General features: G+C 38.3%; 44 protein-coding genes and 1 pseudogene (1 of these 45 only partly in view). 13 read left to right on the forward strand and 32 right to left on the reverse strand.

Features of this window, described 5'->3' with window-relative positions; genetic code table 11:
• Both Q0X77_RS01200 and Q0X77_RS01205 read right to left on the reverse strand, forming a co-directional pair.
• Nucleotides 1-351 (reverse strand): annotated as a pseudogene (locus tag Q0X77_RS01200) (amidohydrolase); the annotation flags it as partial.
• Between the two features lie 302 nt (nucleotides 352-653).
• Entirely contained in the window at nucleotides 654-1,223 is a 570-nt protein-coding gene (locus tag Q0X77_RS01205) for a YdeI family protein (protein WP_297792038.1), read from the reverse strand.
• 270 nt (nucleotides 1,224-1,493) lie between these two features.
• Here Q0X77_RS01205 and Q0X77_RS01210 point away from each other — a divergent pair, with 270 nt between their 5' ends.
• Complete coding sequence (locus Q0X77_RS01210; RefSeq protein ID WP_297792040.1) at nucleotides 1,494-4,727, forward strand: ThuA domain-containing protein; 3,234 nt, start codon at nucleotides 1,494-1,496, stop codon at nucleotides 4,725-4,727.
• Nucleotides 4,728-4,818: 91 nt separating this feature from the next.
• Here the strand turns inward: Q0X77_RS01210 and Q0X77_RS01215 are convergent, their stop codons facing one another.
• From Q0X77_RS01215 to Q0X77_RS01230, 4 genes are all read right to left on the reverse strand, one after another.
• The gene (locus tag Q0X77_RS01215) at nucleotides 4,819-6,417 is read right to left on the reverse strand and encodes a M1 family metallopeptidase (protein WP_297792204.1); all 1,599 of its coding nucleotides are present in this window, start codon (nucleotides 6,415-6,417) and stop codon (nucleotides 4,819-4,821) included.
• A gap of 202 nt (nucleotides 6,418-6,619) precedes the next feature.
• Nucleotides 6,620-7,936 carry a DUF2268 domain-containing putative Zn-dependent protease gene (locus tag Q0X77_RS01220; protein ID WP_297792042.1) on the reverse strand — a complete coding sequence of 439 codons (1,317 nt, stop codon included), beginning with the start codon at nucleotides 7,934-7,936 and terminating at the stop codon, nucleotides 6,620-6,622.
• 8 nt (nucleotides 7,937-7,944) lie between these two features.
• Entirely contained in the window at nucleotides 7,945-9,279 is a 1,335-nt protein-coding gene (locus Q0X77_RS01225; RefSeq protein WP_297792044.1) for a M28 family metallopeptidase, read from the reverse strand.
• A gap of 244 nt (nucleotides 9,280-9,523) precedes the next feature.
• Nucleotides 9,524-11,728: a bifunctional alpha,alpha-trehalose-phosphate synthase (UDP-forming)/trehalose-phosphatase gene (locus Q0X77_RS01230; RefSeq protein ID WP_297792046.1), complete on the reverse strand. Its 2,205-nt coding sequence runs from the start codon at nucleotides 11,726-11,728 to the stop codon at nucleotides 9,524-9,526.
• 102 nt (nucleotides 11,729-11,830) lie between these two features.
• On the opposite strand from Q0X77_RS01230, the gene Q0X77_RS01235 reads away from it, so the two are divergent.
• On the forward strand, nucleotides 11,831-13,630 hold the full coding sequence (locus tag Q0X77_RS01235; protein ID WP_297792049.1) for a glycoside hydrolase family 15 protein: 1,800 nt from the start codon (nucleotides 11,831-11,833) through the stop codon (nucleotides 13,628-13,630).
• 29 nt (nucleotides 13,631-13,659) lie between these two features.
• Here the strand turns inward: Q0X77_RS01235 and Q0X77_RS01240 are convergent, their stop codons facing one another.
• On the reverse strand, nucleotides 13,660-15,096 hold the full coding sequence (locus Q0X77_RS01240) for an aminotransferase class V-fold PLP-dependent enzyme (RefSeq protein WP_297792051.1): 1,437 nt from the start codon (nucleotides 15,094-15,096) through the stop codon (nucleotides 13,660-13,662).
• Nucleotides 15,097-15,252: 156 nt separating this feature from the next.
• Between Q0X77_RS01240 and Q0X77_RS01245 the strand changes: the two genes are divergently transcribed.
• The gene (locus Q0X77_RS01245) at nucleotides 15,253-17,283 is read left to right on the forward strand and encodes a dihydrofolate reductase (RefSeq protein WP_297792053.1); all 2,031 of its coding nucleotides are present in this window, start codon (nucleotides 15,253-15,255) and stop codon (nucleotides 17,281-17,283) included.
• 89 nt (nucleotides 17,284-17,372) lie between these two features.
• On the opposite strand, the gene Q0X77_RS01250 is transcribed toward Q0X77_RS01245, so the two are convergent.
• The 8 genes from Q0X77_RS01250 to Q0X77_RS01285 all read right to left on the reverse strand — a co-directional run bounded on the left by Q0X77_RS01250 (nucleotide 17,373) and on the right by Q0X77_RS01285 (nucleotide 30,782).
• Nucleotides 17,373-19,184: an acyl-CoA dehydrogenase family protein gene (locus Q0X77_RS01250; protein ID WP_297792055.1), complete on the reverse strand. Its 1,812-nt coding sequence runs from the start codon at nucleotides 19,182-19,184 to the stop codon at nucleotides 17,373-17,375.
• A gap of 19 nt (nucleotides 19,185-19,203) precedes the next feature.
• Nucleotides 19,204-20,394 (reverse strand): acetyl-CoA C-acyltransferase, encoded by a 1,191-nt coding sequence (locus Q0X77_RS01255; protein ID WP_297792057.1) that lies wholly within the window; start codon nucleotides 20,392-20,394, stop codon nucleotides 19,204-19,206.
• Nucleotides 20,395-20,398: 4 nt separating this feature from the next.
• A complete protein-coding gene (locus Q0X77_RS01260) occupies nucleotides 20,399-22,804 on the reverse strand; it encodes a 3-hydroxyacyl-CoA dehydrogenase/enoyl-CoA hydratase family protein (RefSeq protein ID WP_297792059.1) in 2,406 nt (801 codons plus the stop codon).
• Nucleotides 22,801-23,265, reverse strand: a complete 465-nt coding sequence (locus Q0X77_RS01265; RefSeq protein ID WP_297792061.1) for a MarR family transcriptional regulator — start codon at nucleotides 23,263-23,265, stop codon at nucleotides 22,801-22,803. Before Q0X77_RS01265 ends, Q0X77_RS01260 begins: the two co-directional genes overlap by 4 nt.
• A gap of 138 nt (nucleotides 23,266-23,403) precedes the next feature.
• The gene (locus Q0X77_RS01270; protein ID WP_297792063.1) at nucleotides 23,404-25,176 is read right to left on the reverse strand and encodes a long-chain fatty acid--CoA ligase; all 1,773 of its coding nucleotides are present in this window, start codon (nucleotides 25,174-25,176) and stop codon (nucleotides 23,404-23,406) included.
• 165 nt (nucleotides 25,177-25,341) lie between these two features.
• Complete coding sequence (locus Q0X77_RS01275; protein ID WP_297792065.1) at nucleotides 25,342-25,797, reverse strand: GNAT family N-acetyltransferase; 456 nt, start codon at nucleotides 25,795-25,797, stop codon at nucleotides 25,342-25,344.
• A complete protein-coding gene (purL, locus tag Q0X77_RS01280) occupies nucleotides 25,794-29,471 on the reverse strand; it encodes a phosphoribosylformylglycinamidine synthase (protein ID WP_297792067.1) in 3,678 nt (1,225 codons plus the stop codon). The genes Q0X77_RS01275 and purL overlap by 4 nt, the downstream gene beginning before the upstream one ends.
• Nucleotides 29,472-29,570: 99 nt before the next feature.
• Nucleotides 29,571-30,782, reverse strand: coding sequence for an RsmB/NOP family class I SAM-dependent RNA methyltransferase (locus tag Q0X77_RS01285; protein WP_297792069.1), 1,212 nt, complete (start codon nucleotides 30,780-30,782; stop codon nucleotides 29,571-29,573).
• A 193-nt stretch (nucleotides 30,783-30,975) separates the two neighbouring features.
• On the opposite strand from Q0X77_RS01285, the gene Q0X77_RS01290 reads away from it, so the two are divergent.
• The gene (locus Q0X77_RS01290) at nucleotides 30,976-32,004 is read left to right on the forward strand and encodes an oxidoreductase (protein WP_297792071.1); all 1,029 of its coding nucleotides are present in this window, start codon (nucleotides 30,976-30,978) and stop codon (nucleotides 32,002-32,004) included.
• 80 nt (nucleotides 32,005-32,084) lie between these two features.
• On the opposite strand, the gene Q0X77_RS01295 is transcribed toward Q0X77_RS01290, so the two are convergent.
• The 8 genes from Q0X77_RS01295 to Q0X77_RS01330 all read right to left on the reverse strand — a co-directional run bounded on the left by Q0X77_RS01295 (nucleotide 32,085) and on the right by Q0X77_RS01330 (nucleotide 39,391).
• Complete coding sequence (locus Q0X77_RS01295; RefSeq protein WP_297792073.1) at nucleotides 32,085-32,432, reverse strand: DUF6515 family protein; 348 nt, start codon at nucleotides 32,430-32,432, stop codon at nucleotides 32,085-32,087.
• A gap of 181 nt (nucleotides 32,433-32,613) precedes the next feature.
• Complete coding sequence (locus Q0X77_RS01300) at nucleotides 32,614-33,066, reverse strand: hypothetical protein (protein WP_297792075.1); 453 nt, start codon at nucleotides 33,064-33,066, stop codon at nucleotides 32,614-32,616.
• Entirely contained in the window at nucleotides 33,059-33,583 is a 525-nt protein-coding gene (locus Q0X77_RS01305; protein ID WP_297792078.1) for a hypothetical protein, read from the reverse strand. The genes Q0X77_RS01300 and Q0X77_RS01305 overlap by 8 nt, the downstream gene beginning before the upstream one ends.
• A 94-nt stretch (nucleotides 33,584-33,677) precedes the next feature.
• Nucleotides 33,678-34,223, reverse strand: coding sequence for an RNA polymerase sigma factor (locus tag Q0X77_RS01310; RefSeq protein WP_297792079.1), 546 nt, complete (start codon nucleotides 34,221-34,223; stop codon nucleotides 33,678-33,680).
• 60 nt (nucleotides 34,224-34,283) lie between these two features.
• The gene (locus tag Q0X77_RS01315) at nucleotides 34,284-36,113 is read right to left on the reverse strand and encodes an ABC transporter ATP-binding protein (protein WP_297792082.1); all 1,830 of its coding nucleotides are present in this window, start codon (nucleotides 36,111-36,113) and stop codon (nucleotides 34,284-34,286) included.
• A complete protein-coding gene (locus Q0X77_RS01320; RefSeq protein ID WP_297792084.1) occupies nucleotides 36,113-37,822 on the reverse strand; it encodes a phospho-sugar mutase in 1,710 nt (569 codons plus the stop codon). Before Q0X77_RS01320 ends, Q0X77_RS01315 begins: the two co-directional genes overlap by 1 nt.
• A 49-nt stretch (nucleotides 37,823-37,871) precedes the next feature.
• A complete protein-coding gene (locus Q0X77_RS01325; RefSeq protein ID WP_297792086.1) occupies nucleotides 37,872-38,828 on the reverse strand; it encodes a glycosyltransferase family 2 protein in 957 nt (318 codons plus the stop codon).
• A 44-nt stretch (nucleotides 38,829-38,872) separates the two neighbouring features.
• Nucleotides 38,873-39,391, reverse strand: coding sequence for a DUF4199 domain-containing protein (locus Q0X77_RS01330; RefSeq protein ID WP_297792088.1), 519 nt, complete (start codon nucleotides 39,389-39,391; stop codon nucleotides 38,873-38,875).
• Nucleotides 39,392-39,557: 166 nt separating this feature from the next.
• On the opposite strand from Q0X77_RS01330, the gene Q0X77_RS01335 reads away from it, so the two are divergent.
• The 3 genes from Q0X77_RS01335 to mtaB all read left to right on the forward strand — a co-directional run bounded on the left by Q0X77_RS01335 (nucleotide 39,558) and on the right by mtaB (nucleotide 42,597).
• Complete coding sequence (locus Q0X77_RS01335; protein WP_297792090.1) at nucleotides 39,558-39,866, forward strand: type B 50S ribosomal protein L31; 309 nt, start codon at nucleotides 39,558-39,560, stop codon at nucleotides 39,864-39,866.
• Between the two features lie 84 nt (nucleotides 39,867-39,950).
• The gene (locus Q0X77_RS01340; protein WP_297792092.1) at nucleotides 39,951-41,126 is read left to right on the forward strand and encodes a GlmU family protein; all 1,176 of its coding nucleotides are present in this window, start codon (nucleotides 39,951-39,953) and stop codon (nucleotides 41,124-41,126) included.
• 142 nt (nucleotides 41,127-41,268) lie between these two features.
• The gene (mtaB, locus tag Q0X77_RS01345) at nucleotides 41,269-42,597 is read left to right on the forward strand and encodes a tRNA (N(6)-L-threonylcarbamoyladenosine(37)-C(2))-methylthiotransferase MtaB (RefSeq protein WP_297792094.1); all 1,329 of its coding nucleotides are present in this window, start codon (nucleotides 41,269-41,271) and stop codon (nucleotides 42,595-42,597) included.
• A gap of 32 nt (nucleotides 42,598-42,629) precedes the next feature.
• Here the strand turns inward: mtaB and Q0X77_RS01350 are convergent, their stop codons facing one another.
• Complete coding sequence (locus Q0X77_RS01350) at nucleotides 42,630-42,923, reverse strand: GNAT family N-acetyltransferase (RefSeq protein ID WP_297792096.1); 294 nt, start codon at nucleotides 42,921-42,923, stop codon at nucleotides 42,630-42,632.
• A gap of 174 nt (nucleotides 42,924-43,097) precedes the next feature.
• Between Q0X77_RS01350 and Q0X77_RS01355 the strand changes: the two genes are divergently transcribed.
• Both Q0X77_RS01355 and Q0X77_RS01360 read left to right on the forward strand, forming a co-directional pair.
• Nucleotides 43,098-43,760 carry an alpha/beta hydrolase gene (locus tag Q0X77_RS01355; protein WP_297792099.1) on the forward strand — a complete coding sequence of 221 codons (663 nt, stop codon included), beginning with the start codon at nucleotides 43,098-43,100 and terminating at the stop codon, nucleotides 43,758-43,760.
• Nucleotides 43,761-43,805: 45 nt separating this feature from the next.
• On the forward strand, nucleotides 43,806-44,762 hold the full coding sequence (locus Q0X77_RS01360) for a lytic transglycosylase domain-containing protein (RefSeq protein ID WP_297792101.1): 957 nt from the start codon (nucleotides 43,806-43,808) through the stop codon (nucleotides 44,760-44,762).
• 6 nt (nucleotides 44,763-44,768) lie between these two features.
• Here Q0X77_RS01360 and Q0X77_RS01365 read toward each other — a convergent pair whose 3' ends face one another.
• On the reverse strand, nucleotides 44,769-45,284 hold the full coding sequence (locus Q0X77_RS01365) for a DUF2892 domain-containing protein (protein ID WP_297792103.1): 516 nt from the start codon (nucleotides 45,282-45,284) through the stop codon (nucleotides 44,769-44,771).
• 2 nt (nucleotides 45,285-45,286) lie between these two features.
• Nucleotides 45,287-46,120 carry a DUF6263 family protein gene (locus tag Q0X77_RS01370; RefSeq protein ID WP_297792105.1) on the reverse strand — a complete coding sequence of 278 codons (834 nt, stop codon included), beginning with the start codon at nucleotides 46,118-46,120 and terminating at the stop codon, nucleotides 45,287-45,289.
• Between the two features lie 189 nt (nucleotides 46,121-46,309).
• Here Q0X77_RS01370 and rpmH point away from each other — a divergent pair, with 189 nt between their 5' ends.
• Both rpmH and carB read left to right on the forward strand, forming a co-directional pair.
• Entirely contained in the window at nucleotides 46,310-46,468 is a 159-nt protein-coding gene (rpmH, locus tag Q0X77_RS01375) for a 50S ribosomal protein L34 (protein WP_297792107.1), read from the forward strand.
• A gap of 94 nt (nucleotides 46,469-46,562) precedes the next feature.
• Nucleotides 46,563-49,415 carry a carbamoyl-phosphate synthase large subunit gene (gene carB, locus Q0X77_RS01380; RefSeq protein WP_297792109.1) on the forward strand — a complete coding sequence of 951 codons (2,853 nt, stop codon included), beginning with the start codon at nucleotides 46,563-46,565 and terminating at the stop codon, nucleotides 49,413-49,415.
• Nucleotides 49,416-49,447: 32 nt separating this feature from the next.
• On the opposite strand, the gene Q0X77_RS01385 is transcribed toward carB, so the two are convergent.
• Together Q0X77_RS01385 and gndA are read right to left on the reverse strand one after the other, a co-directional pair.
• Entirely contained in the window at nucleotides 49,448-50,467 is a 1,020-nt protein-coding gene (locus Q0X77_RS01385; RefSeq protein ID WP_297792111.1) for a phosphotriesterase, read from the reverse strand.
• Nucleotides 50,468-50,525: 58 nt separating this feature from the next.
• Nucleotides 50,526-51,935, reverse strand: coding sequence for an NADP-dependent phosphogluconate dehydrogenase (gene gndA, locus Q0X77_RS01390; RefSeq protein ID WP_297792113.1), 1,410 nt, complete (start codon nucleotides 51,933-51,935; stop codon nucleotides 50,526-50,528).
• 181 nt (nucleotides 51,936-52,116) lie between these two features.
• On the opposite strand from gndA, the gene zwf reads away from it, so the two are divergent.
• Nucleotides 52,117-53,649, forward strand: coding sequence for a glucose-6-phosphate dehydrogenase (zwf, locus tag Q0X77_RS01395; RefSeq protein ID WP_297792115.1), 1,533 nt, complete (start codon nucleotides 52,117-52,119; stop codon nucleotides 53,647-53,649).
• Between the two features lie 9 nt (nucleotides 53,650-53,658).
• A complete protein-coding gene (gene pgl / locus Q0X77_RS01400; RefSeq protein ID WP_297792117.1) occupies nucleotides 53,659-54,378 on the forward strand; it encodes a 6-phosphogluconolactonase in 720 nt (239 codons plus the stop codon).
• A 41-nt stretch (nucleotides 54,379-54,419) separates the two neighbouring features.
• On the opposite strand, the gene Q0X77_RS01405 is transcribed toward pgl, so the two are convergent.
• The 4 genes from Q0X77_RS01405 to Q0X77_RS01420 form a co-directional block, all read right to left on the reverse strand.
• Nucleotides 54,420-54,785: a 6-phosphogluconate dehydrogenase gene (locus tag Q0X77_RS01405; RefSeq protein WP_297792119.1), complete on the reverse strand. Its 366-nt coding sequence runs from the start codon at nucleotides 54,783-54,785 to the stop codon at nucleotides 54,420-54,422.
• A gap of 5 nt (nucleotides 54,786-54,790) precedes the next feature.
• The gene (rmuC, locus tag Q0X77_RS01410) at nucleotides 54,791-56,128 is read right to left on the reverse strand and encodes a DNA recombination protein RmuC (RefSeq protein WP_297792121.1); all 1,338 of its coding nucleotides are present in this window, start codon (nucleotides 56,126-56,128) and stop codon (nucleotides 54,791-54,793) included.
• 63 nt (nucleotides 56,129-56,191) lie between these two features.
• Nucleotides 56,192-56,986, reverse strand: coding sequence for an ABC transporter ATP-binding protein (locus tag Q0X77_RS01415; protein ID WP_297792206.1), 795 nt, complete (start codon nucleotides 56,984-56,986; stop codon nucleotides 56,192-56,194).
• Nucleotides 56,987-57,008: 22 nt separating this feature from the next.
• On the reverse strand, nucleotides 57,009-57,671 hold the 3' portion of the coding sequence (locus Q0X77_RS01420) for an iron ABC transporter permease (RefSeq protein ID WP_297792123.1). The gene runs 318 nt beyond the window's last position; the window shows 663 of its 981 coding nt (coding positions 319-981); its start codon lies beyond the right edge, outside the window — the gene reads right to left on this strand; the stop codon is at nucleotides 57,009-57,011.

Raw genomic sequence — 57,671 nt, forward strand, 5'->3', positions numbered from 1 at the left:
CCTTATAGTGGTGATACCATTTGAGAGATACAGAAAAAGGGTTTCCTCCGTGCGCTCCCGCGTTGTGGGCGGTGAAGGAATATGAGCATGCATTTCAGCGAGACCGGGTAAAGCAAATTTCCCACTACCATTAATTATTGTTTTATAACCTACTTCATTTTCTAAATCGGTTGTAATTTCCTTAATTTTTCCGGAGTCTATTATCATATGCCTGCCCGAAAGGAGTACCCCGGTCTTTACGTTAATTACGGTGACATTCTTAATTAGTATGGCTGTATCACTTCTTTTATCCAGAGCATTATTGCATGCAATAAAGGATAGAATAGCAGTTATAATTAGTAACTTTTTCATGACTTTATGTTTCAATTAATTTATCTTAACTCAAAAGTGAAAGCAACTCTATGGGGTTATACTGGCTTCTACTTTAATCCAATCTCAACTTTTTGAATCTTTGAAATATTTTCCGGTAGATTTTCGGCTAATAGTACAAGATTGGCAATTTTCGCTTTTAGAAAGGTAAAAATAATTACGCAATAAGTATTTATTCTAGGTGCCCAAATCGGAAAAATGCTAAGAATAGAAAAGCTGATATAAAATAGTTGGTATTTGATCTGTTTCCGTAGGCTTAAATCTGTTTCGAGATAGACCCACAATTAGCGAGATTTAATATTCTTGGCGCAGAGTTCAATGATTTGTTTAATTCGTTTTGACCTGGTTACATCTTTTTTTGCCTGATTAAGCCAATACAAGTAGCTCTTCTGATGGGTCCGGCTAAACTTTTGATAATTTTCGAAAGCCACTTCGTTTTGGTCAAAGGCAATTTGGAGATCTTTTGGAATGATGCCATTTTCCACATTATCAAGCGCGTACCACGATCCGTTTTCCTTCGCAATTTCAATTTTTTGCAATCCGCTTTCGTGCATTAAACCCTGTTCAATCAGTTCGCCAATGTATGTTTTATTTAGTTTACTCCAGGCACTTTTAGGATTTCGGGGGCAGAAATATTGCTTTCTTTTACCATTTCCAAGACTTTTAACTTTACCGTCTATCCAACCATAGCTAAGGGCAACTTTAACAGCATCCTCCCAGCGCATTCCGGGCATACCCAATTCTACCTTATAGAAAATCAGATAGACTGCAGGATAGGTGCTATGGTTTTTAGATAACCACTTGCGCCACTCGTCATTATTTCTAAAATACAATTCCGGTATATCTGTTTCCATTGTTATGATTATACTATTTTACCAATATCTCCTAAGTACTTTTTGGATTTAATCGACCACAATAGTTATCTTAGGAGCCTTACTATTTTATTTCTAACAATACACTTAAAAAATAATGAAATATATTTTTAGTTGGGCAATAGTTTTCTGTTGTCTTTTGAATATTGGATGCGATTCCAAAAAAAGAGATGGAAATCCGAAAGTATTGGTTTTCTCGAAAACTATGGGTTTTAAGCATGCCTCTATTTCGGTGTCGAGAATAATTTTGAAGTGGACACCACTAAAAATGCTGCCATTTTTGAAGAAGATTCTTTAAAACAATACTCAGCTATTATTTTTATGAGTACAACCGGGAATATTTTGGATCACAAGCAAGAAGCTGGTTTTGAACGTTATATTCAGGCTGGCGGAGGTTTTGTTGGGGTTCATGCGGCTACGGATACAGAATATGACTGGAATTGGTACGGGAAATTAGTAGGCGCCTATTTTCATAGCCATCCATCAGGCACACCCGAAGCGGATTTTATTATCAAGGATAAGGCCTTTCCGGCTACCAGCTTTATGACAGATAGTATCTGGCACAGGACAGACGAAATGTACAATTTCAAGAAAATTAACCCCGATATTAATGTTCTGATGACGATTGATGAAACCACCTATGATGGTGGCATTAACGGTGACTTCCATCCTATGAGTTGGTATCATGAATACGACGGAGGAAGGGCATTTTATACCGCATTGGGACATACCTCGGAGTCGTTTACAGAAGAGCTCTATTTGAAACATTTATTGGGAGGAATTCAATACGCAATAGGAGACAATTTAAAATTGGATTTTTCTAAGTCAAGCTCTTTAATTCCACCCGATTTAGATAGGTTTTCCAAAGTTTCTCTCGTTGGCGGAGCGGAGTTTATGGAACCTACTGAAATGACAATTTTACCAAATAATGATGTGCTAATTGGCCAGCGTAGGGGAGAGATAATGTATTACAACGCGGACACCAAAGAACTAAATCAGGTCGGATATCTGGATGTATACCATAAATCTCTAAGGAACCCCGATGTCAATGCTGAAGAAGGACTTATGGGATTACAAAAAGACCCTAATTTTGAGCAAAATAACTGGATTTACATTTATTATGCTCCCACAGGAGATGAGTCTGTAAACAGATTGTCCAGATTTCAGTTTAAAGATGGGATTTTTAAAAGAGATTCTGAGCAAATTATCCTGGATGTGGCGAGTGACCGTGAGATATGTTGCCATACAGGCGGATCAATCGCATTTGGTCCCAAAGGGCTTTTACACTTGTCTACAGGTGATAATTCCACTCCTTTTAATGAAAAAGGTGCTAAGTATGTAAATAGTGGTTTTGCTCCCCTAAACGATCTCCCCGGAAAACAACCGTACGATGCAAGAAGATCTTCCGGGAATACAAATGATCTTAGAGGCAAAATTTTACGAATTAAAGTAAATGAAGACGGTTCTTATGATATACCAGAGGGGAATCTATTTCCGGTTGGAACAGCAAAAACAAGACCAGAGATTTATACTATGGGTCATCGAAATCCTTACAGAATATCCGTCGATCCGAAAAATGGATATGTTTATTGGGGTGATGTAGGACCAGATGCGAGGGAGGATAGTCTTCAGACCAGAGGACCAAGAGGTTATGATGAAATGAACCAGGCAAGGGAAGCCGGTAATTTTGGTTGGCCACTTTTTATCGCTGATAATAAGTCCTATTTCTCATACAACTATGAAACCGGGCTGAGCGGAGAGCTATTTGATCCCGAAAAACCATTGAATAATTCAAAAAACAACACGGGTCTGAATGAACTCCCAAAGGCTATGCCGGCATATGTATATTATCCTTACGTCTCGTCTTCGGACTTTCCTCAGGTAGGCACCGGAGGTAGAAATGCCATGGCCGGTCCGGTATATTACACTGATCTTTATGATGGTCCCAATACATTGCCCGAATATTATCATGGAAAATTATTGGTCTATGATTGGATGCGTGGTTGGATGAAAGCGGTTAGTTTTTTTGAAGATGGAACTTTTAACAAAATGGAACCTTTTGCTTCTGGAATCGAGGTTAATAGTTTAATTGATATGGAAGTAGGGGCAGATGGCAGGGTTTACCTTTTGGAATACGGTAGTGGCTGGTATTCCAGAAACGATGATTCCGGGTTGAGTTATATTGAATATAATGGCGGAAACAGACCTCCCGTTATAGATCATTTAATCGTGGACAAAACTTCTGGTAGTTTGCCACTAAGTATAAAGGCTGAGGTAACAGCAATTGACCGCGAGAAGGATGATATTCAGTATATATGGGACCTGGGAGATGGCACTACAATGGAAACAGCAGAGGCATCTATTGATTATATTTATGATAAGGAAGGAGAATACAGAATTTCTGTTGAAGTAAAGGATGATAAAAATGCCGTTGCCACAAGTGATGTTGTTACTGTTGTAGCCGGTAATTCAAGGCCATTGGTAACTATAGATCTAAGTGGTGGGAATTCCTCATTCTTCATGCCCGGAGTGCCAGTGAATTATAGCGTTTCCGTTACTGATCCGGATAATGATGAGCAAATTGACGATAAAAATGTATTTGTTTCGGTAGATTATATGGAAGGAATGGACCAGGTAAATCTTTCAATGGGCCACCAGGAAGTTTCTGCTTCGGTCACTGGTAAAGCCCTAGCCATGTCAATGGATTGTAAGACTTGTCATAAGGAAAATGAATCATCTATCGGACCGACCTATTTAGAGATTGCTGAAAAATACCAGGACGATAAAAATGCAATTAGTTACTTACAAAAGAAAATAAAATCCGGAGGTAATGGTGTTTGGGGTGAAGTGACTATGCCTGCTCATCCAAATATTACAAATGTGGAGTCCAGGCAAATTGCAATGTACATCAGATCCTTGAAGGAAACGAGTGCTGAAAAGAAATCACTTCCTGCCAAGGGTACGATAATACCAGAACCTAAAAAAGATGCCAACATTTTTGTACTTACAGCCAGTTATACTGATGCCGGAAAAGGAGGAGCCAAGCCCCTTACGGGTATGCAAAAGGTTTTCCTAAGGAGTAGTACGGTTTTATTTTCAGATAAAACAAAAAATGATGGATTTACACCTATTTCATTTGGTGGAATGGATTTACTTTTAATGCCCTCAAAAGCGGGTTGGTTTATGCTGGAAAATATTGATTTATCCGGGGTAAAAGCTGCCTACATTACAACTGGGTGGCAGGAACCACCTCTAGCCGGAATTGACTTTGAGATGCGCTTAAATGCCCCTGATGGAAAATTGGTAGGTAAGGGCAGTATGCCTAAACCAGTCAAAGGGCAACCAGGCGGTATGATAGCTATTAAGCTTTTTGAGGATTTGAGTGTCAAAGCTGATGAATTGTATTTCGTACATAGTCCTAAAGAAGGGGAAGAAAGAGGTCCGGGAGTAGTTGCAGCAATGAATGTGCGATTTGGCAGTAAATAAGAATCTGTGATTTTGGGAAACAACTCGGAGTTAAGGGTATACTTAAAACCAGTAACTCCGAATTTCTGAAAATTATTGATGGCTGCAATAGTTAGTCCGAGAGGTTTTTTACTTGAATATAAAAATTTTGATCAAAACGCACTTCTATTGGATCCTTTGTTTCAAAGGTCTCTGTTTTCCAGTCAACCCGGGGAAATAACCATCTTTCTGCATTGTTGACAAAGATACGCACCGGCATATCGAAATCTTTAACTACATTCTTGTATCTATACTTAAGGGTTCCTTTGTTAAGGCTATATTCTAAAACAGGAATTTGTGTAGTACGCAAATATTGGTTGAAAAAAGCAGTTAGATCTATTTCGGTTTTTTCGCTAAGGTAGTTTTCAATTTGTTCTGTAGTGACCGTTTGATGATAGAATTTTTCATTTAAGCCACGCAATATTTGCCGCCATTTCTCATCATCCTCCAAGAGTTGCCTAAGTGTATGCAGCATGTTCGCACCTTTGTAATACATATCACTGGATCCTTCATAATTAACGTCATATATCCCAATAATAGGTCGGTCGTTGCGTATTCTTCTTCTGGTCCCGATGACATATTCAGCTGAGGCTTGCGGACCATAATAATAATCCAGATAAAGGTTTTCGGAATACGCAGTAAAACTTTCATGAATCCACATATCAGCAATATCTTTATAGGTAATATTATTGGCAAACCATTCATGGCCGGATTCATGAATTATTATGAAATCAAATTTTAAACCCCAGCCACTACCAGATAGGTCAGTACCCAAATACCCGTTTTGATACTTATTTCCATAAGTTACTGAACTCTGATGTTCCATTCCCAAATAGGGTACTTCCACTAACTTAAATCCATCCTCATAGAACGGATAAGGACCAAACCAGTGTTCAAATGCTTCCATCATCATTTTGGCCTGTTTAAACTGATTTTTAGCTTTCTCTAGATTCCCCCTTAGGACATAATAATCCATTTTAAGCGGACCTTTCTCGCCCTGATAAGTTTCACCGAAAGAGACATAATCTCCAATATTTACATTTACCCCATAATTATTAATAGGATTCGCCACGAACCAATGAAAAGTTTTGGAACTTCCATGTTCTTCTATAGTTCTTAATTGACCATTGGAGATATTCATTAAGTTCTTGGGCACTGTAACACTTATGGCCATGCTATCCACTTCATCATACATATGGTCCTTATTAGGCCACCAAACGCTGGCTCCTAATCCCTGGCAGGAAGTAGCAATAAAAGGGTTGCCATTTTGGTCTTTTTGCCAGGAAAAACCGCCGTCCCAGGGTGGATTTATTGCTTCCTTCGGATATCCCGAATAGGTAATGATTAATTCATTGTATTCCCCTTTTTTTTGGGGTTTTAAAAGCGTAACCCGATGTGCACTGCCAATAGATTTAAAAATAAGGTCGTCCCCATCCTGAGTTATTTTTGTTATCTCCAGCGGTGCTTGCAAGTCAATTTGAAGTACCTGATTTTCATTTAATACCCTGTATCTTATCGTATTACTTCCTGAAATATATTTCTCATCCGGATTTACTTCAATTTGGAGATCGTAATAATTCAGATCCCACCATACTCTTTCCGGATTAATACTTCCCCTAAGACTGTCCTGTTCTGTGAAGACAGGGTGCTGCCCAAAAACAGGAATCACCATGCATAGGAATAAGGTGTTGAGAGAACGTCTAATCATACATTTCAAATTGTCCGTAATATTTATTTTCCGGGATATTTCTTTTTAGCACTTTTGATTTCGATTCTATTTGTCGCTGATTTTCTTTCTCTTAGATGTGAATAATAAAAAGTAATTTACGGAATAAAGAAGCGATCGCTGTTGACCTACAACAAGAACTCAAATATTATAAGTCATTTTCTAACAGAAAAGCATAATCACTAGCTCTAAGAATAGATACAAAATCATCTGTGTTTAAAAGTTCATATACAGCTTTTTCCTTATCCTCTGCATTATTGTAATACGATTTGGAAATCATATATCCTACAGCGTATCCCAGATCATGGGGCCTGTCATCAATGGATCCTCCATTATATAGCCACTGGGAATTGTCTTCAGTTAATAGATCATTTTGAAGGTCCATCATTATTTTTTCTTGATTAGCCTCATTACTAAGATACATAAGATTGGAATTCTTTAGTTGGACTCCTGAACACAATTCGACCAGAAAATCACAAACACCTTCTCCTATGACCTGCGCAAGGACTGTTTCGCCCAGTTCTGTATCCTGATAATTTTGCTGAAAATGCATTAATTCATGAATTGTGAGCCCTGGAAGATCTGAGACCTTCATTATTGATTCTTTTTGCCAATTGGTCAATCCTTTGGTAGGCATTGAATCTGATTTGCCATACATATCACCTCCAACAAACATTCCCATTTCAGTCGCTGTTCCACCAGAGTTCAAAATCCCCGGTACTACATAAACTTTAGGAAAGATTGCCTTGGGATAAATACTTTTGAACTTGCGCATCCATTGCGCGGTTTTGGTTTTGATTGTATTGATACTATCCGGGTTGAACTGATTTTTTAAGTAGCGGTAATAGTCAGGAGATGCGTTGATCATCTGCCCGTACATAGTGTTCAAATTAATATATCGTACTGCATAAAAGTCCCTTAATTCCCGTGGACCGGTAAAAATAAATTCTTTAAATATTTCTTTGGCATTAGCCGTATCTTTTAGAGCCCGTTCAAAAAAGTCCCAAAAATGATCCATAGAACTCATTTCCATACTATAATGTGAAACCTCCTTCTGCTGCAGTTCTATGGAGTCCAATCGTACTTGCAGGCCTCGCCATAAGGGTGTATCCCTGTTGTAATTTAAACCATGCAATTTGGAAATTATCTTAGAATTGGCCATTCCGTTATCTATTGCCTTATGCAATAAAGAAGCCACAGAATCTGACTTTCCTGCTTGTGCATATAGGGCGGCTGCCTCCACATATAATTCTGAAGAATTTAAATCCCTGTTGGCGTCAACAATTTTATTGGCAAAAGAAGTGTAGGCCTTTGTTCTGCTTACCCGCTCATAATCTGCATAGAGCACGTTAATATCGGGTAGATAAAGGTCTGCAATCGCCTCTTTTTCCTGCTTGCACGAATTAAAAGAAGCAATCAGGATCATAAGGATACTAAGGAATAGCAGTAGGTTTTTTCTATTCATAGGCTTTGTTATTCTCTAAAGATCCCAGTGGGAAATACTATAATGCTCTCATGACCATTCGCTCCTACGGCCGCAACACCAAAAAAAGAATTATCTATCACTATGCCTTTCAGGGTAAATGAATCTGTATCACCAACATAACGACTGTGGTCCCAAGTAGGCGATGTGGTATCGCGCCAGTAAATTTTGTACCCAACAGCTCCTTTGGACTTGTTCCATTTTAATTTAGCCGAGGCTTCTACAATACCACCTATTTCTACATTTTCAGGGGAAGGTGGTGCAGAGGCAATTGACGCTAAATTTATAGCATTTACTGCAGTTAGTTTCTTTGCGTACTCGAAATTGACATGTTCCAAGACATCACCATAAGCTATACCATTTTCCATTCTGATATCCTGATGTTGTTGTGTGTAATTTTCATGGGCTTCCATTATCCGAATACCTGCAAAACCGGCGTCATTAAATGGTCTGTGATGCCCGCCTCTACCAAAACGATCCAATCGGTAAATTAGTATGGGATTCATTTCCGGCATATATGTTTTCGTGGTCGTGTATATATATCGCGCCAATTGTCTGGAAATACCATCTACTTCTCCACCATAGAATCTTCTTGATTTGCGCTGCTGTTCAGTTTCCGTAGGAGGCACAGGTTCAGAAAAAATTCGAAAATCTCTATTGCTTATAACACCATCAACACCCTTAATATTGCCAATCATATCGTTATTCATAATCCCGATAATTTCCCATCCCTTTTCCTTGGCATAAGCGGCAAGACCTTTACCTCCAAATAATCCTTGTTCTTCCCCGGATAATCCTACGTAGATAATACTACTTTCAAAATTGTATTTGCTTAGTATTCGGGCAGCTTCAATAGTGCCTGCCATTCCACTGGCATTGTCATTGGCCCCGGGAGAGTCAGATGTAAAATCAGTGGGGTCACTAACCCTTGAATCTATATCCCCACTCATTATTATAAACCTATTCGGGTATTTACTGCCTCGCTGGATGGCAACTACATTCACAACCCAAACATCATGAACAATACGTTGGTTTTCGCCTTCTTTGACCAAATCTTTTTGGTAAAACACCTCCAGGCAGTTATTGCAGTCATCGCTAATTTTTTCAAATTCACTTTTTATCCAGCGTCTGGCTGCTCCAATTCCCCTTGTTGCTGAAGTCGTATCACTCAAAGTATGTCTGGTACCAAAGTTTGTGAGTGTTGTCACATCATTTCTTAAACGTTCCGATGAAACATTTTCAATGATTTCATATAAACGGGAATCACTTTGTGAAAAAGTAATTGCAGAAAAGACAAATAGTAGCAGCGTAGTATATTTTTTCATTACTTGTAAAATTTAAAAAGGATTAGTTTTCAATTAATTCGTCTAAAATACGACCGGGAACAAAACTTCTTCACAAAATCGCCAATTTAAAATTGTTAAATCGGAAATTCAACCGGACAAGATATTTTTGTTACTTAGGTATAATCATACAAGGAATAAAATAGAAACAAAATTTAGTATTAATACGAGGTGGCTTAATTTGCTCAATACAAAGCAAATTATAACTAAAAAAGACTGATCTTCTCTAAATAAATTTTTTCAAAATATTTCTGACCTTGGAAACGCTTTCAATATAATATTTGGCCTTTGTGTTTTGCATTCCCACTTTAACTGTCACTGCTTCATCGGGAAGCTCCTGAAACATAAATTCATCTGTCCAGTCATCCCCGATAGCAAAAATAAAATCATAATCCTCTTGTGGTAGCACTCTCATTGCCGCCCTGCCTTTATTTACATTGCTACTTTTTATTTCCATGACCTTATTACCATTTAATACACTTATATCATCATTCCCTATAAGACTGGTAAGTACAGTATTTAATTCAGCAGCTCTGTTGGCTCCAAAGTCGGGATCTGTATTTCTGTAATGCCAGGCAAGGGAATAATTTTTTTCTTCAATAAATGACCCGGGGGTCCTATCTACAAATGATTCCAATACCGGATATATTTTTTCCATCCAGTCCTTATTAACATTTTCGAGCATTCTGAATTCTCCGCCTTCTTCTGAAATCCATACGCCGTGTTCCACAATCATATTATACTTCTTTGGTAAAAACCAGCGACCAAACGTTTCTTTATCCCGTCCGCTGATCAAGTAAATATCGTTTCCTTCCTTTTCGTTTAATTGATCCAATAATTTATAAAGTGATTTATCCGGGCTTGCTTTTTGCGGATCAATTTTAAAACCTGTTAGTGTTCCATCATAGTCAATAAAAAAAACTCGTTTCCTGGCCTTGTTGTAATTTTTAAGGACTGCGGACATCAGGTTGTCAGTAAGGCGTTTTGAAACATTAGCGGCATCACGGTTTTTTTGCTTCCTCAGGGAATCCATAAAGTCATTGGCCCATTTCTCAACATCATAGCGTTTAAGGCGCCTTTGCAGAATTGTATTCCTTCTTTGCTGTTCTAACTCAGGCATATTTATTGCCTTATAAAGCGTGTCTGCAATCTGTTCAAAATTATTTGGGTTAATGAGCAATGCTTCATTCATTTCATTAGCAGAACCGGCCATTTCACTTAAAATTAGAACCCCGGTTTTATCCGTTCTTGTGGCAATGTATTCTTTAGCAACAAGGTTCATTCCATCCCGGATAGGCGTCAACCATGCAATATCACTGGAAGTGTATAAATCAATTAGATTATCAAACGGCAGGGACCTGTAAAAATACCAGATGGGAGTCCAGCTAACCGTTGCCAATTCTCCATTAATTCGTCCGACAAGCTCATCAATCTCCTTTTTTAAAAGTTGATATTGAGGGACATTAGATCTTGAGGGAACCGCCAAAATTATTAGTCGGATCTTTTCTTTGTATTGAGGAAATTTATCAAGAAAATACTTAAATGCATGGAGGCGTTTAGCGATACCTTTACTGTAATCCAAACGATCAATAGATACTACTAATTTGGCATCCGGACTTGATTTTTTATGAAGATCAAGCCTGCGCTGTAAATCGGATTGCTGTGCTTCACTAAATTCCTTCTGTTTTTTGGCCGCATCACTAAATTTTTTATAGTCTATTCCCATGGGAAAGGAATCAACCTTTACAATTCTATCATCAACATAGATATCATCAAAACTAACTTCATTTCCCAGCAACCTTCTTACTGAACTTAAAAAATGACGTTCATAATCATAGGTGTGAAAACCGATTAAATCTGAACCTAATAGTCCTTCAAGAATTTCTTCTCGCCAGGGTAAGGTCCGGAAAATTTCATAGGAAGGAAAAGGAATATGGAGGAAAAATCCAATGGATAATTTGGGTCGCTTTTCTCTAACCATTTTAGGTACCAGCATCAACTGGTAGTCATGAATCCAAATTGTATCTTCTTCACTTGCCTTTTCGATGATTGCATCTGCAAATTTTCGATTAACAGATTTATAAGTCAACCAGTGATCTAATTTAAATTCAGCATACTGCAAAAAATAATGAAATAATGGCCAGATCGCACGATTGCTGAACCCAAAATAAAAACCATTTACCTCTTCTTCACTGAGATTTACTTTGGAAGAACCATGTTTGGCGAGCGCTTTATCTATTTTTAGGATTAGTTCTTTAGGAATTTCTTCATCGGTAAGGCCACTCCAGCCAATCCAAAGACTATCGCCGCCCGTATGAACGGATTTCATACCCGTGGCCAGGCCTCCCACACTTGGAATTGCATTGATGCTTCCATTGCTAATTTGTAATTGAACAGGCAGTCTATTTGAGATTATGATAGTTTTGCTCATGTATTGTATAAAATTAAGGGGTATTGATTTTTATTTTTCTAAATTTCGGCAAATTGCAGTGTAATAACAATTAAAAAGAAACTTTTAGCAGATAATTTAATTATGGACAATTTAGATTATGGCATTATCGGAAATTGCAGGAGTGCAGCATTAATTTCTAAAACCGGTTCCATAGAATGGTGCTGTTTGCCTGAATTTGACTCCTCTTCAGTTTTTGCTAAGCTACTGGATGAGAAAATTGGGGGCAGTTTTGCAATTCATGTTTCTGAAGAGTACAAAATAACCCAGCGATACAAAAAAAACACAGCTATTTTGATTACGAAATATTCTGATGGCGATAATGCTTTCGAGCTTCATGATTTCATGCCCAGGTATTATGCAGAGAATGGAAAATATCATGCACCTCCGGAATTAGCGAGGCATGTAAGACATGTTAAAGGTAGACCAAGGTTTAGAGTAAATTATGATCCAAAATTGGAGTATGCCATAGGAGAGACCAGGTCTTATGTGAAAAAAAATTTTGTTGTTAGCCTTACGGACAATAAAAAATTTGACACTGTTTTTTTATATACTTCTTTCAATAAAAATGCAGTCATAGAAGGAAGGGAGCTGGAGGTTAAAAAAAATGGGTACTTTTTACTGACTTATAATGAGAAGATACTACAGCCCGATTCGAGGAAGATTTATTTGGACCTGGAAAATACAAAAGTATATTGGTTGAACTGGGCCAACAGAACACCAACTTATAATCAATATAATAGAGAAATTACCAGAAGTGCCATAACACTTAAGCTTTTGAGTTATGACAAAAGCGGGGCAGTGCTGGCAGCTGCCACCACCTCCCTTCCCGAAACTATAGGAGAGGTTAGAAATTGGGATTATCGTTTTTGCTGGATAAGAGATGCTTCAATGGTTATTAAAGTAATGGCTTACTTAGGGCATGAAAACGTAGCCAAGAGATATCTTCAGTTTATTATCGATCTAATTCCGGATAAAGACGAGAAACTTCAGATAATGTATGGTATTAATAAGGAAAAAAATCTCACCGAAGAGACACTAGATCATTTGAGTGGATATAAAGGTTCCAAACCGGTTCGGATAGGCAATGCTGCTTATGAGCAAAAGCAAAATGATATATATGGCATTCTTATGGATGTAATTCATGCCCAACTGGTCAAATTCACTACCAATATTGAGAATGGAGAAGAATTATGGGGTATAACCAAAGGCATTGTCTGGATAGTTTCTAGACATTGGAAAGAGGCTGATAAAGGGATTTGGGAATTGAGGACGGAGGAAAGGCATTTTACTTTTTCTAAAGTGCTGTGTTGGGTAGCAATAGATCGGGCAATAAAAGTTGCCAGGATATTAAAAAAAATGCGAAAAGTTGAAAAATGGCAAAGTTTGGAACAGGAAATAAAAAATGATATTCTTTCAAATTCCTGGAACAGCGAGGTTAATGCATTTACACAGTCCTATGGTTCTACTCACCTGGATGCTTCCGTTTTATTGATGGAGTCTTATGGATTTATTCATTCTAAGGACCCTAAATTTGTGAGTACTGTACTGGCAATAGAAAAAGAGTTAAGCAATGATGGATTGCTATACAGATATAAGAATGAAGACGATTTTGGATTGCCTTCATCCTCATTTACTATTTGTACGTTCTGGTTTATTAACAGCTTGTTCAAGATAGGAGAGGAAAAAAAAGCGCAAAAGCTCTTTGATAAAATATTAAGCTACAGCAATCATTTGGGGCTTTTTAGTGAGGATATAGATTTCAAAACAAAAAGATTGCTAGGGAATTTCCCTCAGGCATACTCACATTTGGCTTTGATAGAATGTGCAATTAATTTTGCAAACAAGGCCGGTGAAGAAAAAGTCTTAGAGTCAATGCGCTAATTTTTTGCATATAATTGATTACACAAGATTTAAGCATTTATTAATGGGATTGCTTTTCTTTTAATATTATCCAGTAATTCCTTAAAGTGTTCTTCATTCGTGAATGGATTCATTATTGTGACCCGCAGATAAATAATTTCTTTAATTTTTGATTGAACAATGTAAAATTCTCCTTCTTCCAGAAGTTGTTGTCTAATTGTTGCATTGATTTTATTGAGGCTGAAAAGATCTATGTCTTTGTTTATAAATCTGAAACAAATAATATTAGACATCGGTTTTACGGCAACTTCAAATGATGGATCACTTTCAAGGATAAGACCGAACTTTTGTCCCAGATCATATAGCGTTGTAACGAATTCATCAAAAATACTTTTACCATAGATTTTTAGTAAGGTATACCAATGCAGGCTCATCATATATTTGGTACATTCAAAAGTACGTTTTGCAAGATTATACCAATCTTCATCTTCAGATTCCTGCAGTAAATAATCTGCTTTTTGTCTAAAGGTATTGTAGGAATCTTTACCTTTTTTAAATAACAGGGCTGTGGTAATAGAGGGCATCATCATCATTTTATGACCGTCGATAACCATAGAATCTGCTTTGTTCATCCCCTTTAGTAATGACCGATACTTTCCTGAAAATATTGCCCCGCCACCATGTGCAGCGTCAATATGGAACCAAATTCCCTTCGCCAGAGCGAAATCTCCAATGGCATCCAGATTGTCATAAATACCGGTAGCCGTTGAAGGAGCACTTCCTACAATAGCTATTATTTGATACCCTTTTTCAGTAGTCTTTTTGAAAGCATCTTCCATCAAGGCCGTATTTATTTCAAAATTTTCGGTCACTGGAATTTTAACAATCCCATCTGTCCCAAACCCCATAATCCTGGCAGCTCGGTCTATACAGTAATGTGCTTCTTCAGAGACCATTATTGCCATCTTATGAGCAGTACCATTTTCCCAGACATCATTCAGGCCAATTCTCTTGCGAGCACTCAGAAGTGCAGTGAGATTAGCTAATGTTCCACCTGAAGTTAAAAATCCACCAGAATTATGGCTATAGCCCACTACTTTACAAAGTTGCTCAATAACAACACGCTCCATGGCTGTTGGAGCCATCCCCATTTCATAAATGCCCATACCATTATTAAGTATTCCATTTAATAAGCTAGTCAGTGCTGTTACCGGTGCTACCGGACTTATCTGATGTCCCATATATCCGGGATGGTGTAAATGGATACTTCGGTTAATTATTGCTTTATTGAGCTCTGAGGCTTCGCCTACCTGAAGATAGTTGTTCCAGAATTCATATTCCTCTGTAGGTTGTGCATAATTAATGACCTTTGATGAAGTTCCCTTCATCGCAGTATCCAAATGATCGGCAATAAGGTCAATCAATTCATGACCGGAATTTCTGAAATCTTCGGGGGAGTAAGCAGCTTTAATTAGTTGTTTGTTCATCCGATAAAAGTAGATAGTTCCCTTTTGGGAAACAAGTTCCACTATTTTTGATAAATGTTTCTAATATGGAGTTACGTAATTGAAACTTCTTTCTTCAAGTAGACGAAATCATTAATGTTTCGCTAAATTTGCATGGTTAATTAAAAGGTAAAAATCATGACATTTAAACAAGTATTTGGCAGCTTTCTTTTGGTCTCATTGCTTTGGTCCTGCAAAGAAAAACCGGTACCCGAGGAAACTTTGACCCTTACTGATGACAAGTTTGAATACCTGGTCGACCAATTTGCAGATTTGAAAGTTCTGCGCTACCAGATTCCGGGTTTTGAGGAACTCACTTTAAAGGAGAAAAAATTAGTCTATTATTTGACACAGGCAGGTTTAGCGGGTCGCGATATAATCTGGGACCAGAATTACAGGCATAATCTGGAAATCAGGGCTGCACTAGAGAATATTTACAGGACATATTCAGGTGATAAATCTACAAAAGATTGGGCTGCATTTGAGGTTTATTTAAAGCGTTTTTGGTTCTCAAACGGAATTCACCATCATTATTCCAATGATAAGCTTCGTCCTGGTTTTTCAAAGGAATATTTAAATTATTTGCTCGCTGAAACAGATACTGAACTTAAAGGAAAAGCTTTTGATGTTATTTTTAATGACAAGGATACTAAAAAGGTAAATAAGAAGAAGGGGGTGGATAATATAGCTTCATCTGCTGTGAATTTTTATGGATCGGATATTACGGATGCTGATGTGGATAATTTTTATAAAACGGCGTATAAGGGTCCTGAAGGACGCCCGGTTGAGGCAGGTTTAAACTCCAGTCTGGTAAAGGAAAATGGCCAATTAGTAGAAAAGGTCTGGAAATCTGGTGGCATGTATGGCTCGGCCATAGATGAAATCATTAAATGGCTGGAAAAAGCTAAAAGCGTTGCTGAAAATGATCAACAAGCTAATGCTCTGGGATTACTCATAGAATATTATAAAACCGGAAGTCTGGATACCTGGGATGCCTATTGTATTGAGTGGGCAACTTCTACCCAGGGCAATATTGATTGGATAAATGGTTTTATAGAAGTTTATAATGATCCCAAAGGTTATAGGGGTTCCTATGAAAGTATTATTGAGATCAATGATTTCGATATGTCCCGTAAAATGGCGGTGCTCTCTGAAAATGCCCAATGGTTTGAGGATAACTCTACCCTGATGGAAGAGCATAAAAAAGATAATGTGGTTGGCGTATCCTATAAAACGGTAAATGTTGCCGGTGAGGCCGGGGATGCCTCTCCAAGTACGCCTATCGGTGTTAATCTACCTAATAATAACTGGATTCGACAACAGCATGGAAGCAAGTCGGTATCCCTGGGAAATATCATAGATGCATACAATAATGCAGGTGGAAGTGGCAGATTGAAAGAGTTTGCGCATGACGAAGAGGAAATCAGGCTTGAAGAGAAATATGGTAAGCAGGCAGATAAGTTACATACTGCCTTACATGAAGTAGTGGGTCATGCTTCAGGACAAATAAACCCGGGGGTTGGTCAGCCAAAGGAAACTTTGAAAAATTATAGTTCTACTATGGAAGAGGGTAGGGCAGACCTCATAGGGCTGTATTTTAGTATGGACCCAAAACTTCAGGAGCTGGGACTTGTTGATAATTGGGAAGAACTGGGTAAAGCCGCATATGACGGATATATAAGAAACGGTCTGATGTCTCAGTTAGTCAGAATAGAATTAGGAGACGATATAGAAGAAGATCATATGGTGAACAGACAATGGGTATCTGCCTGGGCGTTTGAAAAGGGTAAGCCCAACAACGTAATAGAAAAAGTAACCAGAGATGGCAAAACGTATTTTAATATCAATGACTATGACGCCTTGCGTGAATTATTCGGACAATTGTTACGAGAAACGCAACGGATAAAGTCTGAAGGCGATTTCAAGGCGGCCCAGGAGTTGGTAGAAGGTTATGGAGTAAAGGTTGATCAGGCATTACATGCCGAAGTTTTGGATAGAAATTCACAGTTCAAATCTGCGCCGTACAGTGGTTTCGTAAACCCTGTATTGGTTCCAACTGAAAATGAAGAAGGTGAGATTATAGCTGTTGATATAGTTCAACCCACAAGTTTTGAAGAACAGATGTTGAGTTACTCCGAATCCTTTAATTTTCTAAATTCCAAAAATTAGAAATTAAGGATAACCTAAGTCAAATAAAAAGAAAAACCGCTCAATTGAGCGGTTTTTAATTATGATCTATTCGCAATCACTTTTCAATTTTAATCGAAACTATACTTGTTATCTGCAGCTATTTTGTCTGCAATTTGCGTACGGAGAGACGCTATATTTGGCTGATTGTTATACTTCGTGAATCTCTTAAGACCCATTAACATCATTCGCTGTTCATCCCCTTCCGTAAAAGATACGATAGCTTCCTTACCTTTTTGGATAACCGTGTCTACGGCATTGTACAAGTATAACCTGGACATAGCAATTTGCGCGGCCTGATTTTCTTCTCCAAATCGTTTGGCATTTTTTTCAGTTCTAAGGACTGTAGATTCCGCCATATAGATTTCTATTAATATATCTGATGCGGCCAATAATATTTGCTGGTGTTTTTCCAGATCTGTACCAAATTTCTGAACTGCACTTCCTGCAACCATGAGAAATACTTTCTTCAGGCGACCGATAATATCCTTTTCTTCTGAAAAAAGGACCGAGTAATCGGGTGTGTCAAAAGATGGGATTCCTAAAAGTTCTTCGGCTACTTTAGTTGCGGGTCCTAAAAGGTCGACATGGCCCTTCATTGCCTTTTTAACAAGCATACCCACGGCTAACATCCTGTTTATTTCGTTCGTTCCTTCATAAATCCTTGCTATTCGCGCATCTCTCCAGGCCGATTCCATAGGGGTATCTGCACTAAAACCCATTCCGCCAAAGATTTGTATTCCTTCGTCTGTAGTTTGTTGTACATCTTCAGAAACCGCAACCTTCAGGATAGAACATTCAATTGCATATTCCTCAACTCCTTTAAGCTCTGCTTCCTGATGTGAATTGCCTTCTGCCACCCTTATGGCTATCCTTTCTTCAATATTCTTGGCAGCCCTGTAACATGCTGATTCACCGGCATAGGCGTTGGTAGCCATTTGGGCAATTTTAGCTTTAATTGCACCGAACTTTATAATCGGAGTTTTGAATTGAATCCTTTCGTTGGCATAATTTACGGCCTCTCCCAGTACTTTCCTTTGAGCTTCAAGACAAGCGGCGGCTAATTTTATCCTTCCTACATTTAAAGCATTCATTGCTATTTTAAATCCATTGCCGCGTTCAGAGAGCATATTTTCTACCGGAACTTTGGTATCACTAAAAAACACCTGTCGTGTAGAGGAAGAGTGAATGCCCAGTTTTTTTTCTTCATCTCCCAGGGTGATTCCATTTGAAGGATCATTTTCAACTATGAAGCCTGTAATATTTTTATCGTCCTCTATTCTGGCAAAAACAATAAATAACTTACAGAATCCTGCGTTGGAAATCCACATTTTTTGTCCGCTGATATGATAATGTTTCCCATCTTTAGACAGTACTGCCTTGGTTTTTCCAGAATTTGCATCGGAACCAGCTCCGGGTTCGGTAAGACAATACGCCCCAAACCATTCACCTGATGCCAATTTGGGCACATATTTCTTTTTTTGTTCTTCCGTGCCGTAAAGCGTAATAGGCATAGTGCCAATTCCAGTATGTGCTCCGAAGGCTGTGCTGAATGATCCGGTGGCCCCTGAAATATAATCACATACTAACATTGTGGAAACGAATCCCATCCCCATTCCCCCATAGGCTTCGGGAACAGCGACACTTAAAAGACCTAATTCACCTGCTTTTCGCATTGTCTCCTCGGTATAGGCATAATCCTTTTTCTCAAACCTTTCCCAATGCCCCCATAGTTCACGATCTACAAACTCCTTGGTGCTTTCTCGCATCATTTTTTGCTCTTCGGTCAGATCTTCCAGTGTAAATATATCTTCACATTTGGTTTCCTTTACCAAAAACTGACCTCCTCTTAAGATGTCTTTACTAATTGTATCGGTACTCATTTTATCTTATTTTTTACTATTAATTTATAAATTCGAATATCCCTGCCGCGCCCTGGCCGGTTCCTACACACATGGTTACCATTCCATATTTTCCCTTCATTTTACGTTTGCGCATTTCATCAAATAACTGGACAGATAATTTGGCTCCTGTACAACCAAGAGGGTGCCCCAGAGCAATGGCTCCTCCATTTACGTTAACGATATCCTGATTGAGATCAAGCTCCCTTATAACCGCAAGCGATTGCGAAGCAAATGCCTCATTTAGCTCAATCAATGATATGTCCTCCTGTTTCAGGCCTGCCTGCTTTAACGCTTTGGGGATGGCTTTTACAGGCCCTATACCCATGATACGCGGTTCTACGCCTGCAGCGGCATAGTTTGCTAAACGAGCTATAGGCTCTAATTTTAATTCTTTTACCAATTCTTCACTCATAACCATTACAAAAGCTGCTCCATCACTCATTTGTGAAGAATTTCCAGCAGTAACGCTCCCTTTGGCTGCGAAAACAGGTCTTAATTTGGAAAGAACTTCTAATGAGGTATCTGCTCTTGGACCTTCATCTTTTTGTACCGTGTAGCTATTTGTTTCCTTTTTACCTTGAGAATTTACGAAAGTGTGTTCGACTTCAATAGGAACAATTTGGTCCTGGAATTTATTTTCTTTCTGTGCCTTTAAGGCTTTCATATGAGAGTTATAGGCAAAATTATCCTGATCTTCCCTTGAAACATTAAATTGATTGGCAACCGCCTCAGCAGTTAAACCCATGCCCCAATAATAATCTTCATGTCCTTCTTTAGCAATTTCATAATCCGGGGTTGGCTTGTATCCGCCCATTGGAATGTAACTCATGCTTTCAGCGCCTCCGGCTATTATACAATCGGCCATACCGGCCTGTATCTTGGCGGTAGCAATTCCAATAGTTTCCAGTCCGGATGCACAATATCGGTTTACCGTGACCCCGGGAACGTCATCTACCCCAAGGCCCATTAAAGAAATGAGACGTGCCATATTAAGGCCCTGTTCCGCTTCGGGCATTGCATTACCTACAATAACGTCATCAATTCTTTTCTTATCGAGCTGTGGCAATTCGGACATCATATATGAGATAGTCTCAGCCGCCAATTCATCGGGTCTTTTAAAGCGGAATAATCCTTTTGGTGCTTTTCCAACTGCCGTTCTATAAGCTTTAACAATATATGCTGTTTTCATTTTTTTAATTTCTAAGTGGTTTACCTGTTTTTAACATATGCTGAATTCGTTCCAAAGTTTTTCGTTCTGTGCAAAGGGATAGAAAGGCTTCTCTCTCCAAATCCAATAAATATTGTTCGCTAACCAGACTAGATTCTGATAAATCACCTCCTGCCATTACATAAGCTAATTTATCCGCAATTTTCTTGTCGTGTTCACTAATATATTGTCCGGCCTCCATAGAATCTGTACCCACAAGGAACATACCCAATGCTTGTTTACCTAAAACCTTAACGTCCTTTCTTTTAACAGGTTGGGTATAACCTGCATCTGCCATTAGTTTTGCATATGATTTGGCAGTAGCGATCTGCCGGTCTTTATTGACAACAACGATATCCTTGCCTTTTTGAAGGATACCTAAGTCATAAGCTTCATAGGCAGAAGTAGAAACTTTAGCCATCCCAATAGTCAGAAAATATTCCTGTAATACATTTAATTCAACATCATTCTTTCTGAAGGTGTCAGACGCCCTTAGGGCCATTTCTTTAGAACCACCGCCTCCAGGGATAACTCCAACGCCAAATTCCACCAATCCAATATAGGTTTCTGCAGCCGCAACAACTTTATCCGCATGCAGAGATAGCTCACATCCACCTCCAAGGCACATACCATGCGGTGCTGAAATTGTCGGGATAGATGAATATCGCATCCGCATCATGGTATCCTGAAATAATTTTATGGCCATATTCAATTCATCATACTCCTGTTCCACGGCCATCATGAAAATCATTCCAATATTTGCTCCCACAGAAAAATTGGCAGCCTGGTTACCAACCACTAAGCCATGGAAATCTCTTTCGGCCAGATCTATTGCCTTATTTAAACCGGCTAGAACATCTCCACCGATTGTATTCATTTTTGATTGGAATTCTACATTGAGTATTCCATCTCCGAGGTCTTCAATAACTACACCACTATTTTTAAATACCTCATTGGATTTTCTTATGTTATCCAGAATAATAAAGGCATCCTGACCAGGAACTTTCGTCATGATATTTTTAGGGATATCATAAAAGTAGGTAGCTCCATCCTTTACACTATAGAATGAAGAAATCCCTGAATCTTTTAATTGTTCAACCCATGCTGCAGGACTATGGCCTTCATCCGCGATCATTTTTAAACCATTTTCCAAGCCAATGGCGTCCCATATTTGGAAAGGACCGTGTTCCCAGCCAAAGCCGGCCTTCATGGCATTATCTATTTTATATAATTCATCTGATATTTCAGGAATTCGATGAGAAACATAAGCGAAAAGTGCGGCAAAACTTTTGCGGTAAAAATCTCCCGCTTTATCTTTCCCATTTACCAGAATTTTAAAACGATCTATGACATTGTCAATGGGTTTGGTCTTTTCCAGGGTGGCAAAATTCGCTTTCTTTTTTGGTCGGTAATCCATCGATTCCAAATCCAGGGTTAGAATTTCACTTTTGCCCTCTTTTGTCTTTACCTTTTTATAGAAACCCTGTCCCGTTTTACTGCCCAACCATTTATTATCGGACATGGTCCGGATGAATTCCGGTAATTTAAATAGATCATGTCTTTCGTCTTCCGTACAGTTTTCATGAATACCATTGGCAACATGAACAAGCGTATCCAGACCTACAACATCGACCGTTCTAAACGTCGCAGATTTTGGCCTGCCAATTACGGGACCGGTAAGTTTATCAACTTCTTCCACCGTTAACCCTAACTCTTTTACCATGTGAAACAGGCTTTGAATACTGAAAATACCTATTCTATTACCTATAAAAGCAGGAGTATCTTTAGCTATCACGGACGTTTTTCCCAGAAACTTTTCTCCGTAAGCGTTTAAAAAATCAAGCACGGATTGCTTAGTTTTCGGACCGGGAATAATTTCAAAAAGTTTTAAATAGCGAGCGGGATTGAAAAAATGAGTACCACAAAAGTGCTCCTGAAAATCTTCGCTTCTGCCTTCACTCATGAATTTAATAGGGATTCCTGAGGTATTAGAGGTAATTAGTGTGCCCGGACTACGATGTTTTTCAAGATTCTCAAATACTTTTTTCTTAATATCCAAACGCTCTACAACCACCTCAATTATCCAGTCTACTCCACCAACCTTGGCTATGTCGTCTTCCAGATTCCCTGTGCTGATTCTACTCGCAAAAGCCGAATGATAGATAGGTGAAGGTTTTGATTTTAAAGCTGTTGCCAAGGAAGAATTGACAATTCTATTTCTAACTGCCCTATCATTAAGTGTTAACCCTTTTGATTTTTCCTTCTCATTAAGATCTCCGGGAACTATATCAAGTAATAGGACTTCGACGCCAATATTTGCAAAGTGGCAAGCAATTCCACTGCCCATAATACCAGATCCTATGACAGCTACTTTTTTAATGTGCTTATTCATTGATGATAATTATTTAATTTTGAGTTCCTACTGTATATTTTTTTCTCAGATATTAGCCTGTTAATGGTATTTATTACCTCAAAAAAACTGTTTAACTGCGCTTCATTCACATTTTCTTTCACTACCTCATTAAACCGCAATACAACATCTTTAGAATCCTCGCGCTTTTCAAGCCCAAAAGGGGTAAGATGAATTAAAACACCACGACCATCAGCCGGGTTGGGCTTACGCACAATTAGCCCTTTTTCTTCCATACTTTTAAGTATACGGGATAAGCTGGTTGCCTCCATTCCCATTTTAGGTCCCAGGGCAGTAGAAGGAGTACCGGTTTTAGGGTCTATGCTCAATAAGGTAAAGCCTACGGCCATTGTTGTACCAAAATGTTTGGCTTCTTCATTATACATTTTGGCGACAGATTGCCAGGTGGCACGCAGCGCGTAGTCAATAGTAATATCCTTCATAAAATCTTGAATTGTTCTTCAAAGATATAAAAATTTATTATGCATGCATAATAAATTTTTAAGAACCGTTTATTGTTTTTAAAAAGAATTCAACTATAATTTAGAAGTATAAATGCGAAAAACAGGAGGTTTACAGCACTAATGCCCATATATTTGATTATACAGGTCGATATATTTTTCTTTTATAATTTTTCGACGAAGTTTCATAGTAGGGGTAAGGTGGCCAGTGTCAACACCCCAAACATCCGGAGTTAATCTGAACTGTTTAATTTTTTCCCATTTGGCAAATTTTTCATTGGCGTGGTCAACTTCTTCCTGTATCCGGTCCAGAACTTTTTCATTCATCACACTTTCTGCATTGGTTCCAAGCTGGATATCATGTCTGACCCCCCATTCCTTTAAAAATTCAAAGTTAGGCTGTATAAGTGCCGCGGGCATTTTTTCACCTTCACCCACCACCATAATCTGTTCGATAAACCTGGATTGTTTAAATCGGTTTTCCAAAACCTGAGGAGCCACATATTTTCCGCCGGAAGTCTTAAACATTTCTTTCTTGCGATCTGTAATCTTCAGGAAACCATCCGCATCAATTTCCCCTATATCCCCGGTGTGAAAGAAGCCATCTATTAATACTTCTGCACTTTTCTCGGGATCTCTATAATAACCCATCATTACTTGAGGACCCTTAACGCAGATCTCACCATCCGGTGCAATCTTTACCTCAGTACGCCCAATGGGTCTGCCTACTGAACCAATTTTAAAACCGTTATTGCGCATATCATTTACTGATATCACAGGAGAGGTTTCTGTTAAACCATATCCTTCCATAAGGCCCATTTCCGCGGCATTAAAAATCCGGGCTAATCTGGGCTGTAAGGCTGCACTTCCCGAGGCTATAAGGTCAAGATTTCCTCCGAGACCCGCTTTCCATTTACTAAAGATTAGTTTGCGGGCCAGTTTCAGTTGTTTTTCGTAAAACCATCCGTTTTGGCCATAGGGTTCATATCTAAGTCCAAGTTTGACCGCCCAAAAAAACAAGAATTTCTTTATACCTTTTAAATCAGCGCCTTTTGCAATAATTTTATCATAAACCTTTTCTATCAGTCGGGGAACAGCGGTCATTACATGAGGTTCAACCTCTTTTAAATTTTCGCTAATTGTTTCCAGAGATTCAGCAAAATAGATGGCAACACTTCTATACTGGTACAAATACATCAGCATACGTTCATAAATGTGACACACCGGCAGGAAACTTAGCGCCCTAACGGAACCATCGGCAATAGGTAATCTCTCGGAACTTTCCAGTGCATTACTCACTATATTATCGTGGGAAAGCATCACACCTTTTGGTCTTCCGGTAGTTCCTGAAGTGTATATAAGAGTGGCCAGATCTGAAGGCTTTACTTTTTCCTTAAGGCTTTCTACTTCATCCTGGTTGGACTCATCTTCACCTAATTCTAATAATTCCTTCCAATTCTTGCAATCCTTGAGTTGATCAAAAGAATAGATTTCTTTCAAAGAAGGCACCTTACTTTTTACAGCCCTGACTTTCTCATAAACCTCACTGCAGGATACAAAACAGTAAACACATTCAGAATGGTTAAGCACATAAGCATAATCTTCTTCAGATATCGTAGGATATATTGGTACATTTTGGGCTCCCAGTTGCAATATTCCAATATCCATGATATTCCATTCTGTTCTATTAGTCATGGATATTAGAGCAATCTTATCATTGGGTTTTACATTCAACCTTAATAAAGCCCTGCTAATTGTATTGGCTTTATCAATATATTCTTTGGTTGATGTTTCAACCCACTCTCCATCATATTTCGTTATGAGGGAATTCTTTAGGCTAAATTTTTCTAATTGGTAATAAGGAAAATCAAAGAGACGAGTGATATTTTGCATATTAAGTTTCTGAATGGTAATTGCAAAATAAGAAAAGGGAACGGTATTATAAAATGAGATTTCTAAAAAAAGGCTTTATTTTCTAACAAAATCGTAAAAAGTTATGTCAGATAACAAGAATCTGGCGATGGGTGTATTTTGATATTTTTTATTATGACCGAGGCATTATTTTAAGTGAAGTTTCATTCCTTCATGTGATGCAGTGAAACCCAAATTTTCATAAAAATTAAGTGTCGAAGCTCTTTTCTTATCCGTCGTCAGTTGCACAACATGCGCACCTATTTCCTTAGCACGTCCTATAGCCCATTCAAAAAGATCCTTTCCAATTCCTTTATTTCTGTAATTCTCATGAACCCTGACCCCTTCTATTTGGGCTCTTATTCCTCCCTGATACGTCAGATATTGAATAAAACTTAATTGCAAAGTGCCAATAACCATTTCATTGTTATCTATAACGACAACCAGTTCCTGATTGATGTCGCCATCAATATTTTTAAAGGCCTTCAAATAGGTATCAGGTAAAGGTGTTTTGTAGTCTTCTCTTAGTCGGCCTAGTTTATCATTCGCTAAAAGTTGCACAATTGCAGGGACATCCTCCTGTTTGGCTCTCCTTATCGTCATGATGCCGGGGTTGGATTATTAATCCATTTTCTGGCATTAATAAACGCCTCCAGCCAGGGAGATATCTCATCATTAGTATCCTTCGGGTAAAAAGCCCAGTTCCAGGGAAATATAGAGCGTTCTATATGGGGCATGGTTACCAAATGCCTTCCTGTTTTATCACAAATCATTGCCGTGTTGTAATCGCTGCCATTCGGATTGGCGGGATAACCACTATAGCCATATTTGGCCACAATATTATAATTCTCTTCAGCTAAAGGAAGACTAAATTTTCCTTCACCATGAGATATCCATACGCCAAGTGCTGCTCCCGATAGAGAACTCAGCATTACGGAATTATTATCCTCTATCTTCACCGAAGTGAAATTACTTTCGTGTTTATGTGAATCGTTAAAGGTCATTTTACCGTGAATTTCATGTTCAGGATTCACTAATTCCAATTCCATAAAAAGCTGGCATCCATTGCAAATCCCTACCGACAAAGTATCAGGGCGTTTGAAGAAGTTCAGAAGCGACTGACGGGCCTTTTCATTATATTTAAATGCACCTGCCCAGCCTTTGGCACTTCCCAGCACATCTGAATTTGAGAATCCTCCTACGGCACCAATGAATTGTATATTTTCAAGAGTTTCCCTGCCTGAAATAAGATCGGTCATATGTACGTCCTTTACGTCAAATCCGGCAAGGTACATGGCATTGGCCATTTCGCGCTCGGAGTTGCTTCCTTTTTCACGTAAAATTGCCGCTTTAGGGCGTTTTATTTTTTCATTACCCCTTTCTGGATATTTATTTTGGTAGTATTCCGGGAAACTGAAAGTCAGCGGTTGTTTTTTGTAATTTTTATATCTCGATTTAGCCAGGTTACCAGAGCTTTGTTTGGCATCCAGGAGGTAGGATGTTTTGTACCAAATATCACGTAACTCTGCAACACTGAGGTTAATTTCAACATCTTGATTTTTTATATTCAGTTCAGGTTGCGGGTCAACTTTCCCTATTTTTATAAAATCAATACCTGCTTCCTGCATTTTTAATTCTACTGAATCATCTTTGGATTGAAAAACCACAGCGCTATTTTCTGCAAAAAGAAGTTTAACGGTGTCATTTTCTCCGAGACCTGATAGATTCACCGATGCACCCAGATCAATATCGGCAAAACACATCTCCAAAAGTGTAGTTATTAATCCGCCGGAGGCCACATCGTGTCCTGCAATAATTTGTCCCTCACGAATCAGTGCCTGCAATGTGTTGAAGACCTTTGCGACATAGGATGCCTCTCTAATTGTTGGTGCTTTATCGCCAATCGTATTTAGGATTTGTGCAAAAGAGGAACCACCCAACTCAAAGGCGTCACGGGAAATATTAATATAATAAAGACTTCCCATATTTTTTACAAATACAGGTTCTACAACCTTGGTTATATCATTGCAATTTGCTGCTGCTGATATAATTACGGTTCCGGGTGCAATAACTTCTTCATCCTTGTATTTTTGTTTCATGGATAATGAATCCTTTCCCGTTGGAACATTGATTCCAAGTTCAATGGAAAAATCAGAAATGGCTTTTACCGCCTTATACAGCCTGGCGTCTTCTCCTTCGTTTCTACAAGGCCACATCCAGTTTGCCGAAAGGGCGACCGATGCTAAACCGTCTTTCAGAGGTGCCCAAACAATATTTGTAAGGGCCTCGGCAATACTATTCCTGCTTCCTGCAACCGGGTCAATCAACCCACTTATGGGTGAATGACCAATAGAAGTGGCAATACCCTCCCTGCCTTTGAAATCCAATGCCATGACCCCACAATTATTGAGAGGTAGTTGTAAAGGTCCCGCACATTGTTGTTTGGCTACTCTGCCACCCACACAACGGTCTACTTTGTTGGTTAACCAGTCTTTACAGGCAACTGCTTCTAACTGTAAAACTTGCTCGAGATAGTCTTTAAAAAGAGCGGTTTTAAATTTAGTATCTTGATATTTCCGATCTATAGTAATATCATCCATTATGGTTTTCGGGGAGCTGCCAAACATATCCGAAAGCTCGAGGTCCATAGGTTTGATTCCTTTAGTTTCGGATTGAAACGTGAACCTATGGTCCCCTGTGACATCCCCTACATCATAAATAGGAGATCGTTCACGGTCCGCAATTCTGTGCAATAAACTCATATTTTCGGTTCCCATGACCAAACCCATGCGTTCCTGAGATTCGTTTCCAATTATTTCCTTGGCTGACAAAGTTGGATCGCCAATAGGGAGTTTATCCAGATTAATGATACCGCCGGTTTCCTCCACTAGTTCAGATAAACAGTTTAAATGCCCGCCAGCTCCGTGATCATGAATTGAAACTATTGGATTTTCTTCACTTTCCACAAGGCCCCGAATGGCATTGGCCGCACGTTTTTGCATTTCCGGGTTGGACCTTTGTACCGCATTCAATTCTATCGCCGAACTAAATTCTCCGGTATCGGCGCTCGATACTGCTGCACCACCCATCCCAATGCGATAGTTGTCCCCGCCGAGTATAACAATTTTATCTCCTTTTTTAGGTATATCTTTCAGGGCCTGGTTGGCCTTGCCATAACCAATGCCCCCTGCGAGCATAATTACCTTGTCATACCCCAATTTTCTGGAGTGCTCTTCATGTTCAAAGGTCAGTAAAGATCCTGAAATCAATGGTTGTCCAAATTTGTTACCGAAATCGGAAGCCCCATTGGAAGCTTTTATAAGAATATCCATAGGAGTTTGATATAACCAGGGTCTTTCCTCCATTTTATGTTCCCATGGCCTGTTTTCTTCCAGTCGGGAATAAGAGGTCATGTATACCGCCGTACCGGCAATGGGGAGTGAACCTTTACCTCCTGCAAGGCGATCTCTGATCTCACCCCCTGAGCCTGTAGCTGCTCCATTAAAAGGCTCCACTGTGGTAGGAAAGTTGTGGGTCTCGGCTTTAAGTGAAATAACGGAATCAAATTCGCTTTCCTGATAAAAATCCGGTTTATCTGAGGTTTTTGGGGCAAATTGAAACACCCTGGGACCTTTAACAAATGCTACATTATCCTTGTAAGCAGATACAATTTCATTAGGATTTTCCTTAGCTGTTTTTTTTATTAGTTTGAAGAGTGAAGAAGGCATCTCTTTGCCATCAATAACAAATGTCCCATTAAAAATTTTATGCCTGCAATGCTCAGAATTTACCTGACTGAAACCAAAGACTTCAGAATCGGTTAATTTCCTGCCTATTTTAGTTGATAAGCCTTCGAGATATTCTACTTCATCCTGACTAAGGGCCAGGCCTTCTTTTTCATTGTATTCTGAAATATTTTCGATTTCAAGAATAGGATGAGGCACTACTTCAATATTAAAAACATCCTGATCTAATCCCGGATACTTTTGTGAAAGCATAGGATCAAACTCCATGAAGTCTTCACCCACCGTTGTAAATTCTTCTATTCTGATTATCCCGGTAATACCCATGTTCTGCGTTATTTCTGTTGCATTGGTACTCCAGGGTGTTATCATAGCCGCTCTGGGGCCAACAAAAAAGGCGTCAATAGACGCCGCATTTATTTTAGGTTGATTTCCAAATAACCAGCTGAGTTTCTCAATATCATTTGTAGAAAGTTCGTGGTTAGATTGTACTGCAAAAACTTTACCGCTGGGATCTCCAAAGAAATGAATCATGGAATATATTACATATTAGGTTCATGAAAGCACAAATTTACATTAATAATATGGGTTTTTTTTGGAGAATAGTTAACAGTTTTCAAATGAAATTGTTCATTACTTCCTTGTCATTCGGGCCATGTAGAAACCATCAAACCCACTTTCTGAGGCATAAATAGTTTTTTCTTTTTCCAAAGAGAATACGCTGCCTTCCTCAGATGCAAAAAATTGTTTTACTTGTTCCGAATTTTCCTGTGGCAGGATGGAGCAGGTAACATAGATAAGTTTGCCATTTTCTTTGACCATTTTACTGTAGGTTCTCAATATTTCCTGCTGGACTTTCGTAATCTTGGTCAGAAATTCTGGCTGTAACTTCCACTTGGCATCCGGATTGCGCCTTAATACCCCCAGGCCGGTGCAAGGCGCATCAATAAGAACTCTATCTGCACTGGAGTATAATTTCTTGTAGATTTTGCTGCTACTAATAAGCCGTGTTTCAATATTATGTGCCCCGGCCCTTTTCGCTCTTCGCTTTAGTTCCTTTAATTTATTACCATAAATATCAAGAGCAATCAGCTGACCTTTATTCTGCATAAGAGCAGCCAAATGCAAAGTTTTACCACCTGCTCCTGCACATGCATCTATCACCCGCAATCCCGGTTCTGCCTGTGTAAAGGTTCCAACCTTTTGAGAGGAGGCATCCTGGACTTCAAAAAAGCCATCTGCGAAAGCCTTAGTTTTAAACACATTAGTTCGTTCTTTTAGTACTAGTGCATCCGCATAACCCTCAATTGGATCTGTCCCAATACCCTCATCCATTAGAATAGTTCTTAATTTGGGTTTAGTTGTTTTTAGTGTATTGGTCCTTAGTATTACCTGAGCCTGCTTGTTTAATGCTGCAATTTCCTTTGTCCATAACTCCTCACCCAAGGAATCTGCCCCTAAATCATCCATCCAGTCCGGAATAGATTCCCTGAATTTCCTAATTTTAGAAAGTTCATCATACCTTCCTTTGATTCGCCTGGCAGGAGTGTCCTCTATCTGCTTCCAATCGGGTAGTTGAATTCCCCTGAGCACCGCCCATACAGCAAATAGCCTGAATAGATTTGGTCTGGAATAGGGAGCACCAACTTCAGCAATTTCCGAATAAAGTCGTTTCCAGCGGACTATATCATAGGTGGTTTCGGCAATAAAACCCCTGTCTCTGGAACCCCATCTTTTATCAAGTTTCAGGGTTTTTTCAACCACTTTGTCTGCATACTCACTTTCATTAAATATGAGGTTAAGTGCATCTATCACAGCAAATACCAAATTTCTATGTAACCGCATCTGTAAAAATTAGGTGGCAAAGGTATTGCTTTTAATTTTTAACCAACCAATCTAAACTCAGCAACTAAACCAAACCTTTGGAGAATTTTTGAGTAAGCCAATATAGGCCATCAGCAATGGAGATTGATTCAACAAATAGTAAGATTCGTTCTTTGTTATGGATGTAAAAGCACTATTCTTCCTAAATTTACATATGCGATATATAATTTTGGTTACATCTTTATTTTTACTTCTCTCGTGCAATACACCGGAGAAGAGGCCTTTTTTTTCAGAAGTGGATATAGAGGTTCTTTATAAAGATTCTCTGAGTTTCCGCGCCATTGAACTAATGGGTGGAAGTTTGGGCTTTGCCGCCAACAAAGGTGTTTTTGGTACAATTGACCTGCAAACAAAGACCGTAAGGACAAATATCCAGAAGTATGACACTCTTCTTCCTGAATTTCGTTCAATAGCACATACCTCTACAGATTTTTTTATGCTCTCTGTTTCTGATCCCGCTTTATTATATAAAACGGGGGATAAGGGAAGCATGGAATTGGTTTATACAGAAGTCGGGGAGGGCGTTTTTTATGATGCTATGGCTTTTTGGAATGATAAAGAGGGTATAGCCATAGGGGATAAGACAGGAGATTGTCTTTCTATAATAATCACCCGAGATGGGGGTTATAGCTGGAATAAACTCTCTTGCACCCAATTACCCGAAGCGACTGAAGGGGAAGGAGCTTTTGCAGCGAGTAACACGAATATTGCAATCCAGGGTGATAAAGCGTGGATAGGAACATCTAAAGGGCGGATATTATATACAGCAGATAAAGGGTTGTCATGGGATGTTATCCAAAGTCCCATGAAAAGCGATAAGCCTACCCAGGGTATCTATTCTTTGGATTTTGAAGATGAATTATTAGGAATAGCCATAGGCGGGGATTATACAGATCCGAATATGCGTTCGGCAAACAAGATGATCAGCAGGGATGGTGGAATAAGTTGGGAGTTAATTGCGGATAATAAGGAACCCGGCTACAAGAGCTGTATAAGGTTTGTCCCTAATTCTGATGGAAAGGAGATTGTTGCAATTGGATTTACGGGAATATCGTATTCCAGTGATATGGGGGCAAACTGGAAAAGTATTTCGGATGAAGGATTCTACACAATACGTTTCCAGAATGATTCTGTGGCCTATGCTGCAGGAGCAAACAGAATTGCTAAACTTACTTTTAAGTAAAAAGGGAAGTTTAAAAACTTCCCTTTATCATCACCAACAACCTGATATATATTGTAATTACCAAATCAAAACCATACGAACTAAACATTCACTACAATATATTTCTTGCCTTGTTTCTTATAATAAACCCCATTGTAGGTATGATACTTTATCCCCCGGTAAACGACAACCTTATTTCCCCTGGGAAGATGCCTTACTTTTATCCCAACAGGAGCTGCGCATACCACATATTTTCTACCTCTTGCTTTGTACCAAATACCGTTGGCGAAATGAAAATTCACGCCCTTATGTACAATAATCCTGGGCTTTTGTAAGGTTGTAACAACTGTACCGTACTTAGGGTACACTCTTACGGTGCGCTGCGCATTTACAGTTGAAGTCGTACCAGCCAAAAAAATAAGAATTACCAATAGTTTTAAACTTTTCATAACTAATTTATTTATTGATTATAGTGCTAAGACTATTATTTAAAGTAAAGGTTTAATTGAAATTGAAAATTTATTGGGATTATTTAAATTCTTTGATTTCCGGAAACAGTTATTTCTTATTTTTTTCAATAAAAAAAGGAAACCAAAAGGTTTCCTCATGTCTTCGCAATCCATCTATAATTTATCTACCTCCTTGTCGCCTTTGCTGAATTTGTTTTAAAAGTCGTTTCTTAAAGTCTTCTTCCGCCTTAATCAATAGAAAGGTCTTTTTAGGTGAAATAACTTCCCGAATATTGGACAGGAAAAGTATATTGAGTTCTTGTTTCTCACGCTCCAGTCCAATTAGCTGATCCAAAAGTTTACTGGCTTCATTCTCACTTAAATTATCAAAATCTGCCATTTTACTTCTTATATCAACACGCTCCTTTCTGCGGATTTGGGCCAGTGCCTGCTCATGCTCATTGTAAACGGGCCAGAACATAGTAGCCTCCTGACTGCTAAGGCCCACCCTTTCAGTGATAAATGCAACTTTTAGGGATTTAATTTTATCCATTCCGGGCCTGCCTTGACCTGACATTACTGCAACTGTCAAAAAAAGTAGCGTAAACACCCATATTTTGCCGAAATTATTCATCGATCTCTAAATTTAATTCATCAATATCTTCAATATTATCCTCAAGGTAATCCATAATGTTTTCATCATCCAGATTATCATTCATTTCAGTATCCAAAAAATTGTTTATTTCCAAATCTTCTTCCAGAATCACCTCTGCCAGTTCATAACTGCTCAATCCAAATTGGTTGTCTTCAAGATAATATTCTATGTCTGTTTCAGCCAGATCATCAAAAGTAAAATCAACGGTATTCTTCCATTCAAGACTTATTACCAATAATAGAATGGCCGCCACAGAAGCCGCAGCATAAAAGTACTTCCTGTAAGATTTAAGTCTTATAACTCCGGTTTCTTTTTTAGCGACTTTTTCTGCTATTTCCTTAGGCAAATTTTCAAAATAGTTTTCAGGTACTTTGAATCCACCTTTATCAGGAAGATTTGAAGTCTCTTTGGACAATTTATCCATAAGATCATCTGTCAATCCTTCAAAGTACCCTTCCGGGGCTTTAAAACCGCTATTTTTTCTTTTTGCACCCATTCTTATGGTTTGACTCCTAATTTAATAAAAGGTTTAATACCTGCATTCTCCAATAACTTAAATAAAAGCCGGACATATAACCTAATTAATAGTATTATTCTTCATCCTTTAAACTGGCTTCAATTTTCTTAACTGCCAAATGATAAGACGCTTTTAAACCGCCTACAGAGGTTTCTAAGATCTCTGATATTTCATCGTACTTCAACTCTTCAAAATACTTCATGTTAAAAACCAATTTCTGCTTTTCCGGTAATAATGCAATGGCCTTTTGTAACTTCAATTGTATGTCATCACCTTCGAAATAAACATCAGCCTGTAAATTATTTGCCATCCGTTCATGTAACTCGTCATTGCTGACCCCTAATTTTTTGGATTTTACCTTTAGGAAGGTCAGTGCTTCATTGGTCGCAATCCTGTACATCCAGGAATACAATTTACTATCTCCTTTAAAGTTATCAATATTTCGAAAAACTTTAATAAAGGTGTTCTGCAAAACATCATCAGTATCGTCATGATTTAGCACAATTCTCCTGATATGCCAATACAGACGTTCTTTGTAAGTGTTAATAAGCACTTCAAAGGCCTTGGCCTGCGTATCTTTATGCTTTAAATTCTCTATTAAGGTTTCTTCAACTATCAAAGCAATTGCTTATTTGTTTAAGACTGCATTTCATAGAAAAGGTTTAATTGTATATTCGAATCAGATTACTCCTAAAGTTTGCATATCTACGAGATTTTTGTAAACCCCGCTTGTTTTAAGCAATTCGAGATGGGATCCCTGCTCTACTATCTTACCTTTTTGCAAAACAACAATTTTATCCGCGTTTTGTATAGTTGACAGCCTATGGGCAATAACAATAGAAGTGCGGTTGCGCATCATTTTTTCAAGCGCATCCTGCACCAGCCGTTCACTTTCTGTATCCAATGCTGAAGTAGCCTCGTCCATTATCATTACAGGCGGGTTCTTTAGAACTGCCCTCGCAATTGAAAGTCGTTGCTTTTGGCCACCGCTAAGCTTATTGCCACTATCTCCAATATTCGTGTCGTAACCCATTGGTAATTCCATAATAAAATCATGGGCATTGGCAATTTTAGCGGCAGCTTCAATTTCCTCATCGCTGGCACCATCTTTTCCAAGGCCAATATTTTTTTTCACGGTATCATTAAAGAGTATCGAATCTTGTGTAACCAGGCCAATAAGATCCCTGAGTGATTTCTTGGTTAGGTCTTTAATATTAGTTTCATCAATTGTAATCTCGCCTTCATTTATATCATAAAACCTGGTAACCAGGTTAGCGATCGTACTTTTACCGCTGCCCGATTGGCCCACCAAAGCAACCGTTTGACCTTTCGGGACATAAAGATTGAAATTTTGCAAAACGTATTCATCCTCATATTTGAACGAAACATTTTTTAATTCAATGCCGCTTGTGAAATCAGTTTTTATCCGGGCATCGTGCTTTTCGCTTATCGGATTTTTTGTCTCAAGGACTTCCAAAATACGTTCGGCCGCAGAATTTCCTTTTTTAACTCCGTATAACGCTTTACTAATTTGTTTAGCGGGCGTGAGGATGTTGTATGCCAATCCCATATATGCAATAAATTCAGAAGCTCCCAGGGTTTTATCTATCAATACCATTTTTCCCCCAAACCATAATAGGACTCCAATTACCAGGATACCTAAAAACTCCCCAACAGGAGATGCCAGATTTTGTCTGTTGAGTAAACTATTTGAAAATTTAAAAAAACGTGCAGTAGAATTTTGAAACGTATTGTAGAATTTTGATTCTGCATTGAATGCTTTGATTACCCTAAGACCACCAAGTGTTTCTTCCAGTATGGAAAGGAATTCACCCTGTTCCTTCTGCACCTTATCTGAATTCTTTTTAAGTGATTTCCCTATTCTGGAAATTATCATACCCGCTATCGGAATAAAGATGAAGACAAACAGGGTAAGTTTAACACTAATTATAAACATGACGCTGATAGTGAAGATGATCGTTAGAGGTTCTCTAACAATCAATTCCAGAATCGATAAAAAGGAATATTGAATTTCAAGAACATCTGATGAAATTCTGGCTATGACATCGCCTTTCCTTTTCTCCGAATAGTAGGAGAGAGGGAGATCTACAATTTTTTGGTACATCGCGTTCCGAACATCTTTTAAGACCCCATTTCTCAAAAATGTTATGAAATACATGGCCAGATAGTTAAAGATATTTTTAAATAGAAAAAGAATAAGTACCAGGCCAATAACCAATAACAAGCCTTTCATTTCGTCGTTGCCTGAGAAGGCCGTAACCTTAAAATTTAAATAGTCCTGTAAATAGTTTTTTAAACTTCCAAAACCATTATAGGTCGGAGCCACATATACTTTTTTTGCTTTATCAAAAAGTACATCCAGCATGGGAATAAGGGCGGCAAAAGAAAGTGCACTAAAAAGGGCATAAAGAATATTAAAAAAAACATTTAATAATCCGTACCTGCGATACGGGATTGCAAAACGCAGGATTTTCTTGAAATAATCCATCAATGAAGCTTCAGTTCTGTAAGAATCTTTTCTATTTGAGCATCCAGCTCTTTATCCACCTTATCAAAGTTTTCTGCAGCATCCAGTTTTGTATTTATACTAAAGTAAAATTTAATTTTAGGTTCGGTACCACTGGGTCTGGCAGCCATTCTTGTTCCATCCTCAGTGGTATATATTAAGACATTGGATTTAGGGATATCAATCGGAGTTACCTCGGCTGTGATTAAGTTTTTGGAAGTTGAGGTATTGTAATCATCGATTTTTACCACCTTCGCCCCACCAATAGATTTCACCGGATTCTCTTTAAAATCTTTCATCATTTTACTTATCTCTTCCGCGCCGCTCATTCCTTTTTTGGTAAGAGAAATCAATTTTTCCTTATAAAAACCGAACTTTACATAACAGTCTATAAGTTGTTTGTAAAAAGAGCTGCCTTCAGCTTTAGCATTCGAAGCAATTTCACAGGCAAGTAAAGTAGCCGTAACCGCATCCTTGTCTCTGACAAAATCTCCTACCATGTAACCGAAACTTTCTTCACCTCCGCCGATAAAATATTGATCTGGAAAATCTTTGATCATTTTGGCAATCCATTTAAAGCCTGTCAATGCTGTTTTGCATTCTACGCCATAACTATTGGCCATTTCATCCATCATTGGTGTAGAAACTATCGTTGTAGCTATAAATTCATTACCGGTTAAGCCTTTCTTTACCCGTTGATCAAGCAAAAATTTGGTCATCAAAACCATGGTTTGATTTCCATTTAATAATTCCATTTTGCCCTCGGGGTTTCTTACTGCAATTCCTAACCTATCGCTATCCGGGTCTGTTCCCACAACCATATCGGCCCCAATTTCTTCTGCTTTTTTCATGGCCAGGGTTAGTGCTTCCGGCTCTTCCGGATTCGGTGATTGCACCGTTGGAAAATTGCCATCGGGAACGGCCTGTTCTTCAATAATGGTCACATTATTATAACCGGCACGTTTTAAAACTTCCGGGATAACCGTAATTGAAGTGCCGTGCAATGACGTGAAAACTATTTTAAAATTATCCTTTCCTTTCGCTTCAAAGCTACCGTTTTTTACAGAAGCTTCAATGAAAGCCTCATCAACTTCATGGTCTATCAAGTCTATTAAACCCGGATTGGCTTCAAAATTAATTTCCTCATAGTTTAGCCGATTTATCTCTTCAATGATCTCATGATCCTGAGGAGGCACAATTTGTCCGCCATCGGACCAATAAACCTTATATCCGTTATACTCTGGCGGATTATGTGAGGCTGTTAAAACTATTCCTGCCTTGCAATCTAAATGTCTTACGGCAAAAGAAAGTTCCGGAGTTGTTCGTAATTCTGAGAAAAGAAACACTTTTATACCATTTGCTGAAAATACATTGGCGACTGTCCTGGCCAGGGTATCACTGTTATGTCTGCAGTCGTAAGCTATGACTACTTTTAAATTTTCGCCGGGATATATTCTTTTCAGATAGTTACTTAACCCTTGTGTACTTTTACCTAATGTATATTTATTTATCCTATTTGTTCCAACTCCCATAATACCCCGCATACCTCCGGTACCGAATTCCATATTTTTATAGAACCTGTCTTTGAGATCTTCAGGGTCATTTGTTATTAGATCCTGAATTTCCTTTTTGACTTCAGGATCAAAAAAGTCGGTTTGCCAGGCTTGGGCATTGGAAAGAATATCATCCATGGATACGGAATTTACTGGTGAAAAGTCAAAATTACGAAGAATATCCGTTTTAAGGCATTGAAAGATTTATTTCTTCGGAAATGGTATATCGGATTACATTTGTTCTTGATCTGACTACAATCTCTCCAAGGAATCCTGCGAGAAAAAATTGCGTACCTATAATCATTGCTGTAAGTGAAACATAGAATTGAGGGCGTTCAGATAACAATCGCCCAAAAGGGTTAATAAAAAGCTTGTCGATTCCAAGATACAGAGCAAAACCAAAGCCAATTATAAACATAAGTACCCCTAAAGCCCCAAATAAGTGCATTGGTCGCTTACCAAACTTGGATACGAACCAAATTGTTATTAGATCTAACAAACCATTTATAAAGCGTTCTGCCCCAAACTTGGTCTTTCCATATTTGCGGGCCTGATGTTTGACAACTTTTTCACCAATCTGCGTATATCCCGCATTTTTGGCCAAAACCGGAATATAACGATGCATTTCACCCGAGACCTCTATATTTTTAATTACATCTATTCTAAAGGCCTTTAGTCCGCAGTTAAAATCATGTAATTTTACATTGGATGTAACCCTCGCAGCCCAATTAAATAATTTGGAGGGAATATTCTTGGTGATTAGGGAATCGTATCTTTTCTTCTTCCAGCCCGAAACAAGGTCATAACCATTTTGTGTGATAAGGTTGTATAATTCCGGGATTTCTTCGGGATTGTCCTGCAGATCGGCATCCATAGTGATCACTACATTACCCTGAGCTACTTTAAAACCGGCATTGAGTGCCTGGGATTTGCCAAAATTCTTATGAAAGCGAATGCCTTTAACATTAGCATCTTTTTGCGTTAACTGCTCAATAACTTTCCAGGAACCGTCTGTACTGCCATCATCAATAAATATGATTTCATATATAAAATGGTTGGATTGCATGACATCTGCAATCCAACCATGGAGTTCTTTTAAGGACTCTTCTTCGTTAAGTAAAGGAATAACTATTGATAAGTTCATTGAGTTCGAAGGGAAATTCCTTTCAAAAGTACAATTTTTAATAATTAATAATCCGGTTTGGCTTTTTTCAGTATTAATCCACCGATTAGCCCAATAATTAAACCAGCTATGATGTTAAAGATTAGAATGAAAGGATAAGAAATCCAGAAATAATTTATTGTTCCATCATACTGCTGTTGTAATTGTTCGGCAGACATTGTTCCGGCCGCTTCACCAGCAGCTTTTTGATTTTCCGCGATTTTAAGGGCAAAATCCGGATCTATAACATTAGCCATTAAGACAGTGTAAAGAACAGCAATTATTGCAGCGACCAGCGCTATTCCTGCCCCTAATTTTAAAGCTTCTCCCAAAGTGAGGAACCCACCATTGGCTTTTCTAAAACTAATAATACCCCAGATAATTACAGCCACCATTATGACAATACTAATTACCGTATTGCTTGGATCCTGCGAAGTATGGGCATCCATGCTGTAAAGCATAATTCCGAAAATTACGCTTATAGCGCCCAGGATTAATCCGTAATTCAGGGAAAACTTTCCGGTTTTAGGTTGATTTTCTTCCATTTGTAAAAATTTTAGTTGTTTAATTAGTTAGTTGTGCATGTTATATTTTTGTTACAATTAAAGATACATTTTTTAAGTTTTCTTTTTTAGGAAATTAAAATTGTTGTTTCTGAGAAATTTATTTAAATTTGCAGGCTGAAAATTCAGAAGTTTAAAAGAATATAAAATGAAGAAAGGGATACATCCGGATAATTACAGGTTGGTTGCATTTAAGGACATGTCTAATGATGACGTGTTTATCACTAAATCAACAGCAGCTACAAAAGAGACATTAGAAGTAGAAGGAGTGGAATACCCATTGGTAAAATTGGAAATTTCCAGGACATCACATCCTTTTTATACCGGTAAGGCCAAATTAGTGGATACAGCGGGTAGAATTGATAAATTTAAGAGTAAGTATAATAAATTTAAAAAGGAAGCAAAACCCTCTGCACCTGAAGCAAAAGAGGATAAGCCCGGTACTGAAGAGAAGTAAATTTTCAAAAAATTATATATAAAGATGCGCCTCCGATATCTATCGGGGGCGTTATTTTTTTATTTTTATTCAAAATTTAAATAGATGAATTATATTCTCTTTGATGGCGAGGTCAGGAATTCCCTTTTACCATTTACTTTTACCAGACCTGTAGCCGATATAAGAATCGGTATTCTTACTATCAGAGAAAAATGGGAAACCCTTCTTGGTAAATCAACCAGTACGAAGACAGAAGAATATCTTTCCAAAAAATACCCGTTGGTCCATAGCGATGTAAATATTTTAATCAATGCTGCTTTTATTCCAACGAAAGAACTTGTTTCCATAATACGTAATTTACAAAAGGGCGAGGCTGTTTTTAAAGACAATCTGGTAGTTGCTTATCACGCAGAAGATGCGACACAAAAAGTAAACTTTTCAGATTTTAAAAAAATTCATTTTGATGGAGAAGTACTAAGGGTTTGTAATACCTGGGATATTTTTTCAAAAAATGACATTGCAATTCAGCAGGATTTTGACATGATTACCCATGGCAGGAAAAGTGCTCCAATTTCCAGTACCAATCATTTAATAAATCCTGAACAAATTTTTCTGGAGGAAGGTGCAAAGGTTGAATACAGTATTTTAAATGCCACTAAAGGCCCTATATACTTGGGTAAGGATTCCGAGGTAATGGAAGGAAATCTGATAAGGGGAGCATTTGCCTTATGTGAAAAGGCAGTGGTAAAGATGGGGGCAAAAATATATGGACCTACCACAGTTGGACCTTATGGTAAAGTATGCGGCGAAATAAATAACTCTGTAATATTTGGTTATTCCAGTAAAGGACATGATGGTTATTTGGGGAATTCTGTCTTAGGAGAATGGTGTAATATTGGGGCGGATTCAAATAATTCAAATCTGAAAAATAACTATGCCAAAGTCCGCTTATGGAATTATGGCACTGAACGCTTTGAACATACCGGACTTCAATTTTGCGGCCTTATGATGGGTGATCACAGTAAAACCGCGATAAATACAATGTTTAATACCGGCACGGTTATCGGGGTTAATGCAAATATCTATGTTCCGGGATTCCCAAGAAATTTTGTGCCCAGTTTTAGTTGGGGAGGAGCTTCCGGTTTTACAACCTACTTACCAAAGAAGGCTTTTGAAGCTGCGGAGGTTATGATGGCCAGAAGAGGGGTTGTTTTTGACGAACAGGAAGCGGCTATCCTAAACCACGTTTTTGAGTTAACAAAGAAATACCGGAATTATTAAAATAACCGGGGATCGTAAACTCAATGAATATAATATAGAGGTGATTATGAGCCTACAAGTTTTTTAAACCGCTTTACTTCAGTTCATTTGCTCCAAATTTTGATATCTTTGCGGTCCAAAATTTTAAGATCATTCTGTTGTAATGAAGAAAAAAGTGGCGTTTTATACATTGGGCTGTAAGCTAAACTTTTCGGAAACTTCTACTATTGCCAGGAGTTTTGAGCAAAAAGGTTATGATCGTGTGGACTTTACCGATCATGCGCATATGTACGTCATAAATACGTGTTCAGTAACAGAGAATGCCGATAAACGTTTCAAAATACTTGTAAGGCAAGCACTAAAAATAAATCCGGATGCATTTGTTGCGGCCATTGGATGTTATGCCCAATTAAAACCTCAGGACCTTGCAGATGTCGATGGGGTGGATCTTGTTTTAGGGGCTTCGGAAAAATTTAAGATAGCTGATTATGTAAATGATCTAACCAAAAATGATTTTGGCGAAGTTCATTCCTGTGAGATTGAAGAAGCAGATTTTTATGTGAGCAGTTATGCTGTTGGAGATAGAACCCGTGCTTTTTTAAAGGTCCAGGATGGTTGCGATTATAAATGTACCTATTGTACGATTCCTTTAGCGAGAGGTATTTCAAGGAGTGACACGCTGAGTAATGTTTTAAAAAATGCCAGGGAGATCTCTGAAAAAGGGATAAAAGAAATTGTGCTTACCGGGGTTAATATTGGAGATTATGGAAAGGGAGAATTTGGGAATAAAAAACATGAACACACTTTCTTTGACCTTGTTAAAGGATTGGATAGGGTAGAGGGTATACAAAGGCTTCGAATATCTTCAATTGAACCTAATCTTTTAAAAAATGAAACCATAGATTTTGTGGCGGAGAGCAAGACGTTTGTTCCCCATTTTCATATCCCGCTTCAGAGTGGAAGTGATGAATTGCTTAAACTAATGAAAAGGCGTTATCTGACAAATCTCTATGTAGAGAGAATTCATAGAATAAAGGAGGTAATGCCCCATGCATGCATCGGTGTTGATGTCATCGTGGGCTTTCCCGGAGAAACAGATGAACACTTTCTGGAAACCTATAATTTTTTAAATCAGCTGGAGATATCTTATCTACACGTATTTACGTATTCTGAGCGGGATGATACTGAAGCCGCCGAAATGCCGGGTGTAGTACCACAGAATGTCAGGAAGAAACGCAGTAAAATGTTGCGTGGGCTTTCCGTTAAAAAAAGAAGAGCGTTTTATGAAAGCCAACTGGGAAGTAAAAGGATAGTATTGTTTGAAAGTGAGAATAAAGAAGGGTATATCCATGGTTTCACAGAGAATTATGTAAAAGTAAAAACGCCCTGGAATCCTGCATTGGTTAATACTTTACAAGAGGTTACCCTAACCGATATTTGTGAAGATGGTTTGGTAAAGATCAATTTTGTCTTAGATGAAGCCTGGGCATAAAAAAACCTCCTGAGAGGAGGTTTGAACATTTTTCAAATTCGAATACCCACCGGGAGCATTTCTTTATATTGTCTGTTCTTTCGTAAAAAACCTGCAATTTCCGGGCTAGTGGGAACCACTCTTAGTTTTTGTTCCTGAATATGATTTAAAACCGACTTAATAAACTCTTCTTTAAATCCATTTTGAGATATTTCTTCAGGAATTACCAATTTGGTTAAGAAAACTTTCCTTTCTTGCGAAGAATATTCAATCTTAGCAAGATGACCATCAACCTTGGTTTCAAACTGGCGTAAGAAACTGTTATCCTTAATTGCTACTTCATTCATATAGTTTGCTTTATAGTGGTTTCAGATAAAAAAATTACGATCTTGCATTAATCGTAATTGTCTATATTGTTTGCCAATAGTTATAGAGTGAACTGGAGTATTTTTCTAACAATAAGCGTACAAAAGTAACAAAAAAAATGCTAATGACCTAGTAAAATCAAGAGTTTAGATAATATGAATGTCTCTAAAATCCCTGTTTATTTTATGCCGGGAATGGCTGCGAGCTCCGAAATATTTAAAAATATTCGACTGCCTGAGGATCGTTTTGAAATGCATTTATTGGAATGGTTTATACCCGAACGCGGGATTACCTTCGATGCTTATGCAGCAAAGATGTGCAGTTTTATTAAACATAAAAACGCTGTGCTTATAGGCGTTTCTCTTGGAGGTCTTCTTGTACAGGAAATGGCGAAGCATATGGAGGCAGACAAAGTCATTATTATTTCGAGTATCAAACAAAAGTCTGAACTGCCTAAACGTTTACTCTTTGCCAAATACACAAGCATACATAAATTACTACCCACCGGCTTGGTAAATAATGTAGAATTATTAGCTAAGTATGCTTTTGGGGAAATGATTACCAAACGACTGGAATTATATGAAGAATACCTGTCTATCCGCGATAAATACTATCTTGACTGGTGTATTGACAATTTAGTACACTGGAATCAAAGTAGTTATGATTCAAGGATAGTTCATATCCATGGAGAAAAAGATGCGGTTTTCCCTATCCAATATATTGAAAACTGCCATATAGTCCCTAAGGGAACCCATACCATGATCATTCACAGATTTAAATGGTTTAATGAACGATTGCCCACAATTATTTTGGAATAAGGGAGTTCTATTTTATACCTTTGATAGGTCACTAAAAAATATAATATGAGAATTATTAAGAATATCCTGATGATTTTAGGTGTCGTTTTTGTTATTAGCACTTTAATATTTGCCATTCAGCAAGATGATTCTTACGGCGATCAATACGAGGGAGAAATCAAAGAGGTAACGGATAAAAGCGTTTCGGCGGAATACCGGATTTCCGCTATTGATATTCCATCAGATTTAAATTTTGCAAATGAGAAAGTGCCTCAGGAGGATCCGGAAATCATGGAGCGTGTAGATCGGGAGTTTTTAGTGAATACGTATTGGCAATCCAATGCACTATTGTTAATGAAACGCGCACACAAATACTTTCCTGTAATTGAACCCATACTGGCTAAAAATGGTATTCCTGACGACTTCAAATACCTGGCAGTAGCTGAAAGCGGATTACAAAATGTTGTCTCTCATGCCGGTGCAACAGGATTTTGGCAAATTATGAAGGCTACCGGTCGCGAATACGGTCTTGAAGTGAATGCAAATGTCGATGAACGTTATCACCTGGAAAAATCTACGGAAGTTGCTTGCAGATATTTGCAGAAATACAAGGATAAATATGGAAGCTGGACCCTTGCAGCGGCAGCTTACAATGCCGGTCCGGGTTCAATCAATAAGTACATGGGGATACAAAAGGCAAATGATTATTATGATTTGCTTTTAGGTGAGGAAACCGGGCGCTATGTCTTCCGAATACTGGCCATAAAGGAAATTCTTAGTAATCCTGATAAATACGGATTTGATATTAATAATGAAGATCTGTACAATGCGGTACCCACTTTTAGAGTAGAGGTTGATGAACCGGTTCAAAATTTTGCAGATTTTGCTCAGCAATATGAAATCAATTACAAAATACTGAAACGACACAACCCCTGGTTACGGGAACCCCATCTTAATAATGCATCTGGAAAACTGTACACTTTAGACATACCAAATAAAGGGTACTATAAAATGTCCAAGTAAAGGGTATTAGATTTTCTTCATCTGCTGCTGCATCATTTTTATCTGATCAGTGAGCATATTATTCTTATCTAATTTTTTGGCTTCCTGCAGGAGTTTTGTAGCTTCCCTTTTACGCCTTTTTTGCATAGCTATTCCCGCCAGACTAAGCTTGGCCATTGCCACGTCATAGTCCATATTTAAACCCAATTTAAGTGCTTTTCTAAAATACTTTTCAGCCTGAGTAAGATTCTTTTGGGAATATATAATCCCATACAGATAATTGTAATACCCCTGTTGTTTTTGGGTTAGGGCGGACTCAGGGTTCTTTATTCTTTTTAACCATTTTTCAGTTCCTTCCATATCCTGTTTGCGCATTCTAAGGAAGGCAAGTAAAATAAATTCATTCCGGAAATAAAGAAATACAAATATGGATGCCAGTAAAATCAGAAAAATACCGTTTCCAATATTTCCCTCTATGAACTGGTACACCGCATAAGCGATAATAAGAGCAGCAATTACAAGCTTTATATTCTTGTTAAACATAATTAGTTTTCTATTAGTTCGTATATAATGGTTGATTTAATTTTAGTGGGAATCTCCTGATCCCCCATTTGACTCATGGATGTAAATCCTTCAACTAATCCGGTCACGGTCATTTTTCGGGCAAATCCGGTACTAATATCAGTTGCTACTGATGAATCCTGGGTGCCATTAAGTTTCATTGTAGAAGCAGGTTCAACGACTTCCATTACTACTAAGGCATTTCCCTCAATAGCAGCACTGACCTCAGAAATTTCTTTTAGGGTCCAGGTGTTTTGCGCTTGCATTTTTCCTTTGTATTCGTTGTTCCAGCTGTCTCCTACTTTAACGGAAGAATTGGGGTACAGGAATGTAAATTGTTCGTAACTATTTGAAAGCGCTTCAGATCCAAATTCTTTCTCCAGAGACTTTTTCATCATGTTTAGTGAATATTCATCTTTTACCCCAGATGCATTTACCATTTTTGATACCAGACTGTCTCCGCCGTTTACCTCTAAAATATCACCTGTTCTGGCTAAAGTAACTTGCACAGGTACATTCAGCAAACTATTGAATATTTTGGACTGGATGTCGTTTTCTTCATAGTCCTTGGCGCTTACATTAAGTAATTCTCCCTGACTACTTGAAATCATTTTTAAATTCAGGTCTTTAAATAATACATCTAAGTCATAAGTATCTTCGTTTTCCGCGCGCACCCTAAATTCCATAACTCCACCCAGTGTATTGGTGATTTCATGCGTAGTTCCTTCTATTTCCTGAGTAATTAGTTGATTCGCATCTTGTTTAATAATAAAAACGTCTCCTACAGACAGGTTGTATTGCAGTGTTGACTGCCCCAAGACTATCGAATTAAATAATAGGAAAATCACTAAATAAGGTAAGCTTTTCAACTTTTTAGTCAATAAATTTTTAGTTGCGGCAAAAGTACTAAAACTATCCGAAATATTTTTTTAATTCCATTTGCCAAAGCAAAAACTCTTCGTATATTTGCGCGCAGATTTTGCAAAGCCAAAGTAAATAAATCGGTAATGAAAAGAACATATCAGCCATCCAAGCGCAAGAGAAAGAATAAACATGGATTTAGGGAGCGAATGGCTTCTGTAAGTGGACGCAAGGTTCTTGCGAGAAGAAGAGCTAAAGGCAGAAAAAAACTTAGTGTATCTTCAGAGCCGAGACACAAAAAATAATGATTGAATTAAAATCAAATAATGAGGTGTTACTTTTTAAAAGTAGCACCTTTTTTTTGTCCAATAACAATTACGCAGCTAAAAAAATATAGAGATGCCAAAACGCAAGGATTTAAAATCAATACTAATAATTGGTTCCGGACCAATAATAATAGGCCAGGCATGTGAATTCGATTATTCTGGCTCACAGGCTTTACGTTCATTAAGAGAAGACGGTATTGAGACAATATTGATCAATAGTAATCCAGCTACTATTATGACCGATCCTAGTATGGCGGATCATATTTATCTTCTACCCCTTACCACCAAATCTATTGTGCAAATATTGAAGAAGCATCCTGAAATCGATGCAGTTCTTCCAACAATGGGGGGTCAAACAGCGCTAAACCTGTGTATTGAAGCGGGGGACAAGGGTATATGGGCTGACTTCGATATTGAAATCATAGGAGTTGATATAGATGCGATTAATATCACTGAGGATCGTGAGAAATTCCGAGAGTTAATGTTAAAAATAGGGATTGGCATGGCACCCCAGTCCACCGCGACATCTTTTCTTGAGGGGAAAGAGATTGCTCAGGAATTTGGTTTTCCACTGGTTATCAGAGCCTCCTATACACTTGGGGGTGCAGGGGCTTCAATCGTGTATAAACCAGAGGATTTTGATGAACTTTTAAGTAGAGGTCTGGAAATATCACCTATACATGAGGTTATGATAGATAAGGCCCTCATGGGATGGAAGGAGTATGAACTTGAATTGCTGCGGGATAAAAATGATAATGTAGTAATTATTTGTACCATTGAAAATATGGATCCAATGGGGATCCACACAGGTGACTCTATTACAGTGGCTCCTGCTATGACTCTGTCTGACAGTACTTTTCAAAGAATGCGGGACATGGCGATTCACATGATGAGAAGCATTGGTGATTTTGCCGGGGGATGTAATGTACAATTCGCGGTAAGTCCGGACGAAAAGGAAGATATCATAGCCATTGAGATAAATCCAAGGGTGTCCAGGTCTTCAGCGCTGGCTTCCAAAGCCACCGGTTATCCGATTGCCAAAATAGCAGCGAAACTGGCCATTGGATACTCTTTAGATGAGTTAGAAAATCAGATAACCAAATCTACTTCGGCCTTATTTGAACCAACCCTTGATTATGTAATCGTGAAAATTCCAAGATGGAACTTTGACAAATTTGAAGGATCAGACAGAACCCTTGGACTTCAGATGAAATCGGTGGGGGAAGTTATGGGAATTGGTAGGTCTTTTCAGGAAGCATTACATAAAGCTACCCAGTCTCTGGAAATAAAAAGAAATGGCCTTGGAGCTGATGGAAAAGGATATAAGAATTATGATCAGATCATTAGTAAACTTACTATCCCAAGCTGGGACAGGGTTTTTGTGATTTATGATGCCATCCAACTTGGGATTCCACTTAGTAGAATACACGATATTACCAAAATTGATATGTGGTTCTTAAAGCAATATGAAGAATTGCATTTGTTGGAGAAGGAAATTTCTAAATATACTGTTGAAAGCTTACCCCGTGAATTGCTGCTCGAAGGTAAACAAAAAGGTTTTGCAGACAGGCAAATTGCCCATATGCTTGATTGTTATGAAAGTGAAGTTCATAAGAAAAGAATAGCGTTAAAGATTAATCGGGTTTATAAATTGGTAGATACCTGTGCTGCGGAATTTAAAGCGATGACGCCTTATTACTACTCTACTTTTGAAGAAGAAATTGAAACCCCGGAGGGTGATCGGTTTGTATCTAATGACAGTATTGTTACAGATCGAAAAAAAATAGTCGTCCTTGGTTCTGGTCCTAACAGAATTGGTCAGGGGATTGAATTTGATTACTGCTGCGTACACGGCGTTCTTGCATCGGCGGAATGCGGGTACGAAACCATTATGATTAATTGCAACCCTGAAACGGTATCCACAGATTTTGATACGGCAGATAAATTATATTTTGAACCTGTGTTTTGGGAACATATATATGATATAATAAGACATGAAGAACCTGAAGGTGTGATTGTTCAATTAGGAGGACAGACCGCTCTTAAATTAGCAGAAAAGTTAGATAAATATGGGATCAAAATTATTGGTACCAGTTTCGAGTCATTAGATCTTGCCGAGGACAGAGGTAGTTTTTCTAAATTATTAAAGGCCAACGATATACCTTACCCTGAATTTGGCGTAGCTGAAAGCGCAGAAGAAGCTCTGGAATTAGCGGACAAACTCAATTTCCCACTCTTGGTCAGACCTTCATACGTTTTAGGTGGGCAGGGCATGAAAATTGTCATAAACAAAGAAGAATTGGAAGAGCACGTCGTAGATCTGCTAAGAAAAATACCCAATAATAAACTCTTACTGGACCACTATTTAGATGGGGCCATAGAAGCTGAAGCCGATGCTATTTGCGATGGTAAAGAGGTATACATTGTGGGTATTATGGAACACATAGAACCATGTGGTATTCACTCAGGGGATTCAAATGCTACTCTTCCGCCTTTCAATTTGGGAGAATTTGTTATGCAGCAGATTAAGGATCATACAAAAAAAATTGCTCTGGCCCTGAATACTGTGGGTTTAATAAATATTCAGTTTGCTATAAAGGACGATATGGTTTACGTAATTGAGGCTAATCCAAGAGCTTCGCGAACCGTTCCGTTTATCGCCAAAGCTTATGGTGAACCTTACGTTAATTATGCGACCAAGGTAATGCTGGGGGAAAAGAAGATAGGTGATTTTAACTTTAATCCTAAGCTGGAAGGATTTGCTATTAAGCAGCCTGTTTTTTCTTTTAATAAATTCCCGAATGTGAACAAAAACCTGGGACCTGAAATGAAAAGTACAGGAGAGAGCATCTTATTTATAGATAATTTGAAAGATGATGAGTTCTACGAGCTTTATTCTAAACGTAAGATGTATCTCAGTAAATAAACCTTTTTATACCTGTTTATCAATTACCCGGATTAGGGGTTTGTAGTCCTTTTTTGGATGGCATATGCCTTTGAGGGATTGATGGAAATTAGAAGCTTAATGTCATCCTCTGTAAATCCTCCGGACCTCAATAAGGGGATTAGTGTTTTAAAGATTGGTGTATATGGTTTGATGTTTTGCTCTTTTTTAGCCGGGTCATACCAACCGGCGTCATGTGATATTAGAATTTGGTTTAAAAAACCGTTCTTTTTCGCGTAGATTATTTTTTCAACATGTTTTTCAATCTCCCAGCCAAGTCCGTCAAGGCTTATCCAACATCCTGTATTGGCTGCTTTTTGATAGTTTGCCAGTTCATCTTCAGCTTGTGCATGCACCCAGATAAAAGCTTTAGGGGATATGCCATATTCTGAAAGGATGTCTAATTGCTGCCATAGGGCAAGGGCCTTACCCGTGTGTGAAGCAATTGTTAGTCCGCTCTTTAAATGACATAGTGCTGCAGCCTTTACTATTTTCTTGTGCATAGCACTAAGAGAATCTGTATTGTCTACACTTATTTTTATAAAACCCGGTTTAATTGAGGTTTCGTCAATTCCCTCTTTAAATTCAGTCAACCATTGATTGGCCAATTCTTCAGCGGTATGTTTCCGCAATTTTACCGGGATAAACTTATTGTTCTGAGCCCCATAAAGCCCTGTATTCGTTATAATTTTAATGCCGGTACTATCAAAAACCCTTTTTAATAGCTGTATGTCCCGACCCAGGTATTGCGGGGTGGCATCAACAAAATAATTCACATTGAAGCTTCGTAGTTCGCGGAGAAAAGGGAGTACTTGTTTTAATACATCATCTTTGTTCCAGTTGTGATATTTAATGCTATCTGCTCCAACAAAATCTACAAGGATGTGTTCGTGTGACAACCAAATTCCTCCCTGAATCACCGGATGCATTCCCGAAACGTCCTGAATAAACAATCGTTTGTCCTGGGCTATAGCAGAATTGACCATCGCCAGGAATAGAAACAAGCCAAAGGATTTATGTAGTTTGTATTTCATTTCGGAGTCCTATATATATTTACTATTGATGGCTATTAAGCAAACCTCTTATTATCTTCTAATTCCATTCAGTATGGAAAACACCTTCCCTGTCAGTACGCTCATAAGTGTGAGAACCAAAGTAATCTCGTTGGGCCTGTATTAAATTTAAGGGTAGTTTCTCAGAGGTAAAGGCATCAAAATAACTAAGGGAATTAAAAAGTCCTGGCATAGGAATTGCATTTTCCGCTGCATAAATAACGATTTCTCTGGCAGCCCCAACAGATTCTTTTACTTTTGATTCGAAAGCAGGTGACAAAAGGAGATTGTTTAAATCCTTGTCCTTTTCAAATGTCTCGGCAATATCTTCAAGCAGCGCCGCCCGAATAATACATCCTGCCCTCCAGATTTTGGCAATACTTGCCAGGCTAAGCTCGTAGCCATACTCATCAGATGCTGCCTTTAGCTGATGCATTCCTTGCGCATAGGTAATTATGAATGAGAAAAACAAGGCATTTTCGGCTTTTGCTATTAGCTGTTGCTTTGGACTTATATCAATTGAACCATCCTTATATTTCTTTGCTGCCAGGATCCTTTCATTTTTTAGAGCCGAAATCTCCCTCATACTAACCGCAATATCTATGGTAGGTATTGGAATTCCAATATCCATTGCATTTTGAGAGGTCCATTTACCTGTACCTTTTTGCTTTGCTTTATCCAAAATTTTGTCAATTAATTCACCTTCACCAAGGGGGTCTTTTTTTTCAAATATCTTTGCGCTTATTTCCACTAAAAAGGACTGTAAATCCCCTTCGTTCCACGTTTTATATACCTGGTGTAATTCATTATTGGTCAGTCCACCACCTTTTTGCAGAAGAGAATAAAATTCTGAAGTTAATTGCATTAAACCATACTCTATACCATTATGCACCATTTTTACATAATTTCCTGCAGATTTGGGACCCATATAGGCCACACAGGGTTCATTTTTAAACTTGGCAGCTACGGCTTCAAAAATGGGCTGTACTTCCTTGTAAGCAGATCTTGACCCCCCGGGCATAATGCTAGGTCCGTATCTTGCGCCTTTCGCACCACCGGAAACACCTGCACCAAAAAAATAAATTCCTTTTGATTGTAGATAGGCTTCTCTTCTGTCCGTGTCTGTAAAAAATGAATTTCCTCCGTCAATAATGATATCATTTTTAGATAAATGAGGTAGCAAGTTTTCAATTACGGCATCAACAATTTTACCAGCCGGCACCAACAGCATAATTTTACGCGGCAGAGATAGGGCTTCAACAAAGGAACTTATATCAGAAGAAGCATTAACCCTTGACTGATCGCCTCCTTCCTCTATTAACTCACTTACCTTTTCAGGATCGAGATCATAACCAAAAGCTTTAAAGTTCTGATCTGCAACGTTTAAAATAAAATTGCGACCCATAACACCAAGGCCTACCAGTCCAAAATCATATGTAATATTTTCCATAAGTATGGATTTAAATCTTTATTCTACCCAGGAAGGAGACCCTACATTTCTTCCGTATGAGAAGTAAATAAATTCTATCTTAGCCAAAGGCGAGATTCAAAAATAAATTAAAATATCGAATATAGGAGCTATCTGTATATTCTCTCCGGGTATAAATTCTAATTGATTAATTCAACCAACTATGCGCAAAGTAGAAAATCACATGCTGATAATTTTTGGAGCTTCGGGAGATCTCACGGCCAGAAAACTTTTACCGGCATTGTTTGATCTATATATAGGAAAACATCTGTGTGAAAATTTTGTTGTTTTAGGAACCAGTAGAAGTGATTTAAGTGATCAGGAATTTAGAAAGAAGGTGGTTACCAATAGTAAATATTTAAGGGAGAAGCTTAGTGATCATGACGAAAACTATATCCAATCTTTTGCTAACAGAATATTTTACACCAAAATTGGCAAGGATTACGATACGGACTACGGCAAATTAAAAGAACGGATTACCAAGCTTGATAAAAAACATGGGACAGAAAAGAATTTTATGTTCTATTTGTCTACTCCACCCAATATTTATGAGACCATTGCAATGCATCTTGCGGAAAAAGGATTGGCAAATGAGTCTCAGGGCTGGAAAAGGATTATAGTTGAAAAACCATTTGGTTATAGTTACGAAACAGCAAAAAGATTGAATACCGGGCTTCAAAAATACTTTAATGAAACCCAAATTTACAGGATAGATCACTACCTGGGAAAGGAGACGGTACAAAACCTGTTGATAACCCGATTTGCAAACAGCATATTTGAACCCTTGTGGAATAGAAATTATATTCATCATGTGGAGATTACAAATGCTGAAACAGTGGGTGTAGAAAAAAGAGGCGGGTATTATGATAAATCGGGAGCCTTAAGGGATATGTTTCAGAATCATCTTTTACAAATTGTCTCATTGGTTGTAATGGAACCTCCAATTGACGATAAAGCGGAAGAAATTAGGAACGAGAAAGTAAAGGCCCTGAAGTCGCTTCGGATCATGCGAGATGAGGAAACACTTTATAAAAATACCATTAGGGGCCAGTATTTGGCTTCTGATATAATGGGGGAGAAGGTACCGGGCTATAGGGAGGAAGAAGGGGTAGAACCTGAATCCACTACGGAAACGTACGCGGCACTAAAATTTTATATTGATAACTGGAGATGGAAAGATGTTCCTTTTTATGTAAGAACGGCAAAAAGAATGCCTACGAAAGTAACAGAAATTGTGATCCATTTTAAATCGCCACATCATCATATTTTCAGTGAATCGGGAGTTATTGATAAAGACAACAAATTGATTATTCGAATACAACCCGATGAAGGGATCCTGATAAAATTCGGGGTGAAAGTTCCGGGACAGGGGTTTATGGTTGAGCGAGCGAATCTGGAGTTTTACTACTCTGATCTGGCCGATCAAAAGCTTATGAGCGCTTATGAACGCCTCTTGTTGGATGCCATGCAGGGAGATCCGACTTTATATGCCAGAGCAGATGAGGTAGAAGCGGCCTGGGAGTTTGTGGATCCAATATTGGCTTTCTGGAAAAACGGCAAAGATGTTAAGACCTATGGTTATTCTTCCGGGGTATGGGGCCCGCAAAATGCAGACGAACTTTTTGAAGGTCATTATAGCTGGAGGAACCCCGGTGAAGCTCTTGCTGATGATCCCGGTTTTTGTGAAATAAATTAAGTTAAGTTGATGAAAATCAATATATCAGATTCAAAGCAACAAACGGCGCGGTTATTTTCTGAATACCTCGTAAATTTAATCAGCAATAATGTTTTCCTGCATATTGCATTATCCGGAGGGAGCACCCCCAAGGAGGTTTTTAAGGAATTGGCAGCAGAATTTGAAGATGCGGTAGATTGGTCAAAAGTTCAATTCTACTGGGGTGATGAACGTTGCGTTCAACCAGAGAATTCACAGAGTAATTATAAAATGGCAAATGAGTTACTTTTTTCAAAATTAGAAATTCCCTTGTACCATATACATCGAATTAAGGGTGAAAACGAACCGGTGGAAGAAGCCACGAGATATGCCCGGTTATTAGGTAAGCAACTACCGGTTTTCAGAGAAAAACCACAATTTGACCTTGTAATCTTAGGACTTGGTGATGATGGCCATACCGCATCTATATTTCCTGATCAGATTGACTTATGGAACTCTAGTGCATATTGTGAGGTCGCCGAACATCCTGAAACCGGCCAAAAACGAATTACGCTGACGGGCAATATAATTAATAATGCCAAAGAGGTAGCATTTTTAGTTACAGGTGCCAATAAGGCACAAAAAGTATTGGAGGTTGTAGAGAGAAGGGGTAACTATACGGCCTACCCAGCTTCACTTGTTAATCCTGATTCAGGAAGGTTAAACTGGTTTTTGGACCAGGAGGCTTCAAAATTGCTCACACAATTTTGAACTTGAACAGCAACTTCAAACGTAATTTGGTTTTTTAGGAGTCATTTATTAAAATGGGGAGATTTCTCACGCTGTACATCAGTAATAAAATATTTTGTATCACCCCACCAGAAGAAAGTAGTATACCGTTCCTCGTAATTCACTTTAACATAGGCTCCCTGATATTCCTTCAGTTTATCAATTACACCTTTCTTTTTCCTGGCAACGGAAAATTTAAATATCTGTGCTCCTGAAATACCCTGGCTTATCTCACCTTCCCAGGTTTTTACTACAAAGCCTTTATGACTTATTTTTATTAGTTCACCAGATCGTACACCTTCACTATAGGGAACGTAATACACAAAGGCAAGATACAAAGTGAAGGCTATAATGATAATCGATATCCCTATGATCAATGGCTTTTTCATGCAATTTAATTTAGCTTTTCTTCAAAATCATCTTGTTGGGCCCGTTCAAGATATTTATCCGGAAGAGATTTTTTGGCCTTAGCGCCCATTTTTTTGAGTTTTTCTATGCTCGTTATAATATTACCGCGGCCCTCTACCAATTTATTCATTGCCCCTTTATATTCAACCTTGGCTTCATCCATTTTTTTACCCACTTTGGTCAAATCAGTAATAAAGCCTTCAAACTTGTCGTATAATGCACCTGCCTGCCTTGCTATTTCAATAGCATTTCTTTGCTGTTTCTCATTGTTCCACATACTATCAATAGTGCGAAGTGTTGCCAATAAGGTTGAAGGTGTAACAATAACAATATTCTGTTCAAATGCTTTAGAATAAATAGCATTGTCAGTATTAATTGCGATGGCAAAAGCAGGTTCTATGGGAACAAACATCAGAACAAAATCCGGGCTTTCCATTTCATAGAGATCTTCGTATTTTTTGGAAGATAACTGATCCACATGGGTCTTAATAGAACTAATGTGTTCTTTTAAAAACTTTTCCTTAAATTCTTCTTCAACATTGATATAACGCTCATAAGCGGTAAGAGAAACCTTTGAATCTACCACCATCTTTTTACCATCAGGCAGGTTTATGATTACATCGGGTAATACCCTGCTGCCGTCTTCCCTGGTAAAACTTTGCTGAACAGAATATTCCCTGTCTTTTTCCAGGCCTGATTTTTCAAGGACCCTCTCCAGTACTAATTCTCCCCAATTCCCCTGCATTTTACTATCCCCTTTGAGCGCTTTTGTCAAATTTTCTGCTTCCTGGGTGATCTTCAGATTTTGGCTTTGCAGGTTTAATAATTGTTCTTTAAGGGAGGAATGGATACTAATGTTTTCTTTTTGACTCTTCTCAACTTTGTCTTCAAAGGTTTTAATTTTCTCCTTTAAGGGATTAAGTATACTTTCAATATTTTCTTTATTCTGTTTGGTGAATTTCTCAGACTTTACATCTAAAATTTTATTGGCTAAATTCTCAAATTCTTTTGTGAATTTTTCCTGAAGCTTTTCTACTTCGCCTTTCTGCTCTACATTTTTTTGCTGCAGGTTTTCCATTTCGGCTTCATATCGAACAATCTGAAGGCCTAAACGTTCTTTTTGAGATCTTAATTCCTTGGTCTCTTCAATACCAAGCGCCAACCTTTTCTCTATTTCTGTAAGGTTGTTCCTAAGTTGCTGCTCCCGCTCCAAAAGGGTGCTGTAATTTGATTTTGTTTTAAGATTTTGGATGTAGTTACCTAAAAAATAACCGGCAACCAAAAAAACAAGGGCAAGGATCACATAAACCAAGTAGGCTTCCATAAATTATTTATTCTTGAAAGTAAAGATAATTGATTAACATTAAATTTTCAGATGAAGCTTAACTTACTTATTAATCTTAAAAGAACCGGATTCCGGGTCAAAGGTTATGGTATCTTTGGGAAATAATTCCTCAAAGCTTTTGCTTTCGATTAGTTCACAGGGAGCACCAAAATTATTTTGGCTTTTATTCATGACAAATATTTTATCACAAAGCTGGATGGCAAGGTCTATTTCATGAGTAGTATAAAGGACGACCTTTTCCGTATCATGGGCTATTCTTTGCAATAGTTTTAAGATGTGCACTTTATGGTATAGATCCAAGTGTGTGGTAGGCTCATCCAAAAGAATAATTTCTGTATCCTGGGCTAATGCCCTGGCTATCATAACCTTTTGCAATTGCCCATCACTAAGTTCGAAACATTTATGATGTTGTAAACTTTCCAATTCGAGCATTTCAATGGCCTTTAAGATTTTTATTTGATCCTCCCCGGATAAAGTCCCAATCCAATTCGTATAAGGATGTCTGCCTAAACTCACTAATTGCGATACGGTTAGATTTTTTGAAGCAATAGGTTCTGTGAGAACTACACTGATGTGGGTTGCCAGTACATCTGGCCTTAAGGATTCAATAGGGTTATTATTTATCATTACTGAACCCGACAATTTGGGTTGTACGTTGCCCAGAGTTCGCAATAATGTAGACTTACCAATGCCGTTGATACCAACAATTGCTCCAAGTTCGCCTTTAGACAGTCCAAAGCTAATTTGATCAGCCACATAGCTTTGCTTTTTGCCTGAAGTATACCCAATGCCCAAATTCTTAGCTTCTAAGATGATATTTTCTTTTGTTGTACTGATGATTGTGCGGTTTTATTATGGATTAAAATATCATTTTCTTCTTTCGTACCAATAACCATATCACCACAGGTGCACCTACTACCGAAGTAATCGCGTTCAAGGGCAATACATAGGAGGAGGAAGGAAGTTGGGCTATCAAATCACAAAGTAACAGAAGTATGGCTCCGTATACAAGTACTGCCGGTACTAATATTTTATGATCTGTGGTATTAAAAATTTGTCGGGTTAAGTGAGGAACAGCAAGTCCAATAAAAGCGATCGGACCAGCAAAAGCTGTTACCGCACCGGCTAGTAAACCTGTAGCAATTATGATTATGAATCGAGTTTGCTTTAAATGGACACCCAGACTTCGGGCATAATTCTCTCCCAGTAATAATGCGTTTAGTGGTTTTAGGGAAGTAATACTCAATATAACACCAGCAAGAATAAAAACCGATAAGACAGCTAATTGTCCCCCTGATAAATTCCCTACGCTCCCAAATGCCCAAAAGATATATTGCTGCAATTTTTCGGCATCCGTGAAATAGGACAAGACGCTCACCAGGGCCGCAGTGATACTGCCAAACATAAGACCAATAATAAGCAATGCCATGGTATCTTTAACTCTTGAAGCTACCGTGATTACAGCCAAAAGAACTAAAAAACTACCTATACTTGAGGCAATGGCCAGCGAAACATCATCGAT

The organism is uncultured Eudoraea sp. (assembly GCF_947258925.1).
GTDB lineage: Bacteria > Bacteroidota > Bacteroidia > Flavobacteriales > Flavobacteriaceae > Eudoraea.

Coding starts and splice junctions, on each gene's coding strand:
- Q0X77_RS01385 (WP_297792111.1), bottom strand. CDS start 50,467: ATGAAATACAAACTACATAAATCCTTTGGCTTGTTTCTATTCCTGGCG.
- Q0X77_RS01270 (WP_297792063.1), bottom strand. CDS start 25,176: ATGCAAAATATCACTCGTCTCTTTGATTTTCCTTATTACCAATTAGAA.
- purL (WP_297792067.1), bottom strand. CDS start 29,471: ATGATTCATTTCTTTGGAGATCCCAGCGGTAAAGTTTTTGCAGTACAA.
- pgl (WP_297792117.1), top strand. CDS start 53,659: ATGAAAATCAATATATCAGATTCAAAGCAACAAACGGCGCGGTTATTT.
- Q0X77_RS01405 (WP_297792119.1), bottom strand. CDS start 54,785: ATGAAAAAGCCATTGATCATAGGGATATCGATTATCATTATAGCCTTC.
- Q0X77_RS01355 (WP_297792099.1), top strand. CDS start 43,098: ATGAATGTCTCTAAAATCCCTGTTTATTTTATGCCGGGAATGGCTGCG.
- Q0X77_RS01290 (WP_297792071.1), top strand. CDS start 30,976: ATGCGATATATAATTTTGGTTACATCTTTATTTTTACTTCTCTCGTGC.
- zwf (WP_297792115.1), top strand. CDS start 52,117: ATGCGCAAAGTAGAAAATCACATGCTGATAATTTTTGGAGCTTCGGGA.
- Q0X77_RS01230 (WP_297792046.1), bottom strand. CDS start 11,728: ATGAGCAAAACTATCATAATCTCAAATAGACTGCCTGTTCAATTACAA.
- Q0X77_RS01215 (WP_297792204.1), bottom strand. CDS start 6,417: ATGGTGATTCCTGTTTTTGGGCAGCACCCTGTCTTCACAGAACAGGAC.
- Q0X77_RS01245 (WP_297792053.1), top strand. CDS start 15,253: ATGACATTTAAACAAGTATTTGGCAGCTTTCTTTTGGTCTCATTGCTT.
- Q0X77_RS01340 (WP_297792092.1), top strand. CDS start 39,951: ATGAATTATATTCTCTTTGATGGCGAGGTCAGGAATTCCCTTTTACCA.
- Q0X77_RS01225 (WP_297792044.1), bottom strand. CDS start 9,279: ATGAAAAAATATACTACGCTGCTACTATTTGTCTTTTCTGCAATTACT.
- Q0X77_RS01335 (WP_297792090.1), top strand. CDS start 39,558: ATGAAGAAAGGGATACATCCGGATAATTACAGGTTGGTTGCATTTAAG.
- Q0X77_RS01300 (WP_297792075.1), bottom strand. CDS start 33,066: ATGAATAATTTCGGCAAAATATGGGTGTTTACGCTACTTTTTTTGACA.
- Q0X77_RS01365 (WP_297792103.1), bottom strand. CDS start 45,284: ATGTTTAACAAGAATATAAAGCTTGTAATTGCTGCTCTTATTATCGCT.
- Q0X77_RS01265 (WP_297792061.1), bottom strand. CDS start 23,265: ATGAAGGATATTACTATTGACTACGCGCTGCGTGCCACCTGGCAATCT.
- Q0X77_RS01250 (WP_297792055.1), bottom strand. CDS start 19,184: ATGAGTACCGATACAATTAGTAAAGACATCTTAAGAGGAGGTCAGTTT.
- Q0X77_RS01330 (WP_297792088.1), bottom strand. CDS start 39,391: ATGGAAGAAAATCAACCTAAAACCGGAAAGTTTTCCCTGAATTACGGA.
- Q0X77_RS01220 (WP_297792042.1), bottom strand. CDS start 7,936: ATGAATAGAAAAAACCTACTGCTATTCCTTAGTATCCTTATGATCCTG.
- Q0X77_RS01320 (WP_297792084.1), bottom strand. CDS start 37,822: ATGGATGATATTCTTTCCAATGCCCAAGCCTGGCAAACCGACTTTTTT.
- Q0X77_RS01235 (WP_297792049.1), top strand. CDS start 11,831: ATGGACAATTTAGATTATGGCATTATCGGAAATTGCAGGAGTGCAGCA.
- rmuC (WP_297792121.1), bottom strand. CDS start 56,128: ATGGAAGCCTACTTGGTTTATGTGATCCTTGCCCTTGTTTTTTTGGTT.
- Q0X77_RS01315 (WP_297792082.1), bottom strand. CDS start 36,113: ATGGATTATTTCAAGAAAATCCTGCGTTTTGCAATCCCGTATCGCAGG.
- carB (WP_297792109.1), top strand. CDS start 46,563: ATGCCAAAACGCAAGGATTTAAAATCAATACTAATAATTGGTTCCGGA.
- gndA (WP_297792113.1), bottom strand. CDS start 51,935: ATGGAAAATATTACATATGATTTTGGACTGGTAGGCCTTGGTGTTATG.
- Q0X77_RS01285 (WP_297792069.1), bottom strand. CDS start 30,782: ATGCGGTTACATAGAAATTTGGTATTTGCTGTGATAGATGCACTTAAC.
- Q0X77_RS01305 (WP_297792078.1), bottom strand. CDS start 33,583: ATGGGTGCAAAAAGAAAAAATAGCGGTTTTAAAGCCCCGGAAGGGTAC.
- mtaB (WP_297792094.1), top strand. CDS start 41,269: ATGAAGAAAAAAGTGGCGTTTTATACATTGGGCTGTAAGCTAAACTTT.
- Q0X77_RS01275 (WP_297792065.1), bottom strand. CDS start 25,797: ATGACGATAAGGAGAGCCAAACAGGAGGATGTCCCTGCAATTGTGCAA.
- Q0X77_RS01295 (WP_297792073.1), bottom strand. CDS start 32,432: ATGAAAAGTTTAAAACTATTGGTAATTCTTATTTTTTTGGCTGGTACG.
- Q0X77_RS01255 (WP_297792057.1), bottom strand. CDS start 20,394: ATGAAAACAGCATATATTGTTAAAGCTTATAGAACGGCAGTTGGAAAA.
- Q0X77_RS01260 (WP_297792059.1), bottom strand. CDS start 22,804: ATGAATAAGCACATTAAAAAAGTAGCTGTCATAGGATCTGGTATTATG.
- Q0X77_RS01360 (WP_297792101.1), top strand. CDS start 43,806: ATGAGAATTATTAAGAATATCCTGATGATTTTAGGTGTCGTTTTTGTT.
- rpmH (WP_297792107.1), top strand. CDS start 46,310: ATGAAAAGAACATATCAGCCATCCAAGCGCAAGAGAAAGAATAAACAT.
- Q0X77_RS01350 (WP_297792096.1), bottom strand. CDS start 42,923: ATGAATGAAGTAGCAATTAAGGATAACAGTTTCTTACGCCAGTTTGAA.
- Q0X77_RS01205 (WP_297792038.1), bottom strand. CDS start 1,223: ATGGAAACAGATATACCGGAATTGTATTTTAGAAATAATGACGAGTGG.
- Q0X77_RS01240 (WP_297792051.1), bottom strand. CDS start 15,096: ATGAACAAACAACTAATTAAAGCTGCTTACTCCCCCGAAGATTTCAGA.
- Q0X77_RS01325 (WP_297792086.1), bottom strand. CDS start 38,828: ATGAACTTATCAATAGTTATTCCTTTACTTAACGAAGAAGAGTCCTTA.